At 42.9% G+C, this 57,671-nt stretch carries 36 protein-coding genes (2 of these 36 running past the window's edge); 22 read left to right on the plus strand and 14 right to left on the minus strand.

The annotated features are described in order from the left end of the window. The 4 genes from KTR06_RS01605 to KTR06_RS01620 all read right to left on the minus strand — a co-directional run. Positions 1-89: the 5' portion of a DUF6850 family outer membrane beta-barrel protein gene (locus KTR06_RS01605; protein WP_118407378.1), read on the minus strand. The gene continues 1,423 nt to the left of window position 1, outside the view; only the first 89 of its 1,512 coding nucleotides appear in the window; its start codon is at positions 87-89; its stop codon lies beyond the left edge, outside the window. Continuing rightward, positions 82-1,314 (minus strand): DUF4876 domain-containing protein, encoded by a 1,233-nt coding sequence (locus KTR06_RS01610; RefSeq protein ID WP_118407423.1) that lies wholly within the window; start codon positions 1,312-1,314, stop codon positions 82-84. Before KTR06_RS01610 ends, KTR06_RS01605 begins: the two co-directional genes overlap by 8 nt. Positions 1,315-1,318: 4 nt before the next feature. Beyond that, positions 1,319-4,156, minus strand: a complete 2,838-nt coding sequence (locus KTR06_RS01615; protein ID WP_151923102.1) for a TonB-dependent receptor — start codon at positions 4,154-4,156, stop codon at positions 1,319-1,321. A gap of 241 nt (positions 4,157-4,397) precedes the next feature. After that, the gene (locus KTR06_RS01620; protein ID WP_004299708.1) at positions 4,398-5,405 is read right to left on the minus strand and encodes an aspartate-semialdehyde dehydrogenase; all 1,008 of its coding nucleotides are present in this window, start codon (positions 5,403-5,405) and stop codon (positions 4,398-4,400) included. 513 nt (positions 5,406-5,918) lie between these two features. Between KTR06_RS01620 and KTR06_RS01625 the strand changes: the two genes are divergently transcribed. Genes KTR06_RS01625 through KTR06_RS01635 form a run of 3 tightly spaced genes read left to right on the plus strand, consistent with a single transcriptional unit; the run spans position 5,919 to position 9,435 of the window. Then, complete coding sequence (locus KTR06_RS01625; protein ID WP_004314883.1) at positions 5,919-8,054, plus strand: cation:proton antiporter; 2,136 nt, start codon at positions 5,919-5,921, stop codon at positions 8,052-8,054. Beyond that, positions 8,036-8,770: a ThiF family adenylyltransferase gene (locus KTR06_RS01630; RefSeq protein ID WP_120067102.1), complete on the plus strand. Its 735-nt coding sequence runs from the start codon at positions 8,036-8,038 to the stop codon at positions 8,768-8,770. The genes KTR06_RS01625 and KTR06_RS01630 overlap by 19 nt, the downstream gene beginning before the upstream one ends. An 8-nt stretch (positions 8,771-8,778) precedes the next feature. Continuing rightward, entirely contained in the window at positions 8,779-9,435 is a 657-nt protein-coding gene (locus KTR06_RS01635; RefSeq protein ID WP_128859175.1) for an ABC transporter ATP-binding protein, read from the plus strand. A 178-nt stretch (positions 9,436-9,613) separates the two neighbouring features. On the opposite strand, the gene KTR06_RS01640 is transcribed toward KTR06_RS01635, so the two are convergent. Together KTR06_RS01640 and KTR06_RS01645 are read right to left on the minus strand one after the other, a co-directional pair. Further along, positions 9,614-10,534 carry a helix-hairpin-helix domain-containing protein gene (locus tag KTR06_RS01640; RefSeq protein WP_217289897.1) on the minus strand — a complete coding sequence of 307 codons (921 nt, stop codon included), beginning with the start codon at positions 10,532-10,534 and terminating at the stop codon, positions 9,614-9,616. Then, positions 10,534-11,904: a sodium-dependent transporter gene (locus KTR06_RS01645; protein ID WP_118218317.1), complete on the minus strand. Its 1,371-nt coding sequence runs from the start codon at positions 11,902-11,904 to the stop codon at positions 10,534-10,536. Before KTR06_RS01645 ends, KTR06_RS01640 begins: the two co-directional genes overlap by 1 nt. A 103-nt stretch (positions 11,905-12,007) precedes the next feature. Here KTR06_RS01645 and KTR06_RS01650 point away from each other — a divergent pair, with 103 nt between their 5' ends. Next, positions 12,008-12,400: a VanZ family protein gene (locus KTR06_RS01650; RefSeq protein WP_195564273.1), complete on the plus strand. Its 393-nt coding sequence runs from the start codon at positions 12,008-12,010 to the stop codon at positions 12,398-12,400. Between the two features lie 132 nt (positions 12,401-12,532). Here the strand turns inward: KTR06_RS01650 and murF are convergent, their stop codons facing one another. Next, complete coding sequence (gene murF, locus KTR06_RS01655; RefSeq protein WP_195564272.1) at positions 12,533-13,828, minus strand: UDP-N-acetylmuramoyl-tripeptide--D-alanyl-D-alanine ligase; 1,296 nt, start codon at positions 13,826-13,828, stop codon at positions 12,533-12,535. A 77-nt stretch (positions 13,829-13,905) separates the two neighbouring features. Next, on the minus strand, positions 13,906-15,921 hold the full coding sequence (locus KTR06_RS01660) for a HAMP domain-containing sensor histidine kinase (protein WP_217289898.1): 2,016 nt from the start codon (positions 15,919-15,921) through the stop codon (positions 13,906-13,908). 117 nt (positions 15,922-16,038) lie between these two features. On the opposite strand from KTR06_RS01660, the gene folP reads away from it, so the two are divergent. From folP to KTR06_RS01700, 8 genes are all read left to right on the plus strand, one after another. Continuing rightward, positions 16,039-16,905 (plus strand): dihydropteroate synthase, encoded by an 867-nt coding sequence (gene folP, locus KTR06_RS01665; protein WP_195564270.1) that lies wholly within the window; start codon positions 16,039-16,041, stop codon positions 16,903-16,905. 11 nt (positions 16,906-16,916) lie between these two features. Beyond that, complete coding sequence (gene cdaA / locus KTR06_RS01670; protein WP_004299718.1) at positions 16,917-17,681, plus strand: diadenylate cyclase CdaA; 765 nt, start codon at positions 16,917-16,919, stop codon at positions 17,679-17,681. A 308-nt stretch (positions 17,682-17,989) separates the two neighbouring features. Continuing rightward, a complete protein-coding gene (locus KTR06_RS01675) occupies positions 17,990-20,326 on the plus strand; it encodes a beta-galactosidase (RefSeq protein ID WP_217289899.1) in 2,337 nt (778 codons plus the stop codon). A gap of 23 nt (positions 20,327-20,349) precedes the next feature. Then, positions 20,350-21,327 carry a glycoside hydrolase family 43 protein gene (locus tag KTR06_RS01680; RefSeq protein WP_117683197.1) on the plus strand — a complete coding sequence of 326 codons (978 nt, stop codon included), beginning with the start codon at positions 20,350-20,352 and terminating at the stop codon, positions 21,325-21,327. A 376-nt stretch (positions 21,328-21,703) separates the two neighbouring features. Further along, positions 21,704-24,163: an alpha-L-arabinofuranosidase C-terminal domain-containing protein gene (locus tag KTR06_RS01685; RefSeq protein ID WP_217289900.1), complete on the plus strand. Its 2,460-nt coding sequence runs from the start codon at positions 21,704-21,706 to the stop codon at positions 24,161-24,163. Between the two features lie 43 nt (positions 24,164-24,206). After that, a complete protein-coding gene (locus KTR06_RS01690) occupies positions 24,207-26,153 on the plus strand; it encodes a glycoside hydrolase family 97 protein (protein ID WP_121960115.1) in 1,947 nt (648 codons plus the stop codon). Positions 26,154-27,222: 1,069 nt separating this feature from the next. Continuing rightward, positions 27,223-28,263: a glycoside hydrolase family 43 protein gene (locus tag KTR06_RS01695; RefSeq protein ID WP_022276528.1), complete on the plus strand. Its 1,041-nt coding sequence runs from the start codon at positions 27,223-27,225 to the stop codon at positions 28,261-28,263. A 14-nt stretch (positions 28,264-28,277) separates the two neighbouring features. Continuing rightward, entirely contained in the window at positions 28,278-29,573 is a 1,296-nt protein-coding gene (locus tag KTR06_RS01700; RefSeq protein ID WP_117683199.1) for a BNR repeat-containing protein, read from the plus strand. 63 nt (positions 29,574-29,636) lie between these two features. Here KTR06_RS01700 and KTR06_RS01705 read toward each other — a convergent pair whose 3' ends face one another. From KTR06_RS01705 to KTR06_RS01720, 4 genes are read right to left on the minus strand one after another with little or no spacing between them, the layout of a single operon-like run. Next, positions 29,637-30,653, minus strand: a complete 1,017-nt coding sequence (locus KTR06_RS01705; RefSeq protein WP_117683200.1) for a GNAT family N-acetyltransferase — start codon at positions 30,651-30,653, stop codon at positions 29,637-29,639. 13 nt (positions 30,654-30,666) lie between these two features. After that, the gene (locus KTR06_RS01710) at positions 30,667-31,584 is read right to left on the minus strand and encodes a DUF2156 domain-containing protein (RefSeq protein ID WP_004305058.1); all 918 of its coding nucleotides are present in this window, start codon (positions 31,582-31,584) and stop codon (positions 30,667-30,669) included. A gap of 56 nt (positions 31,585-31,640) precedes the next feature. After that, positions 31,641-32,336, minus strand: a complete 696-nt coding sequence (locus tag KTR06_RS01715; RefSeq protein ID WP_117683201.1) for an LrgB family protein — start codon at positions 32,334-32,336, stop codon at positions 31,641-31,643. Beyond that, positions 32,333-32,776 (minus strand): CidA/LrgA family protein, encoded by a 444-nt coding sequence (locus KTR06_RS01720; RefSeq protein ID WP_008024417.1) that lies wholly within the window; start codon positions 32,774-32,776, stop codon positions 32,333-32,335. Before KTR06_RS01720 ends, KTR06_RS01715 begins: the two co-directional genes overlap by 4 nt. Positions 32,777-32,973: 197 nt before the next feature. Here KTR06_RS01720 and pta point away from each other — a divergent pair, with 197 nt between their 5' ends. The 3 genes from pta (at position 32,974) to KTR06_RS01735 (ending at position 36,324) form a co-directional block, all read left to right on the plus strand. Continuing rightward, positions 32,974-33,993, plus strand: coding sequence for a phosphate acetyltransferase (gene pta, locus KTR06_RS01725; protein ID WP_008024419.1), 1,020 nt, complete (start codon positions 32,974-32,976; stop codon positions 33,991-33,993). A 40-nt stretch (positions 33,994-34,033) separates the two neighbouring features. Beyond that, on the plus strand, positions 34,034-35,233 hold the full coding sequence (locus tag KTR06_RS01730) for an acetate kinase (RefSeq protein ID WP_087317015.1): 1,200 nt from the start codon (positions 34,034-34,036) through the stop codon (positions 35,231-35,233). Between the two features lie 101 nt (positions 35,234-35,334). Next, positions 35,335-36,324, plus strand: coding sequence for a glycosyltransferase family 2 protein (locus tag KTR06_RS01735; RefSeq protein WP_087317012.1), 990 nt, complete (start codon positions 35,335-35,337; stop codon positions 36,322-36,324). 123 nt (positions 36,325-36,447) lie between these two features. On the opposite strand, the gene KTR06_RS01740 is transcribed toward KTR06_RS01735, so the two are convergent. Beyond that, positions 36,448-38,463: a family 20 glycosylhydrolase gene (locus KTR06_RS01740; RefSeq protein WP_120067095.1), complete on the minus strand. Its 2,016-nt coding sequence runs from the start codon at positions 38,461-38,463 to the stop codon at positions 36,448-36,450. Positions 38,464-38,607: 144 nt separating this feature from the next. Here KTR06_RS01740 and radC point away from each other — a divergent pair, with 144 nt between their 5' ends. Then, a complete protein-coding gene (radC, locus tag KTR06_RS01745) occupies positions 38,608-39,303 on the plus strand; it encodes a DNA repair protein RadC (protein ID WP_004299741.1) in 696 nt (231 codons plus the stop codon). A 33-nt stretch (positions 39,304-39,336) separates the two neighbouring features. Here radC and KTR06_RS01750 read toward each other — a convergent pair whose 3' ends face one another. Then, the gene (locus KTR06_RS01750) at positions 39,337-43,272 is read right to left on the minus strand and encodes a response regulator (protein ID WP_083444151.1); all 3,936 of its coding nucleotides are present in this window, start codon (positions 43,270-43,272) and stop codon (positions 39,337-39,339) included. 257 nt (positions 43,273-43,529) lie between these two features. Here KTR06_RS01750 and KTR06_RS01755 point away from each other — a divergent pair, with 257 nt between their 5' ends. The 6 genes from KTR06_RS01755 to KTR06_RS01780 all read left to right on the plus strand — a co-directional run. Continuing rightward, entirely contained in the window at positions 43,530-46,856 is a 3,327-nt protein-coding gene (locus KTR06_RS01755; RefSeq protein ID WP_215710341.1) for a TonB-dependent receptor, read from the plus strand. Positions 46,857-46,866: 10 nt separating this feature from the next. Beyond that, a complete protein-coding gene (locus KTR06_RS01760) occupies positions 46,867-48,654 on the plus strand; it encodes a RagB/SusD family nutrient uptake outer membrane protein (protein WP_004299745.1) in 1,788 nt (595 codons plus the stop codon). Between the two features lie 29 nt (positions 48,655-48,683). Next, positions 48,684-50,636, plus strand: a complete 1,953-nt coding sequence (locus KTR06_RS01765) for a DUF5006 domain-containing protein (protein ID WP_004299746.1) — start codon at positions 48,684-48,686, stop codon at positions 50,634-50,636. Between the two features lie 47 nt (positions 50,637-50,683). Then, positions 50,684-52,879, plus strand: a complete 2,196-nt coding sequence (locus KTR06_RS01770) for a peptidase M26 (protein ID WP_243636438.1) — start codon at positions 50,684-50,686, stop codon at positions 52,877-52,879. Between the two features lie 27 nt (positions 52,880-52,906). Beyond that, entirely contained in the window at positions 52,907-54,946 is a 2,040-nt protein-coding gene (locus tag KTR06_RS01775) for a GLUG motif-containing protein (RefSeq protein WP_087321600.1), read from the plus strand. 165 nt (positions 54,947-55,111) lie between these two features. Continuing rightward, positions 55,112-57,671 carry the 5' portion of a glycoside hydrolase family 2 protein gene (locus tag KTR06_RS01780; RefSeq protein WP_117683202.1) on the plus strand. 80 nt of this gene lie beyond the right edge of the window, so the window shows 2,560 of its 2,640 coding nt (coding positions 1-2,560); the start codon lies at positions 55,112-55,114; the stop codon falls past the right edge of the window.

Here is a 57,671-nt window from a genome sequence, read left to right on the forward strand (position 1 = left end):
TCTATAATGTCGTAAGTCTGTGCCGAAACACCGTACACTATACATAGTAACCAAAGACCTGTTATATATATTTTTTTCATCTCACTCATGCAAAGATTGTTTTTCTCTTTCATAAAAATCGGTAGAAGAGTTGTTGGTGTCCATCAATACTTCATAACCTGCTTCCTGCGTAGCTTCTTCGTCCACATGGCGATATAAGCTGCGTCCGTTGTATGTCGCACTTTGAGTGACATATCCTGCGTCGATGGAAGGAGATATACGTTTCTTGTTGTTGGAGGAACCACCATAGTACACTTCCGCTCCATCAATCACCCAGTCGAGCGGAACTGCTATCACCCGGTCGGTGGTACTTCCCGGTTTTTGTATCACACTTCCCTCTTTTAGAACAAAGTCCTGTATCGTGGTATCCTTAGCTTTAAAGATAACCGTAGCAGGAGAAAAAATAGAGAACGAGTAAGCATTCGCCTGTCCGGTTTTCAATACCACGTTCAGATAATGATCCGGTGTGATCTGATCGCCCGGAGCCGGATGGTACTGCGTATTCGGGAAATAAACGTTATTGTAGCAGACAAAATATCCCGGTTTGTTCAGATTGACAGATTGCGGGTATTGCGCTGCATGGTCAACTGCTCCATTGATGGCAATCACTGCATCTTCTCCCGGTTGAAGCGGGAAAGTCTTGCCGGTACCGCCAAACTGCCAGATGCACTGAACGATGGGAGCAAAATCCCGGAAGATGGTTGCTCCGGTTATTTCATCCTGCGTTACCCATACATTGGTAGCTTGTGAGTTGTAAGGATCGAGTGCTCCGAAACATAAACTATCGAGATATTGCACTTCCGAATCGTTATTATGCAGGATTATATATTTGTCGGACTGGTAGTTTCCCTCCAGCGGCAACTTTGTACATCCTCCGCAATAAATCTCCTTAATAATAATAGCCCCGGCTCTGGAATGGATGAGCGGGAGGTTGAACGCCATGTTTCCGCTGGTCAGTTTCACATTATCGGCCAGTCCGTTGAAAATATCCTGTCCGTCCTTGTCGCTGACCTGCACGCGATATATACCTTTAGTCAGAGAGAATTGCGCCACTCCGTTCTTGTCGGTTTTAGCCTTGTAAGAATTTCCACGGTCGACGTCTTCAATCTTTACGGTCACTCCTTCCCGGAGATATTCCGAGTATCCATCCGGGTATACGGCAGTCACTTGCAGGCTGTGCAACTGATCGTCGTACGGATTCTCTTTATCAAGATCCGTGCATCCTGCAAGGAGGCCGGTCACTGTTAGTAATAATATGTAGATAGACTGCTTCATATCTTTAAAATTTAATACGGCAAGTAAGTCCATAATAGAAATCCGGGGTAAAGAGCACGCTCACACCGGTTGCATGAGATTTTACATACGGCCGTGAATTGGTGAAATTGATAGCGTTGAGAGAAAGAGACACATGGTCGCCAATCTCTTTGGTTATGTTGATATTGGCGGAGAAATAAGGATCATATCCATCCGCTGCAAATGTGTAGGCATTGCCCGATTTGCGTATCAGATAAGAGAATTCCGGATTCTCGGCTTCGGCTGACGTGAAAGGATGCATCTCATTGTTCAGGTCGAGATATGCCACCGGCCAGATAGCCGTATAAGAGTCACCGTTATAAATGCTTCCACCCGTTTGGGCATTGCTGCTTTCACTTACGTTGAACGCGTATTCTTTTCCCTTATATTCGGAGATATTCTGCGAACGCTTCACAAGCGAAGCCTCCAGTCTGCATGAAATAATCAGCCTGGCTTTCGGAATACGGGTGATGGCTGTGATATTGGCATCCAATGAGTGGGTACGTTTACCGTTGGCAGTCGTCGATAAGTTGTCGCCATTGGCATAGATACCTACATATTGGTAGGAGCGGTTGGCAAGACTGGTGTGCGACCATCCGTTCTGATAATAATAAGACAAAGAATTGTCGATATATTTAGTATAAGCATAGGAGGCATCTAACCGGAATTGCGTACGGATAGGAGTTATTTCCGGAAAATCAACAATCATTTCCGCTCCGCGGCGAATGACGTCCATTCCATTATCGGGAGAGGTTGACTTGACAAAAGTCTGGTCGGTCACCTTTACGTCCATAGGAGTCCAGTAGCTCGATGCATTGTCACGTATGTACACCATTCCCGTCTGATTATCCACATTGATTTGCGGATTGGCCGGCATAGTGAATCCCTCCGGCAATTGGAGAACATCGTAAGAGAACGGGTTATAGGAACTCGTGTATTTATACGGTAACTTGGTGCGGTTGAAATAACCGACTAGCGAAATCCTGGTCCGGGCTATATGGACGTCAATGCCCAATTCCGAATTCTGATTCCGTTGCCAGCGTAGATTCTCATTGTGCAGTAATGTGTAGGGCTGGCTGTAATAGATATAAGATGATTCATTGTTATTATAGGAAAAACCGAATGTCTGTATGTCCCGGTATTCCTGTTTGGGGTACAAGGTATAGAAAGAGGGAAGCTTTTCAGTGATTCCCCAACCGCCACGGATAGCGATATGTTCGTTCAACTGCCATCTGGCATTGAAACGTGGTGAAAGAGTATTCAGGTTTTTATAGTTCGTTCCCTTGATAAACAAATGTTCCCAACGCACTCCCGCCATCAGTCTAAGCATCGTGTTTCCCACTGGTAACGACAGACTTTCTTCTGCATAAAGCGAAACGTTATGCATATATGGATAAGCGGTGTAAGGGCGGGGGCGATAACCGTTCGGAGCCAGTGAAGGGTCTTTGTAATATTCTCCTTCACCCACATTCCCTGTTGCTTTCCACTGAACACCCGCTTTCAGGTTGCTGTTTACAGTCTTGAACCGTCTGTTCCATTCATATTTTAACGATGCGGCATAATCCAGTTCTTTGGAGTCGATGATCTGATCTGCGAAGTAGGTATATGGCAGTTTGTTTGCCATAAAATATCCTTCTTGCGTGGCATGAACAGCCGGCTGTTCCGATGCATACGAATAGAAAGTATGTGCATGGGAGTTATTGTCATTGTAATATACCGATGCGTCGAACTTGAGGTTGGTGATCCACGATTTATTGAGCAGCCAGGCCAGTGAAGTGTTTGCCCGGAATACGTTATCCCTCACTTTGTTGTATTCTCCCGAATAGGCATCCGGGTCATCTTTGGTATTCATTCCTCCGATATTACCTGTCACACCGATATCGAATCTGAACACTTTGCTGAAAGTGTTGCTATATCCGGCAGAGAATCCCCTTCTCGTATAAGACGAATAGGGAGATACCAACTTTTGGGTAGCCTTTGTCCATTCTCCGTTTATATTGATAACGCCTTTGTCGTTTCCTAAATCCAATCCTTTGGAGAAGGAAACCTGTTCGGTGCGGGGATTGATGGACAATAATATGTTCCAGGGTGTTTTCCCTTTCCGGGTGTGAATCTTGACCATTCCGCTATTCAAGTCTCCATATTCAGCCGAAGGTACTCCGGTGATGACTTCAACCGATTCAATATCCGCCACGGTGATATTACGGGTATCTGCTCCGTTCATATTTCCAAATGAGCCATTATTGCCGATACGTACCCCATCCACTTCAACGGCTGTCCCAAAGGCTGCATTACCGGCTGTCGACCCTCCGTCGCGCAATGAGAAGATATTATTAGTGGTAAGATCTGGCACTTTTGTTTTTCCTCCCGGAAGAAGAGCGGAGATATCGCTCACGTTGGATACCTGCAAATGTTCCAGCGCATTATTACCGATAGTGAGCGTAGTGTTTAACTCATTCTTGGGTGCTTGTGCAGTAACGACTACATCATCCAGTGCAAGCGTGTTTTCTTTGAGTTCTATATGTAGGTTTTTGATATTACTGTGCACATTTACCGGAATTGTTGCCGGTACATAACCCAGAAAAGAAACTTCCAGATTATATTTTCCCTCCTGTACTCCTTGTATCGTGAATTCGCCTTTCTGATTGGATACAGCCCATAAATAGGTGCCTTTAATGAGAATGGAAGCACCGGGCAAGGGGGAATTCGTTTTGGGCTCGGTCACATGTCCCGAGATTGTATAGATGTTTGAATTAGCTGCGGCCTCAAATAAATTGAAAAATAGCAGCCCCCAGAATGCTATGTTAAAAAGACAATATTTCATAGATAAGTTTTGTGCAAAATTCGATAAAAACCAAGTTTATATCAATCACTATAAATAGTTATTTTCACAAATCTTAATACCTGCAACTGGGGATATTTTACCTAATAATAGGTACCTTTTCTTTAATAGGTAATTTAGAAAATAAAAAACCGCCTTGCAATGTGATAGTGATCGCATTGCAAGCCGGTTGATTTATTTGGCTTATCTGTCATTGACCGGATATTATATCCAGTCTATTGTATTAGATATTTTTTACTTTAATCAGATATTCGGCAATCTGAACAGCATTCAAGGCAGCGCCTTTCTTGATCTGGTCACCTACAATCCAGAAAGTCAATCCGTTTTCGTTTGTCAGGTCTTTGCGGATACGACCTACGTATACCGGATCTTTACCTGCCAGGAACAGCGGCATCGGGTATTCTTTTTCTGCCGGATTGTCCTGAAGAACCAGCCCTTCACCGTTAGCAAATGCTTCACGAGCTTCTTCTACGGAAATCGGACGTTCTGTTTCTACCCAGATACTTTCAGAGTGAGCGCGTAATGCAGGAACACGTACACAAGTTGCACTAACCTTTACGTCAGAATGCATGATCTTACGTGTTTCATTGTACATTTTCATTTCCTCTTTCGTATAACCGTTTTCTGTAAATACGTCAATCTGCGGAATCAGGTTGAAAGCCAACTGATAGGCAAACTTCTCTACAGTCACAGGCTCGTTTGCCAATACTTGACGATATTGTTCGTACAATTCGTCCATAGCGGCGGCACCTGCACCGCTTGCTGCCTGATAGGTAGACACGTGCACGGTTTTTATATGAGAAAGCTTTTCGATGGCTTTCAGTGCAACTACCATCTGGATAGTCGTACAATTCGGGTTGGCAATAACGCCACGCGGACGTTCCAATGCATCTTCGGCATTTACTTCAGGCACAACCAAAGGTACATCGGCATCCATACGGAATGCGCTGGAGTTGTCGATCATCACAGCACCATACTTGGTGATTGTTTTTTCGAACTCCTTAGATGTTCCTGCACCGGCAGAAGTGAAAGCAATGTCTACCCCTTTAAAGTCATCGTTGTGTTGTAAGAGTTTCACCTCGATCTGTTTACCGCGGAAAGTATAAGTTGTTCCGGCACTACGTTTAGAACCGAACAAAACTAACTCGTCCATCGGGAAGTTTCTCTCATCGAGCACGCGCAGGAATTCTTGTCCTACGGCTCCGCTTACGCCAACAATAGCTACTTTCATCTTTTTCTTTTGTTAAATTGTGAATATTGAATTTCTCTCCTTATCCTGTCGAATAGAAAAGATTTGGCTGCAAAATTATAACAATTTAGCATATAAACATCGCTTTTGAGAGAAATATTTCAGTCTTTCGGTGGATTTCTTTAACCTTACGTATAATCAAGTGTAGTTGTTGGACGGGATAAATGCACCAAAAGGAATGCGTTCTCCGTCGCGATGCGAATCGGATTGGTTTCGTAGCCTGATAAGATTATCTTTATTGCCTAATATTACTTCGTTCCACTATAGTGTAACGCAAAGATAACTATAGTCTCCCTTGCGTTCCACTATAGTTATCCGCAAGAGACACTATAGTGGAACGAAATAAAAGTGCCTAATGAAATAGATCTTGATAGGTAAGCGGGGGAAAAGAAGTAGTAAGGTGAGTAATTGACTACTGAATAATACGTCTGGACATTCATTGTGATTCTGCAAACTTTTTTGTTCCTTTGCATTGAATTCCTAAAGCCACAGCCTATGAACCTGTTTGATTTTAATTTAACCTTACCGATTACCGACCCGACTTGGGTATTCTTTTTGGTACTAATTATCATTCTCTTTGCTCCGATGATCCTCGGACGTCTTCATATACCTCATATTATAGGCATGATTCTGGCGGGTGTATTGATTGGCGAACACGGTTTTCATGTGCTCGACCGTGACAGCAGTTTCGAACTCTTCGGCAAAGTGGGATTATATTATATCATGTTCCTTGCCGGGCTCGAAATGGATATGGAGGACTTTAAGAAAAACCGGACGAAAAGTGTTGTGTTCGGCTGGCTCACCTTTCTGATTCCGATGGCGTTGGGAATATGGAGTAGTATGAGTATGCTGGGTTATGGCTTTCTCACGGCGGTGTTATTGGCAAGTATGTACGCTTCTCATACTTTAATAGCCTATCCTATTATTAGCCGTTATGGATTGTCGCGTTTGCGCAGCGTCAATATAACCATTGGGGGAACGGCTGTCACCGTCACCCTTGCTTTGATTATTCTTGCCGTCATAGGTGGTATGTTTAAAGGCACTGTTGATGGTTGGTTCTGGGTATTTCTTGTGGCAAAAGTGGCTTTTCTCGGATTCCTGATTGTTTTCTTCTTTCCCCGTATCGGGCGTTGGTTCTTCCGGAAGTATGATGACAGCGTGATGCAGTTTGTGTTTGTACTGGCAATGGTTTTCCTTGGAGGAGGGTTGATGGAATTCGTGGGAATGGAAGGAATTTTAGGCGCTTTCCTGGCAGGCTTGGTGTTGAATCGTTTGATTCCTCATGTATCTCCTTTGATGAACCGCCTGGAGTTTGTGGGAAATGCCTTGTTTATTCCTTATTTCCTGATTGGCGTCGGGATGATTATTGATGTAAGGAGCCTGTTTACCGGAGGTGAAGCATTGAAGGTGGCTATTGTAATGACAGTAGTGGCGACTTTTAGTAAATGGTTGGCTGCCTGGATCACGCAGAAGATATACCGGATGCAGTCGAATGAGCGGAGCATGATATTTGGCTTGAGTAATGCGCAGGCTGCGGCTACACTGGCAGCAGTACTGATCGGCCACGAAATTATTATGGAGAATGGAGAACGCTTGTTGAATGATGATGTATTGAACGGTACGGTAGTGATGATACTTTTCACTTGCGTCATCAGTTCTTTGGTGACCGAACGTTCGGCCCGCCGTTTCGCTCTGGATGAAAATGTGCAAGCGGAAGAAGAAGCTAAACAGATAAATAAGGAGCAGATCCTGATTCCGGTCGCTAATCCGGAGACGATTGAAGATTTGGTTAATCTGGCTTTGGTGATAAAGGATGCCAAGCAGAAGAATGCATTGGTTGCATTGAATGTGATTAATGATAATAACAGTTCGGAGAAGAAAGAGCAGCAGGGTAAACGGAATTTGGAGAAGGCTGCCATGATTGCTGCTGCCGCCGATGTGCCTGTCACGATGGTGAGCCGTTATGATTTGAATATTGCTTCGGGGATTATCCATACGATTAAAGAATATGAAGCTACGGATATTGTGATCGGTCTGCACCGGAAGGCCAATATTGTCGACTCTTTCTTCGGACATCTGGCTGAAAGCCTATTGAAAGGTACGCATCGTGAAGTGATGATTGCCAAATTCTTGATGCCGGTTAACACCCTGCGCCGAATTAATATTGCCGTTCCGCCAAAGGCTGAATATGAATCGGGTTTCTCAAAATGGGTGGAACATTTCTGCCGTATGGGAAGCATCCTCGGCTGTCGGGTGCATTTCTTTGCCAATGAACGTACATTGATGCGCCTTCAGCAACTGGTGAAGAAAAGACATGCAGGTACCCCGACAGAATTTTCCATCCTGGAAGAGTGGGAAGATCTCCTGTTATTGACAGGACAGGTGAATTATGACCACTTGCTGGTGGTTGTTTCTGCCCGTCGCGGGTCTATCTCTTACGATACCTCTTTTGAACGTCTGCCGGCGCAACTGGGAAAATATTTCTCTAATAATAGTTTGATTATCATCTATCCCGATCAGTTTGGAGAACCGCAGGAAATTGTGTCATTCTCTGACCCGCGTGGACATAATGAGTCTCAACATTATGAGAAAGTGGGTAAATGGTTCTATAAATGGTTAAAGAAAAACTGATGGAAAGATACGACTGGCAACAGAGAACAGCACTCCTGTTAGGAGAGGAAAAGATGGAACGCATCCGGAACGCGCACGTATTGGTCGTGGGATTGGGTGGAGTGGGAGCTTACGCCGCCGAGATGATCTGCCGCGCAGGAGTCGGACGGATGACGATTGTGGATGCCGATACAGTGCAGCCTACCAATATGAATCGTCAGTTGCCGGCCATGCATTCCACACTGGGAATGTCGAAAGCGGAAGTATTGGCTGCCCGTTATAAAGATATAAATCCGGATATCGAATTGACCGTTCTGCCCGTCTACCTGAAAGATGAGAATATACCGGAACTGCTGGATGCCAATCAATATGATTTTATAGTAGATGCTATTGATACAATCAGTCCGAAATGCTTTCTGATTTATGAGGCGATGAAACGTCGTATAAAGATTGTTTCCAGTATGGGGGCAGGAGCGAAGAGTGACATCACCCAAGTTCGTTTTGCCGATCTTTGGGACACGTATCATTGCGGTTTGAGCAAGGCGGTACGGAAACGCTTGCAGAAGATGGGAATGAAACGGAAACTTCCGGTAGTGTTCAGTACGGAACAAGCCGACCCGAAAGCCGTGTTGCTGACGGATGATGAACAGAATAAGAAATCGACGTGTGGAACAGTCAGTTATATGCCGGCCGTGTTTGGGTGCTATCTGGCTGAATATGTCATTAAACGATTATAAAGGCTATTATGATAAAACTAGAAGGTATAACGAAGAGTTTCGGCTCATTACAAGTGTTGAAAGGCATTGATCTGGAAATCAATAAAGGAGAAATTGTCAGTATCGTAGGTCCGAGCGGTGCCGGTAAAACGACTTTGTTGCAAATCATGGGCACTCTCGATGAACCGGACGCGGGTACGGTGCAGATTGACGGAACAGTAGTAAGCCGGATGAAAGAGAAAGAACTATCTGCATTCCGTAATAAGAATATCGGTTTTGTTTTCCAGTTTCATCAACTGTTGCCGGAGTTTACGGCATTGGAAAATGTGATGATTCCCGCTCTCATTGCAGGCGTTTCTTCCAAAGAGGCAAATGACCGTGCCATGAAGATTCTGGATTTCATGGGGCTGGTTGACCGGGCTTCTCATAAACCGAATGAACTGTCGGGAGGTGAGAAACAACGGGTAGCGGTAGCGCGGGCTTTGATTAACGACCCGGCAGTTATTCTGGCAGACGAACCATCCGGTAGTCTGGATACACATAGTAAAGAAGATTTACATCAACTGTTCTTCGATTTGAGGGACCGTCTGGGGCAGACTTTTGTCATTGTGACGCATGACGAGGGACTTGCCAAAATCACGGACCGGACAGTCCATATGGTGGATGGTATGATTAAAAAATATTAATTAGAGAACCTAACTTCTAAAAATGTATACCAAAAAGGTAGAGCCTTGCAAGTGTTCTATCTTTTAGCTATATATTTATAGTCGCTTCTCTACGGAAGTCTGTGAAGATGATAGTAGAGTGTTTGTTTTGTTTGTGTGTGATGCATTCTTGTCTGGTGTGATAGGAATGCATCTTTTTTTATTTATTATAACAAATGTAGGGCTCGATCCGTTCAAGATCAATAGGAGTGAACTCCTCATAAAGGGATAATTGCTTTAGACTTTTTAAGATTCCTTTCTTTTTCCGATATTCTATGATGACCTTCGCTTGATAGTAGTTTATATATGGATGACGCATCATTCGTTCCATACCGGCTTTGTTTAAATTGATACGGTGTATCTGATGGGTGTCAATAGAAAACCACGGGCGGAGCCTTTCTGCTTTTAGATGAATCTCCTGTAACTGCTCTATCCGGCAAAAGCCCCCCAGCCGTTCGCGGTAATTTACGATCATCCGGGCAATAGTGCTTCCGACTCCCGGAATCTTTTTAAGTTCGGTGGTATCAGCAGAGTTGAGGCGGACGACAGTTCCCGGTTGGTATTTCACAAGTGTGTCCCGTTGTATGCTTTGTACGGTTAATAACCGTATTGTATCTTTATCTTTCGAACTGAAATCTTCTGTAATTTGGATATAAGGATGAAGAATCTGGTATTGTTCTTCTGTGAGTCCGTATATCTTCTGAAAATCCTCCGGATGGCGGAATTTGCCTTGTTTATGGCGATAGTGCAGGATATTCTTTATCATCCAGGATGGTAATCCGAGTGAAAGGAAAGTAGTAGAGTCCGCGGTGTTCGGATCGAACATCGTAAGCTTGATTTCCCTTTGAGGGGTTGATGGAAAAGAATGACCGAACCTGTTGTGAGGTTTTGTTTCCCGGAGAGAGGCAATAAAGTCATTATATTCTTGATCGGATTTCTCATTCTTTGTGCAGCCGGTATCTTCGGTACGAGTGAAAAAGGCAAAGAGTTCAGGAGCTGCATATACTCCTAAAATAAGAACGACAAGGACGATAATGCCTTGTCGTTCGGTTTTAGTATAATAAAGGAAGTCTTTCCACATTATAGCTTGATTAGCCCAAGTTCATTGATAAATATCAGTGAGATGGCGATTGGTGCGATATATTTTAATATAAAGATGATAAGCTTGTATACCGGTATCTTTAACGAGCCGTCATTGGTAATCTCTGACCATACAATCTTTTTATCCAGATACCATCCGGTAAAGAGGGAGATACACAGTCCGCCAAGTGGTAACATGATTTTAGCTGTTACAAAGTCGAAGAGATCGAACATCCCCAGTCCGAAAACGGTGAATCCTTTCATGACTCCCAATGATAATGAACAGAATATTCCGAGAAAGACACAACCGCCGGTGACTAACCTTGCTGCTTTTCCACGGGAAAGATTAAACTCCTCGTGAAGATAAGCGGTTACTACTTCGTGCAAAGAGATGGTAGAAGTTAAAGCAGCCATCGCCAACAATGCGTAGAACATTACAGAGAATATGTATGCTAGTACGGGAACTCCGCCAAATGCCTGTTGGAATACATTAGGCAGCGTGATAAAGATCAGACTGGGACCTGAATCCGGTTGTATGCCAACCGAAAAGGCTGCCGGGAAGATGATAAATCCGGCTAGTATTGCCACAAAAGTATCAATGATTCCTACACTGAAAGCTGTTTTAGTCAGGTTGGTTTCTTTACTGAAATAAGAGGCGTAGGTGCAAAGGCATCCCATACCCAGACTCAAAGAGAAGAAAGCCTGTCCCATAGCACTTAAAAACACATTTCCGTCCACTTTGCTAAAATCGGGTTTGAGCAGGAATTCAATACCCGCACCAGCTCCCGGCAGAGTGACCGAACAAACTACCAGTATAAGGATAATGATAAACAAGGTAGGCATCATAATCTTCGAAGACTTTTCAATCCCCTTTTCTACTCCTTTCACGATGATGAAATGAGTAATCAATAAAAATGCTACCAGCCATACGACCGGTCGCCACGGGCTACTGGAAAATTGTTGGAAAGAAGAGATAAACTCTCCGGAGTTTTTTCCGGCAAAGCCATTGGTGGCAGCCTCAAAAATATATTCAAGTGTCCATCCTGCTACTACTGCATAATAACTAAGTATCAGGAATCCTGCTAATACTCCCATGCGTCCTACCCAACGCCAATGCGTTCCCGGAGCTAATGTTTGATACGCTCTTGCAGTGTTGGCTCTTGATCGGCGCCCTATCAGGAACTCGGCAATCATAATAGGCAGTCCCAAGAGAAAGATACAACCTAAATAGATCAGTATAAAAGCGGCACCTCCATGATTTCCTGTTTCGTATGGAAACCTCCATATATTACCCAACCCAACTGCAGAGCCGGCAGAAGCGAGTATGACCCCTAATTTGCTGCCGAAGTTCGCTCTATCAATTTTTGCCATAAATCTTGTTTTATCTTACAAATCGTTATAAAATATGCGAGTTAAAGTGCAAATATAGAAAATGATACTTATATTTGCACGAAAATTGTAATATTATTTAGATATGCTATCTTATATTAAGAAATATCCTATCTCGCTTTTTATCATTTTGACAGTGATTTATCTGTCGTTCTTTAAACCGCCTAAGACGGATTTGAATGAAATTCCCAATTTAGATAAACTGGTTCATGTTTGTATGTATTTCGGTATGTCGGGAATGTTGTGGCTGGAGTTTTTGCGTGCACATCGCAGGGATCGTGCTCCGATGTGGCATGCGTGGGTAGGTGCGTTCCTTTGTCCGGTGCTTTTCAGCGGTTGTGTAGAGTTGCTGCAGGAATACTGTACTACTTACCGGGGTGGTGACTGGTTGGATTTTGCGGCCAATACAACAGGGGCGATTCTGGCTAGTTTAGTGGCCTATTATGTCGTACGGCCGAGGATGAAAATAAATAAATAGTAAAAGGCAACCTATGAACAACAAAGGTGAACGATAAGCCGTGAACGATAGCAAATAATAAACGGTGAATAATGGATATGATATAGTCAACCATTATTCACCGTTTATCATTTGAAGTTTACCATTCCGGCTTTATAGAAATTCTACCGTTGAACTAAGCTTGATTCCATTGGAACCTTTAATAAGAATGGTATATCCTTTGGGTTTATCTTCTTGCAAATCCTTTATAACTTCCTGCACATTTGCATAAGTTTTAAAAGAATGTTCACTTGTGGCAAACTGTTCTCCCACGAGCCATACTTTCTCAAAATCACTTTCTTTGATGTAGTCAACGATTTTCTGATGCTCGGCCGGGCTATCAGCACCTAGTTCGCGCATATCTCCTAATATGAGCATCTTGTGAGGGACTGTCATGTTCCGGAAGTTTTGCAAGGCAGCCATCATGCTGGTTGGGTTTGCGTTGTATGCGTCAATGATAAGCGTGTTATCTTCCGTCTTTTTAAGTTGGGAACGGTTGTTCTGTGGCGTATACTCTGCCAGAGCTTCATCGATCTTCTTTGCTTCCACTCCGAAGAAACGTCCGATAGTGATTGCAGCCAGGGCATTCGGGAAATTATATTCTCCGATCAACTGTGTACAGACTTGATGGAGTTCACCGTCTTTACCGGCTTTCCATTCGAAAGCAAGATAAGGCGAATTGCCGGTAATCCGGCCATTGACATAGAGATCATCTTCTGTTCCATAAGAAATCAGGTTCAATCCCTGTGAGATATTCATCAAATAGGGGTTATCGTGATGGATAAAGGTGATGGCATCTTTCTTGCGGAGGAAATCATAAAGCTCTCCTTTGGTTTTGATAACTCCTTCGAAAGAACCGAATCCCTCCAGATGAGCTTTGCCTACGTTAGTGATAATCCCATAATCCGGTTCGGCTATTCCGCAAAGAAACTTGATTTCCCCCGGATGGTTGGCGCCCATCTCAATGACGGCAAGGTCATGTTCCGGTTTTAACCGTAGCAGGGTAGTCGGTACGCCGATGTGGTTGTTGAGATTACCTAAAGTATAAAGTACATTGTGGGCTTGGCAGAGAACGCTGGAAATTAACTCTTTGGTGGTTGTCTTTCCATTAGTGCCCGTAATGCCGATCACTCGCGTTCCGAGTTGGCGGCGATGATAGTTGGCAAGCTGCTGCATGGTTTGCAGGCAGTCGTCTACAAGTATATATCGTTGATCGCCTTCTACGGCATACTGTATTTCATCGATAATGGCAAACGCGCATCCGGAGTCCAGCGCTAATTTGGCAAATGCATTACCGTTGAACGACTCACCTTTCAAGGCGATAAACAAAGAACCGTCCGGGCAGTTCCGGCTATCAGTAGTTACTGATTGGCAATCCAGAAAAATCTGGTAAAGAGCAGAAAGTTTCATAACCTGATCTTTTATTTAAAACGTTGCAAAGATAGGCTATTCTTTCGGATTTAATGGGAGTTCGGACAGTTTTTTGCTTAGGCATATATCAAAGGAAGAGTCAGGATCATCCGGCATCCTTCTGTGTAAGAAGTGTCGATCCGGAGGCTGCCTCCTAACTTTTCGGCAATACTCCGGCATATCGGAAGTCCGAGCCCGGTGCCCTGCGTGAAAGAGTTCATTTTGTAGAAACGTTCAAATACTGCTTCCTGTTGGTCTTTCGGGATGCCTGTTCCTGTATCGGTGACGCTGATTTCAATTTTCTTTTCTGCTTCCAATACGGAATAAGCGATGCGAATACTGCCACGAGTCGTAAATTTAGCGGCATTATGTGCCAGGTTGTTCAATACTTGTGATATACGTTCCGAATTACTGCGTATGAGCAGGCTTTCTCTTTCAGGTTCGAATAAAACCTCCACATCTTTCTGCGTGTTATCTTTGGCAACTTCAGATGCAAGTTGACAGATTGCATGAAGGTCTGTTTCGGCGTCAGTGGGCAGTTGTTCATATTGATCCAGTTCGGACAGCGTGAGCACATCAGTCACCAGTCGAAGCAAGTCGTTGCTGTTGCTTTTGATGATATTGACATACTCCTGTGTTTCCGGACTATTGTTGTAATGGTCGCTTAATACTTGCGAGAAGCCTACGATAGAGTTGAGCGGTGTGCGGATTTCGTGCGTCATGCTTTGGATAAACGTTGTTTTCATCCGGCTGCTTGCCTCCGCTATATCTTTGGCTTTACGCAATTCTTCCCTCGATACCATAAGTTCTTCATTCCTTATTTTAAGTTCGGCTTCCGAAACTTTCAGTTTGCGTTTCAGGAAGTTTTCTCTATAAAGGAATATGAATAAGATACCTAATAAAATAATCAATGAAATAATCAAGGTTGTTTTATTATGCAACTCCTTCTCTTGTGCCTGAAGCATGAGTTCTTTCTTTTCGGCATTGAGTTTTTCTACATTTAATAAGGTGGCGAATTCGCTGCTGGCCACTTGCTCATTGGCTATTTTCAAAGAGTCATCCGTGTTGATGTACATTTGCAGATATTTGACCACCAGGTTCATATTTCCCATCTTTTGGTAGATTTCTCCCTGTGTGCGATAATGGCTGCTGCTAAGTATGCTTTCGCTTAAACGGCGTTCTTCTTTTTCCTGCATTTTTGCGGCTTCCAGCGCTTTCGGATATTGTTTGGTCTGCTGGTAGTATAGACATTCTATATTATACAGTCTCTTTTTGATAGACTCCAGTCTTTTGTCCTGTTCAAATGCTGCCTGACACTCCTTCAGTAATTTTTCGGCAGCTTGAAAGTCGCCGAACTTGCTGTAGTAGTTTACGAATTCCAACTTGGCAGATATTTGTTGCGTAGAGGAATTGGCGGTCGCAATGGCTTTTTCCACAGCAGCTAATGCTTCTTTTTGCTTTTTCTGGTTGATGTAATAGTTGGCTATCTGGGCATAAGTCTGGGAGATGTTGTAGTTTTCGATCTTGTATTTTTCAGTCAGCTCGATTTCTTTCAATCGCCACTCGAACGCCATCGAATCGAATCTTTTGATGGTGTAGATTTGCGACATGATGTTATAGCAACGGGAGAGGCCGGTCTTATCATCCTCTTCTTGAGCTTCTTTTAACATGTTTTGCACTTCATAAAGTGCTATGTTTGTTCTGCTTGTTTTTAGGTAATAGGTAATTAATCTATTAGCCCATGCGAAGTAATAGTATTTAGGCTGATGAGTGGCCTTGGCGAATTCTTTTACTTTGTTGGTATAGTGGATTACGCTGTCTTCATTGGTTCCCTGGAAATAATAATAATCCAGTTGAGTAGCTATGGCTACTGCCTGCATTCGTTCGTCCTGCCGTTCGCCGGCCATTCGGAATAAAGTGTCGGACATATTAAGTACAACAGGCTCTAACAAGTATTCTTGACAACGTTGATAATATTCATAGAGAGTAGAGTCAACATTGAAAGTTTCAGCCTCTTTTTGAGCTTTAGCAGTAGTGGTAAAGAACAAAATGAGGAAAAGAAATCCTACGCGAAATAGGGTTAATCGGCTCATGGTATGAATTTTTCGGGTTCTTCTATAGTTTGCAAATATACGTTTATTTCTTCTTTTTAGTACGAATACTTGCTTTTTTTATCTACATTTGTAGGCGATCTAAAAGGAATGTTGTCAATGATGAAACCTATATCTCCTATTTATATAAATGTAAAAGGGCGGTTGCTCGATCTTGCTACTCCGCAGGTGATGGGAATTTTAAATGTTACTCCCGATTCTTTTTATTCCGGCAGCCGGATGCAGACTGAAGAAGACATTGCTGCCCGGGCCCGGCAGATACTTGATGAAGGTGCTTCAATAATTGATATAGGAGCCTATTCTTCACGGCCGAATGCCGAACATATTTCTGCTGAAGAAGAGATGAGAAGACTGCGTACCGGTTTGGAAATTATGAATCGTAATCATCCCGAAGCCATTATTTCCGTTGATACTTTCCGGGCTGATGTGGCGGAAGAATGTGTGAAAGAATATGGAGTGGCTATTATTAATGACATAGCTGCCGGTGAAATGGATCACCGGATGTTTCAGACAGTAGCCGACTTGGGAGTACCTTATATAATGATGCACATGCAGGGAACTCCCCAAAATATGCAGAAAGAACCGTCTTATGATAATCTGATAAAAGATGTTTTCCTGTATTTCGCCCGTAAAGTGCAGCAACTTCGCGACTTGGGAGTGAAAGATATCATTCTCGATCCGGGATTCGGATTCGGAAAGACACTGGAACATAATTATGAACTATTGGCACATCTGGAAGAGTTTCATATCTTCGAACTTCCTGTTTTAGTGGGAGTTTCACGAAAATCAATGATTTATAAATTGTTGGGAGGAACCCCGCAAGATTCATTGAACGGGACAACCGTATTGGACACTGTTGCGTTAATGAAAGGAGCGCATATCCTGCGGGTGCATGATGTGCGTGAAGCGGTGGAAGCTGTCCGGATCACAGAGAAATTAAAAATAGAGAGTGGATATGACAAATAAGAGGAGGGGGCATGTTTTTTGAGTTTGGCATAAAAGATTTTATTGATATTCTGCTGGTAGCTTTTGTTTTGTACTATACCTACAAATTGATGAAAGCTTCCGGTTCTATCAAGGTGTTCACCGGAATTCTGGTTTTTATCCTGATCTGGCTGGTGGTGACGCAAGTGCTGGAAATGAAATTGTTGGGCTCTATTTTCGACACATTGATGAATGTGGGTGTGATCGCGTTGATTGTTCTTTTTCAGGATGAGATACGCCGTTTCCTCTTGACTTTGGGATCTCACCGACATGTCAGCGCACTGGCCCGTCTCTTTAACGGTTCGAAAAAAGAGTCGTTGAAGCATGACGATATCATGCCGGTGGTAATGGCTTGTTTGAATATGGGGAAGCAAAAAGTCGGCGCATTGATTGTCATAGAGCATAACGTTCCTTTAGACGAAGTCGTCCGTACGGGCGAGCTGATTGATGCGGCGATCAACCAACGTTTAATCGAAAATATATTCTTCAAGAATAGTCCGTTGCACGATGGCGCAATGGTAATCAGTAAAAAACGTATCAAGGCGGCAGGATGTATTCTTCCTGTATCTCATGATTTGAATATACCGAAAGAACTTGGCTTGCGACATCGCGCAGCAATGGGAATCTCTCAACAGTCGGATGCTCATGCTATTATTGTTTCGGAAGAAACAGGCGGTATCTCCGTAGCCTATCGCGGGCAATTCTACCTTCGTTTGAACGCGGAAGAATTGGAAAGTCTGCTGACAAAAGAAAACTGATTTTATAGTGATAGGCCAATGGTCAAATAATGATGGTCGTTTTATAACTATCATTATTTGACCATTGGTGTTTTATTTATTATCTTTAGGGCAATAACAATAGATATGAATAATCCTTTTGTGACTTAATGGTTATGTTTCTGCCAGGTATTTCTGCGATCGGGAATAAATGAAATAAAGCAAAATAGCGCCAATTGGCGCTATTTTGCTTTATTTCTAACCCTTTTTGAATGATAATTATGCCCTCCTTTTTAGGTGAATCGCCTACCTTTGCCGTATACTATTAAAATTCTATTTTTGAATAAACCATGAAAAACAAAATTATTGCTTTACTGGTACTTTTTACAGTTATTCTCTTTAGTAGTGCACAGGCGCAAACCACTGCCCACAAATTTGAGGCGGGCAAGAACACATTCCTGCTTGATGGAAAACCATTTGTAGTGAAGGCGGCTGAATTGCATTACACCCGTATCCCACAGGCTTACTGGAGTCATCGCATAGAGATGTGCAAAGCATTGGGAATGAATACGATTTGCATTTATATTTTCTGGAATATCCACGAACAGGAAGAAGGAAAGTTCGACTTCTCCGGGCAGAATGATATTGCCGCTTTCTGTAAACTTGCGCAGCAACATGGAATGTACGTCATTGTCCGTCCCGGTCCGTATGTGTGTGCGGAATGGGAGATGGGAGGACTTCCCTGGTGGCTGTTAAAGAAAAAAGACGTAGCTTTGCGCACGCTTGATCCTTATTACATGGAACGGGTAGGCATTTTTATGAAAGAAGTCGGTAAGCAATTGGCTCCGTTGCAAGTGAATAAAGGAGGAAATATTATCATGGTTCAGGTGGAGAACGAGTATGGCTCTTACGGAACCGATAAACCATACGTTTCTGCCGTGCGTGATTTGGTACGTGAATCCGGTTTTACCGATGTGCCTCTGTTTCAATGTGACTGGAGCAGTAACTTTACCAATAATGCACTCGACGATTTGATTTGGACTGTGAATTTCGGAACTGGAGCTAATATCGACCAGCAGTTTAAGAAACTGAAAGAACTTCGTCCCGAAACTCCATTGATGTGTAGTGAGTTCTGGAGCGGATGGTTCGACCATTGGGGACGGAAACACGAAACACGTCCTGCAAAAGATATGGTACAGGGCATCAAGGATATGCTCGACCGGAATATTTCTTTCAGTCTCTATATGACTCACGGAGGAACGACTTTCGGTCATTGGGGAGGTGCAAACAACCCTGCTTATTCCGCTATGTGCAGTTCGTATGATTATGACGCTCCGATCAGTGAAGCCGGATGGACGACCGAAAAGTTTTTCTTGCTTCGCAATTTATTGAAAAACTATCTTCCGGCCAGTGAATCATTGCCTGAAATCCCCGCCGCTTTGCCTGTTCTTGAGATTCCCGAAATTCATTTTAATAAAGTGGCTCCGCTATTCTCGAATTTGCCGGAAGCCAAACAAACAGTGGATATTCAACCGATGGAACAATTCAATCAGGGATGGGGAACTATTCTGTATCGGACCACATTGCCTGAAGCAACCCCCGCAGGAACCGTTTTGAAGATTACGGAAGTGCACGACTGGGCGCAAATCTATGCCGACGGCAAACTTCTGGCGCGTTTGGACCGTCGTAAAGGAGAATTTACTACGACTTTGCCTGCTTTGAAGAAAGGTACGCAACTGGATATTCTGGTGGAAGCAATGGGACGTGTCAACTTTGACAAATCCATTCACGACCGCAAAGGTATTACAGAAAAGGTGGAACTAGTTTCGGGTAATCAGGTTAAGGAATTGAAAAACTGGACTGTGTACAACTTTCCAGTAGATTATTCTTTTATTAAAGACAAGAAATATAACGATACAAAAATACTACCGGCTATGCCTGCTTACTACAAGAGCACTTTTAAACTGGATAAAGTAGGAGATACATTTCTGGATATGAGCACATGGGGTAAAGGTATGGTTTGGGTGAACGGTCATGCAATGGGACGTTTTTGGGAAATCGGTCCACAACAGACCCTCTTTATGCCGGGTTGCTGGCTGAAAGAAGGAGAGAATGAAATTCTTGTGTTGGATCTGAAAGGTCCTGCCAAAGCCTCTATCAAAGGCTTGAAGAAACCTATTCTTGATATGCTTCGTGAAAAAGCTCCCGAAACACACCGCAAGGATGGAGAAAAACTGAAACTGGCAGGTGAGAAAGTAACACACGAAGGTGCTTTCACTCCGGGCAACGGCTGGCAGGAAGTACGATTTGCTGCTCCGGCGAAAGGACGTTATTTCTGTTTGGAAGCGCTTTCTCCGCAAGCAAATGATAACATCGCAGCAGTGGCAGAGTTCGATGTCCTGGGAGCTGATGGCAAACCGGTATCTCGTGAGCATTGGAAGATTCGTTATGCCGATAGTGAAGAAACACGCAGCGGCAACCGTACAGCCGATAAAATATTCGATTTGCAGGAATCTACTTTCTGGATGACTGTGGATAATGTCCCTTATCCTCATCAATTGGTGATTGACTTGAGTAAAGTGGAAACAGTGACTGGCTTCCGCTATCTGCCCCGTGCCGAGAAAGAATATCCGGGCATGATTAAAGAATATCGGGTGTATGTGAAATCTGCCGACTTTAATTACTAAACTATTGATGTACAAGTATTGAAATGATAATAGATATAAAGAAAAATATAATCCTTTTCGCACTCCTCTTCGTAGGAGTGTTGACTGGATATTGCCAACAATCTGCCTACCTGTTTGTTTATTTCACCGGCAATCGCATGAGTGAAGAAGCCGTCAGGATGGCTGTTAGTCTCGATGGATATAATTATAAAGCCTTGAATGGAAATCAACCGGTACTTGATTCCCGTGTGATTAGTTCAACAGGCGGAGTGCGCGATCCTCATATTTTACGTTGTGAAGACGGGAAGACGTTTTATATGGTAGTTACAGATATGGTATCTGCTAATGGATGGAGTTCTAATCGCGCCATGGTATTGCTGAAATCGAAAGACCTTGTACACTGGACTTCCAATATCGTGAATATCCAGAAGAAATATCCCGATCAGGAAAACCTGAAACGTGTGTGGGCGCCACAAACGATTTATGACAAGGAAGCCGGAAAATACATGATCTATTGGTCCATGCAACATGGCAATGGTCCGGACATCATTTATTATGCTTATGCTAACAAGGATTTCACCGATATAGAAGGAGAACCGAAACCGCTGTTTCTTCCGAAAAACGAAAAGTCATGTATTGACGGAGACATCATTTATAAAGACGGGCTTTATCACCTATTCTATAAAACGGAAGGGAATGGAAATGGCATTAAGAAGGCTACTACTTCCTCTCTGACCTCCGGGCAGTGGACGGAATCAGATGACTATAAGCAGCAGACGAAGGATGCAGTAGAGGGTGCGGGCATCTTTCCATTGATTGGCTCGGATAAGTATATCTTGATGTATGATGTGTATATGAAAGGCAAATACCAGTTTACGGAAAGTGCTGATCTGGAACACTTCAAAGTGATTGACCATGCTATCAGTATGGATTTCCATCCACGCCACGGCACTGTTATTCCGATTACTCAAAAAGAATTGCAACGCCTTTTCAAGGCGTATGGTAAACCGGAAGGTTTCTGATCTAAAGGAGGAAGATCAAAACCCATCTAAATTAGAAATCATCCTCGCCACAGCTTCTTGTCGCGAAGATGATTTCGTTGAAAGGAAATTTGGGCACCTCTCATCTACAAATTCAATGAATTTTAAGCGGGTAGTCTTTATTTCCAGATAAATACATTCATCCTTTCGTCTTTTTTGAGTTATTAAGATAAGGTGGATTCACTAGTGTAATCCAGGAAAATAGTATACGATATTGGAAAAAGTGTATATTTTACCCTTGTTTACTTGTTTCTTATATATTTTTAAGTGTAAAACAACCAATTATAGCTTGAAATATATCAGTTAGAATAATGAAAATCTTAACTTTGCGATTGATAATCTTAATGCAATAGATACCATGAGAAAATTATTCCTGTTTTTAGTTGTCTTGTTTTTGTCGTTTCAGCAAGTCACTTTAGCTGCAATCAAAGAAATGACGAGTACCCCCGATTCGGTTTATCTCTTTTCCTTCGCTACTTCCGGAGACGACGGACGTAGCGGGCTTCGTTTTGCCTGGAGCATGGATAAGGAAAACTGGTTTGAAGTCGGCCGGAACTACGGATATCTCCGGTGTGATTACAGCCGTTGGGGATCACAGAAGAAAATGCTCGACCCTTATTTGAAACAGTCGCCCGCTGGCGAATGGATATGTACCTGGAAATTGAATGATCGTGATGGATACGGTCAGGCCACTTCTAAAGACTTGATAAACTGGACCAGCCAGAAATATCCCCGTACTACTTCCGATTTTAACGGAACAAGAGTGAAAGCCGTAGTTGCCGGAGAGGAGCAGAAAGGAACTATCAACCGGGTAGCGTGGACTTTGGTAGATGGATTAAATAAGAATTATGGCTGGAATCAATATCGGAACTCATTGCATGGAGAACGTCCGGTACAGGATGGAGAACGTTTTGCCGGTTTGAAGCCTGTAAAAGCAACGGTCACCGTACAACCCGAACGTGCCAAGACCATCAGCGATGTCTTGTTGGGTGCTTTCTTTGAAGATATTAATTATTCGGCAGACGGAGGACTCTATGCAGAACTTATCCAAAACCGCGACTTCGAGTATGACCCTTCGGACAGGGAAGGAGATAAGAACTGGAATAGTACTCATTCGTGGACATTGAAAGGAGATAAAACCACTTTCACTATTGCTACTACCGATCCTATTCATGCCAATAATCCGCACTATGCCGTATTGAATGTAGAACGACCGGGAGCCGCGTTAGAAAATACGGGCTTTGATGGTATCGCGCTGAATGTCGGAGAGAAATATGACTTTTCCATATTCGCGAGAGTTCCGCAGGGGCAATCAAATAAATTACAGGTTCGTTTGGTAGATGGAGAAGGAAATATATGTGGAGAGACTTCTCTGACTGTATCTTCCCGCCAATGGAAAACGTATAAAACAGTGATTACTGCCAAAGCAACCGCAGATACTCGCCTCGAAATCATTCCCCAATCTGCTGGAGAATTGAATCTGGATATGATTTCCCTGTTTCCGCAGCATACATTTAAAGGACGCAAGAACGGACTCCGCAAGGATCTGGCTCAAGTGTTAGCTGACATTCATCCCCGTTTCATCCGTTTTCCCGGTGGCTGTGTGGCTCATGGTGATGGTCTGAAGAATATCTATCAATGGAAAAACACAGTCGGTCCGTTAGAAGCAAGAAAGGCGCAACGTAACCTTTGGGGATATCATCAAAGCATGGGACTGGGATATTTTGAATATTTCCAATTCTGCGAAGATATTGGCGCAGAACCGCTTCCGGTATTGGCTGCTGGTGTTCCTTGCCAGAACTCTGCCTGTCACGGTGACTTGAGAGGCGGACAGCAAGGCGGTATCCCAATGAGCGAAATGGGGGCTTATATTCAGGATATTCTTGATTTGATAGAATGGGCAAACGGCGACGCTAAGAAGACAAAGTGGGGAAAGGTACGTGCCGAAGCAGGCCATCCGAAACCTTTCAACCTGAAATACATTGGCATCGGAAATGAAGATCTCATCACCGATATCTTCGAAGAACGTTTTACAATGATATTTAATGCCATCAAAGAAAAATATCCTGAAATGGTCGTTGTAGGTACGGTAGGACCGTTCAATGAAGGTACAGACTACGTAGAAGGATGGAAACTGGCCGACAAACTGGGTGTGCCGATGGTGGACGAACATTATTATCAGACTCCGGGATGGTTCCTGAACAATCAGGATTTCTACGATAAATACGACCGTTCGAAAAAGACAAAAGTATACCTGGGCGAATATGCGACTCATATCCCGGGACGAAAAGCGAATATCGAAACTGCACTGACGGAAGCTCTTTATCTTGCTGCCTTGGAACGTAATGGAGACGTTGTACACATGACTTCCTATGTTCCTCTTCTCGCCAAAGAAGGACATACCCAATGGAATCCGGATTTGATTTACTTCAATAACCGGGAAGTGAAACCGACCACCGGATATTATGTGCAGAAACTCTACGGACAGAATGCCGGAAACGAATATCTGCCGGCGAAGATCACTTTGGATAATAAAGACGATAAAGTGCAGAAACGTTTTGCTTCTTCCATTGTCCGTGATTCGGCAAGTGGAGATGTAATAGTGAAGTTGGTCAACTTACTTCCTGTAGAGGTGAATACTCATGTCGACCTTTCCGGAATCGGTGTGATACAGCCTTCTGCAAAGAGAACCGTACTGACCGGTAAACCGGCAGATACTCCGCTACCTGTTGAAGATACGGTGGAAGTGGCAGAAAAGTTTGATTGCCAATTGTCTGCCTACTCTTTTACGGTGATCCGGATAAAAAAAGGCAAATGAGAAATAACAGGAAATAAATGAAGAACATAATAACATGAATAATATGAAGAAGATAATAAGCGCTCTGCTGGCTGGTTGCTGTCTGACTTCGCTGATGGCACAAGACGTGGTCGTGAAAGGACCGGATGAAAAACTGCAATTGGTTGTCTTTACTTCCCCTGCCGAAAAGCCAAGTTATTCCATTACCTATAATGGGAAAACCATGCTGGAGAAATCACCTTTAGGTATGAACACGAATATCGGTGACTTTGCTAAAGGAATGAAACTGACAGGGCATACGGTCACCCCGATTGATACTGTCTACCATCAGGATCGTATTAAAACCTCACAAGTGCATTATCAGGCAAACGAGCTGAACTGTCATTTTGAGAATCCGAAAGGACAGAAAATAGATGTTGTCTTTCGTGTCAGCAACAATGATGTAGCTTTCCGTTATACCCTGCCGCGTCAGGATGGAAAAGGAAGTGTAACGGTGACTGCCGAAGAAACCGGTTTCCGTTTTCCGCAACAGACTACTACTTTCTTGTGTCCGCAAAGCGATGCCATGATAGGATGGAAACGCACAAAACCCAGTTATGAGGAAGAATACAAGGCAGATGCTCCGATGAGTGACCGTTCCCAGTACGGGCATGGTTACACATTCCCTTGCCTGTTCCGTATCGGTGACGATGGTTGGGTGCTGGTCAGCGAGACAGGAGTGGACAGTCGATATTGCGGCTCACGTTTAAGCGATGTGAGCGAAGGTAATCTGTATACGGTTGCTTTCCCGATGGCAGAAGAAAATAACGGCAACGGAACGGTTGCTCCGGCATTTGCCTTGCCGGGAGCTACTCCCTGGCGTACCATAACTGTTGGCGAAACTTTGAAACCGATTGTGGAAACAACTGTTGCGTGGGATGTCGTGCGTCCTCTTTATGAAACAAAATATGACTACCGTTTCGGACGCGGCACATGGAGCTGGATTCTTTGGCAGGATGGTAGTATCAACTATGACGATCAGGTGCGATATATTGATTTTGCTGCGGCAATGGGATATGAGTATGCGTTGATTGATAACTGGTGGGATACGAACATCGGTCGCGACCGCATGAAGTCTTTGGTAGAATACGCACGTAGTAAAGGCGTGGAACTCTTCTTATGGTATAGCTCTTCCGGGTATTGGAATGATATTGAGCAAGGACCGGTTAATCACATGGACAACGCCATTATTCGCAAACGGGAGATGAAATGGTTACAGAGTCTTGGAGTAAAAGGCATTAAAGTCGATTTCTTTGGTGGCGACAAGCAAGAAACGATGCGCCTATATGAAGATATCTTGAGTGATGCCGACGATCACGGCCTGATGGTGATCTTCCACGGTTGTACAATCCCTCGCGGATGGGAACGTATGTATCCGAATTATGTAGGTAGTGAAGCCGTACTGGCATCCGAGAATATGGTATTCAACCAGCACTTCTGCGATAAAGAGGCTTTTAATGCTTGTCTGCATCCGTTTATCCGCAATGCAGTGGGCAGCATGGAATTCGGCGGCTGTTTCCTGAACAAACGACTGAACCGCAACAATGACGGAGGAACTACCCGCCGCACTACTGATATATTCCAACTGGCCACTACCGTATTATTCCAGAATCCGGTACAAAACTTTGCGCTTGCTCCCAACAACCTGGAAGATGTTTCTCCTGTTTGTATGGACTATATGAAAGCGGTTCCTACCACTTGGGACGAGACACGCTTCATTGATGGATATCCTGGAAAATATGTCGTGTTGGCACGTCGTCACAATGATACTTGGTATCTGGCTGCTGTGAATGCAGGAAAAGAAACGTTGAAGTTGAAACTGGATTTAGAGATGTTTGCCGGAAAAACAGTTTCTTTGTATAAGGATGATAAAAAAGGAGCACCACAGCTAGTGCCGTTGAAAGTGAAAGAGAACGGTAAAGTGCAGCTGGAGATTCTTCCACAGGGAGGTGCTGTATTGGTAAACAAATAGATGATATCTCTATCGTTTGTTGTGGGATCATGTGGCAATGATTGTTCGGTAAAAGTTTGATAGAATCAATATTTATAGCATAATTTATGTAGCACTTTTTATGCTACACAAATTGTGCTATGAATAATTGTTTGAATATAAACAATATAGACTGCTTTCTTTATTCTTTGAATGAAACCATATTTGAGAAATGTTTCGTGGATATAATTCATTCAGTTGTGGTTGCAGACATTGCCTTACGCTGGTATACTAAAATAATCATATTCAAGAAAACACCCTTCACCTTTCACAATGCCCTGTTCATCGGCATTAGCGGGTGAAGGGCTGGCTTTCACCTTCCTTTCACCTTTCTATTCTGGCTTTCACAGCTTGTCCAGTCTTCTGCTAACTCTTTCATCTATAGTTGGCAGAAGAAGTGTTAATAGATAGCTTCCAAACTATTATAGGAAAACTTCTTTTCTATAAGGGATAAACTTCCTTTGTATAGGACCCAAACTTTCTTTGCATTATAAGAAAACTATAAATGCAAGCTTTGATTATATAAATGAAACTTCCATTTATATAATTGCAAGTTTTGTTTTTATAAACGCAACTTTCATTTATAGATTGCATTTATTGAAAAGTAAGTTTACATACTGGTAATAGGAAGTTTACCTATAATCAAAAGAAAGTTTGTTATTAATGAAAGAGAGGGTAGTTAGTAATGGATAAGGAAGCAGGTAAGGTATGTTTTCAGAAGCATAGATAGAGAAGTGCCATATAGGATTAGGAAACCGGATTATCAGAAAAGCATTTTATGTGTATATATAAATGACCTGCTCGACCAGAAAATCACTTTGTGTTGAAATCGGGTAGGTTCTTTTTATTGAGTGAACTGATAGGTGAAATCCCTATCCCTATCGTATTATATGGTAAACGCAGGCTAAAATCGAAGTGCAAATGCTCTGTAATATCGTGCATTTAGCGGAGAATGATTGTTTTTTAGTCCTTTTTTGACACATAAGTGTACCTTTATATTTAATGTATCATCTATCTTTGTAAACAAGAAATCTTATTTAATATCATGAATATGAATAGACATTGCAGAATAATCAAGTGTATATTATCAGGAGTCGTTTGTGCGTTGTTACTACCTGTATCAATGCAGGCACAAAAGAACACAGCATTTATCCCCGGACAAGTGTGGAATGATACGGATGGAAATCCGATCAATGCCCATGGTGGCGGACTTCTTTATCACAATGGTACTTACTATTGGTATGGTGAATACAAGAAAGGAAAAACGATTTTGCCGGACTGGGCTACGTGGGAGTGTTATCGTACAGACGTGACCGGAGTCGGTTGTTACTCTTCTAAAGACTTGCTGAATTGGAAATTTGAAGGAATTGTGCTTCCGGCAGTCAAAGACGATCCGAATCATGACCTGCATCCGTCCAAAGTGTTGGAACGTCCGAAAGTCATCTTTAATAAGAAGACCGGTAAGTTTGTAATGTGGGCACATGTGGAAAGTGCCGATTACAGTAAGGCTTGTGCCGGCGTGGCGGTTGCCGATTCTCCTGTCGGACCGTTCGTCTATCAGGGAAGTTTCCGTCCGAACAATGCGATGAGCCGTGATCAGACAGTTTTTGTGGATGATGACGGACGTGCTTATCAGTTCTATTCTTCGGAAAATAATGAAACCATGTATATTAGTCTTTTGACTGATGATTATCTGAAACCCAGCGGACGGTTTACTCGTAATTTCGTCAAAGAGTCTCGTGAAGCTCCGGCTGTGTTTAAATATAATGGTAAATACTATATGTTAAGCTCCGGTTGCACAGGCTGGGATCCGAATGTGGCCGAAATAGCAGTGGCCGATTCTATTATGGGAACGTGGAAAACGATCGGTAATCCTTGTACGGGACCGGATGCGGATAAAACGTTTTACGCGCAGAGTACTTACGTTCAGCCTGTTATCGGAAAGAAGGACGCATACATCGCTATGTTCGACCGCTGGAAAAAGAAAGACTTGGAAGACTCCCGCTATGTATGGCTGCCTGTACTTGTAAAAGACGGAAAGATAACAATTCCCTGGCATGAAAAATGGACTCTTTCCATCTTTGACAAATAAAAAAGAAGATAAGCATGAAACGGATATTACTACTACTTTGCGGAATAATACTTGTTCCTACTCTTGTCTGTTCCCAGCGTTTGGTGGAAGTAGGAAAGGGATATAGCTGTACTTCGGTCAATACGACGGTCTTTCGGAATAACTCGCTGGTGACGCACGGTGAGGAACAATATATCAGTTATTACGATAACGACGGCTATCTGATACTTGGAAAACGGAAACTGGATTCGAAACAATGGACTTTACACCGCACCCAATATCAGGGAAATGTAAAGGATGCTCATAATGTAATCAGTATGATGGTGGATGGAGAAGGTTACATACACGTGTCTTTCGATCATCATGGACATAAACTGAATTATTGCCGGAGCATTGCTCCTGGTTCTCTGGAACTGGGAGATAAAATACCGATGACCGGAATTGATGAAGGAAATGTAACCTATCCGGAGTTTTATTCTTTATCCGGAGGAGATTTACTGTTTGTTTATCGTTCCGGTTCTTCCGGTCGTGGTAACTTGGTGATGAACCGTTATTCGCTGAAAGAACATAAATGGACTCGTATTCAGGATATACTGATTGACGGAGAAAATAAACGGAATGCTTATTGGCAAATGTATGTCGATGAGAAAGGAACCATCCATCTTTCGTGGGTGTGGCGCGAAAGCTGGCATGTGGAAACAAACCATGATATATGTTATGCCCGTTCGTTTGATAATGGAGTGACTTGGTATAAATCAAGTGGAGAGCAATATGAACTTCCTATCAAATTGTCTAATGCAGAGTATGCCTGTCGTTTGCCTCAAAACTGTGAGTTGATTAATCAAACAAGTATGAGTGCCGATGCAGAAGGAAATCCGTATATAGCCACTTATTGGCGGGATCCCGACAGTAACGTGCCCCAATATCGTATCGTCTGGAACGATGGGAAAGTATGGTATCAACGGCAGATCACAGATCGCAAAACACCTTTTACCTTGAAGGGTGGCGGTACGAAAATGATACCTATTGCCCGTCCGCGTATTGTGGTAGAGGGTGGGGAAGTCTTTTATATTTTCCGCGACGAAGAACGGGGAAGCCGTGTATCGATGGCACATGCGTCCGACGTCGGCATTAGTAAATGGACGATAACGGATTTGACCGACTTTTCCGTGGATGCCTGGGAACCGTCCCATGATACGGAGCTCTGGAAGGAACAGCGGAAACTTCACCTCTTTGTGCAACACACCCGTCAGGGAGATGGTGAACGTACAGCGGAAATTGACCCTCAAATGGTATATGTATTAGAAACAGATATGAATATAAATAAGTAAAGATATGAAGGAATTATCTGCAACTCTTTTTTCGTACTCTTCCTAGGTGGTGTAATTCGTGTCTTAATTCATCATCAAGCTCATATATGGCTTTAACGGCTGGAGTATTTTATCTGTTAGTTCGCTAATATTCATCTGTATATGTGTACCGGGCAGTCGCTCGGTACTATACATGCACTTCCCTTTACACAGATAATAATAACCGTTATTTACCGACAGTTGTTTATCCGATAATTCCAACTGCATTTCATCTTCGGGGAAAGCCGCGGCATAGATTTGCAGCACTTCTTTGGCATTGATGATACGTGCCATGCCCAACGGATGTTGAGGCTGTTGATCTTCGGGAGGTAAGAGTTGAACCATGCACTTATATCCGGTGTGTTGCCTGATAGCATACAATAGGCTATATTCCACATCTTTATCTTCAGCGCAAAGCTCATTGATAATGATATGTTTGTCTCCTTTATATATAATAGTCATCCCCTTGATATCGTTTTCTTGTCTGGCTACAAATAAGTATCCTCCGCTGATGGCAAGATCAGTCATAATAACCTGAAAGTCTTCCAGCGTGTGCTGAATACAGCAAGCCCGTTCGGAAAGCTTCTTATTCAAATAAGAATAAATCTCTTCCTGAAATTCCGGAACCACACTGACCGCTATCTCTTTAGCAGGAATAAACTCCGGCAAAACGATCTCTTTAGTTGAATACTTGAATACGGAAGCATATCCCATGCGGGCATAATAGTCGAACAACCAGGGCTCTGCCGGTATCAATGTACTGAAATGTACTCCATTCCGCAGCATCCGGGCGAAAGACTGTGATAAAAGCTCTCGCATGACCCCTTTGCTTCGGAAATCGGGATGCGTGCAGGCTCCTGAAATATAGGAAGTCTGCACTGTTTCTCCGCCGAAAGTCATCGGATAAGGAAGCATCTGAAGCGCAGAGATTACCTCATCGCCACTTTGGATGGCGACATTCACCTCTGTTTTATAGCGCAGTCTGAAGTACATTTCAACGAATTCTTCACTATCGTCAAAACAGATTTTCCACAATGCTTTTACTTGCTCCTTTATCATCATATTTATAATGGATTTACCATTTTACCATATTCATGGGATGCTCTTTGAGGCAAGCCATATATTTTTCCAGAATCGTTGCCGGCTGGTAAGACAGTTTGGCTTTGCGTAAGCCCTCAATACCTAAATCCTCTTCCCGGTTGATATAGATATATTGTTCGGGAATCCGGTTGGCAAATTCATAATTAATCATGGCATACGCACCTTCAATACTGGTATCCGCTTTTTCTACATGTACGCCGAATGTTTCATGATTGATAGGCATACCGAATGTGAATGCGACAATTTTACCGTTCACATGCAAGATACCTCCCGTCAGTCCGAGTGCCTCGAAGTTGTGGAGAGCATAAATCAGGGCGCGACGTTCGTTGCCTGTCCCCTCCTGTTGGTCACAGTTATTCACTTTACACCACTCTGCTTCCAGATCCAGACATTCCTGAATACGGTCCGGGGTAATCGGTGTGTATTCGTAATCCGGATAAGTGTTGCGGAACCGGTTGATATGATTTCTTTTCGCCTGGAATTTCTTCCCTTTCAGCGTAGATAGATCACTTCTCAAATAAATATAATCCGCATAGTCGCGGTCTTCTGTGAAAGTGAACTGTTCCGGAAGGATAGCTTCGAGATCAGCGCGCATATTGCTGCACACTCCCAGCATACAGAAATGCTGGTTCTCTTTGCGGGCATCTTCTATCAGTTCCCACAATACTGCTTTCAAATCTCCTGTGCCTACGGGCATCATATAAGCAAGTTGTTCTCCCGCCCAGAACTTGAATACCAGAAAGTTGTCGACCACTGCGAATTGAGTGTCATATAAGAACCTCCAGCTGCAAAGATTGGAGAATGAAAGATCGCAATTGCGGCGATCACTTTTCATCGTGAATGAGGTGATTGTGTCTTTGTCTGCTAATGTGATATCTTTAAATGGAATCATAAAATTGCTTTTTGCGTTTAACTCTTTATATAACGGAAAATCAAGAGATTTTGTTTTTACAAGACACCTAATAATCGAAGGAGCGTAGGTGTGAGTAGTGCAGTGAAGATTCCATTCAGTGTCAGTCCCAGACTGGCGTATGCTCCATATTTACTGCTGATATCCATTGCGGTGGAAGTTCCGACAGCATGAGCGGCTGTCCCCATCGAAAGCCCTTGGGCGATCGGACTGCCTACACGCATGATTTTCATGGTCTTAAAACCACAGATTGCTCCTAATAAACCTACTGCCACAACAACTGCCGCCGTCAGTGACGGAATACCGCCAATGGCTTTGGTTACTTCCATCGCAATCGGAGTCGTAACCGATTTGGGAGCCAGAGACAGGATTACTTCTTGGGAAGCTCCCATAAACTTCGCAATCAGCACTACTGAAATAACTCCGACAATGCAGCCTGCCAGTTGAGACAGAAGGATTGGCAATAACTGCTTTTTTATCATCTCCAATTGAAGATATAAAGGTACGCCTAAAGCAACAACAGCCGGGCGGAGCCAGAACTCGATCAGATGTCCTCCTTTATTATAGGTCTCGTATGAGATATTTGTCATTTTAAGGAAGATGATTAATAGGGCGATGGTCAGCAATATAGGATTTAATAATACCAGTCCTGTTTTCTTCTGAAGCAATTTGGCAAAGAAGAAAATCCCGAAGGTGATAGCCAGCAGGAAGAAATTATTCTCTAAGAAACTCATTTGTCTTTATTCGTTAAGTTGATTTTATCTTTAAGGTGCAGTTTCTCCGACAGATGGAAATCCGTCAGATGAAGTTTGCGCGCCAGCTTAATCTGACGTGCCAGCCTGAACTTGCGGACGATTTGATGTACCCATCCCGTAACGACAAGTACAAGCGCGGTGCTGACAATGGTCGCTGTTACTATCGGCCAGAACTCTGCCGCAATAACATCAAAGTATAGCATAAGAGCCACACCGGGCGGAACGAAAAAGAATCCTAAGTTGGCAACCAGAAAGTCGGACAATCCCTGTACCCAGTGTAGTTTAATCCAACCTAATTTTAAAAAGAGGGTGAGCAGCAGCATACCGATGATGCTGGAGGGGAGCTTGATACCCGTAAGATAAACTATTAATTCACCCAAAGCCAAACAGCCAAATAAAATGGCGCACTGACGTATCATATACTAATAACCTATTGATTTTGTTTGAAAACACTGCAAAGGTATGAAAAATAGGAGTACAGTGTTAAATATTATAATATTTTAGACTTGGGAGAGAAAAATAGCCGAAATTGTAATGTGGATATTGCAAAATTGAGTACTTTTGCACCGCAAATTACAAATTGTAAGGACGTTTTATAATAATATTCAATATATCTATGCTCAATTTAATCAACCAAATCGTGGCGCGTGCGAAAGCAAATCGCCAACGTATTGTTCTTCCGGAAGGAACTGAAGAACGCACATTGAAAGCTGCCAATATGATTTTGACAGACGAAGTAGCCGATCTAATTTTACTGGGTAAACCGGCAGAAATTAATGAACTTGCTACAAAATGGGGATTGGGAAACATCGGTAAAGCTACTATCATTGATCCTGAAACTTCTCCGAAACACGAAGAATATGCGCAGTTGTTGTGTGAACTTCGTAAAAAGAAGGGGATGACTATCGAAGAAGCCCGCAAATTGACGAGCGATCCTTTGTTCTATGGTTGTTTAATGATTAAGAGCGGTGATGCTGACGGTCAGTTGGCTGGTGCCCGCAACACTACTGGTAATGTATTGCGTCCTGCTTTGCAGATTATCAAGACTGCTCCGGGAATCACTTGCGTATCCGGTGCTATGTTGCTTCTGACTCATGCTCCTGAATACGGAAAGAATGGCATTTTGGTCATGGGTGACGTTGCCGTAACTCCGGTTCCGGACGCTAATCAGCTGGCACAGATTGCTATTTGTACTGCTCAAACTGCGAAAGCCGTTGCCGGTATTGAAAATCCGAAAGTGGCTCTGTTGAGCTTCTCTACCAAGGGTTCTGCAAAACACGAAGTAGTTGATAAAGTGGTAGAAGCTACTAAGATTGCAAAGGAGATGGCTCCTACGCTTGATCTGGATGGTGAAATGCAGGCTGATGCTGCTCTTGTTCCGGAAGTCGGTGCAAGCAAGGCTCCGGGTTCTCCTGTGGCTGGCGAAGCAAACGTATTGATTGTTCCGAGTCTGGAAGTTGGTAATATCTCTTATAAGTTAGTTCAACGTCTGGGACATGCTGACGCTGTCGGCCCGATCCTTCAGGGTATCGCTTGTCCGGTAAACGACTTGTCTCGTGGTTGTTCTATCGAAGATGTATATCGCATGATTGCTATCACGGCTAACCAGGCTATTGCTGCAAAGGCAAATAAATAAGTATTAGATATAAGGTAGTAAGTATTAAATTGACAACGACATGAAAATTCTGGTATTGAACTGCGGAAGTTCATCTATTAAATATAAATTGTTCGATATGACCAGCAAAGAAGTGATTGCGCAAGGTGGTATCGAAAAAATCGGTCTGAAAGGATCTTTCTTGAAACTGACTTTGCCGAATGGTGAAAAGAAAATTCTGGAAAAAGATATTCCTGAACATACAGTAGGAGTTGAGTTTATCCTGAATACGTTGATTCACCCCGAATATGGCGCTATCAAATCTTTGGATGAAATCAATGCCGTAGGTCACCGTATGGTACACGGAGGCGAGCGTTTCAGCGAATCTGTATTGCTGAACAAGGAGGTATTGGAAGCCTTTACAGCTTGCAATGATCTGGCTCCGTTGCACAATCCGGCTAACTTGAAAGGGGTAAATGCAGTTTCTGCTATTCTTCCTAACATTCCGCAGGTAGGTGTATTCGATACGGCTTTCCATCAGACAATGCCGGATTATGCTTACATGTATGCTATTCCTCACGAACTGTATGAAAAGTATGGTGTACGTCGTTATGGCTTCCACGGAACTTCTCATCGTTATGTGTCAAAACGTGTATGTGAATTCTTGGGTGTAAATCCGGTAGGACAGAAAATTATCACTTGCCACATTGGTAACGGTGGTTCTATCGCTGCTATCAAAGATGGTAAATGTATGGATACTACTATGGGCTTGACTCCATTGGAAGGCTTGATGATGGGTACTCGTAGCGGTGATATTGATGCCGGTGCAGTAACATTTATCATGGAAAAAGAAGGCTTGAACACAACCGGTGTTTCCAATCTGTTGAACAAGAAGAGCGGTGTACTGGGCATTTCGGGTGTATCAAGCGATATGCGTGAACTCTTGGCTGCTTGTGCGGCTGGCAATGAGAAAGCTATCCTTGCAGAGAAGATGTACTATTACCGTATTAAGAAATATATCGGTGCTTATGCTGCTGCATTGGGCGGTGTGGATATTATCCTGTTTACTGGTGGTGTAGGTGAGAACCAGATGGAATGTCGTCGTGAAGTTTGTAAGGATATGGAATTCATGGGTATCGAACTTGATAACGAAGTAAATGCTAAGGTTCGCGGTGAAGAAGCAATCATTTCTACTCCTGCTTCTAAAGTGAAAGTAGTAGTGATCCCAACAGATGAAGAACTGTTGATCGCATCGGATACAATGGATATCCTGAATAAGTAATAATTTTATTGCTGATATACAAAAAAAAGATGGACTCGATTTCGAGTCCATCTTTTTTTTGTCTTACTTTGCATATCAAATAGTTATATCCCGTTTTTGATATGCGTTACTCCGTCATAATTCCCGTTTATAATCGTCCCGATGAAGTGGATGAATTATTGCAAAGTCTTACTGTACAACACTTTAAGGGTTTTGAGGTTGTTGTTGTTGAAGATGGTTCTTCCATTCCCTGTAAAGGAGTAGTAGACCGGTATGCAGATCGGTTGAATATAAAATATTTCTCTAAACCCAATTCCGGTCCGGGACAAACCCGTAATTACGGAGCAGAACGTAGCGAAGGCGAATACCTTATTATATTGGATTCTGATGTCATCCTTCCCGAAGGCTACTTCGATGCGGTAGAGAAGGAGCTCACCACTTCTCCTGCCGATGCTTTTGGTGGCCCCGACCGTGCACACGATTCTTTCACTGATATTCAGAAGGCAATTAACTATTCCATGACCTCTTTCTTCACGACCGGAGGTATCCGTGGCGGAAAAAAGAAGATGGACAAATTCTATCCCCGTAGTTTTAATATGGGAGTTCGCCGGGCAGTGTACGAGGCTTTGGGAGGTTTTTCAAAGATGCGTTTTGGGGAGGATATTGATTTCAGTATCCGTATCTTTAAGAATGGGTACACTTGTCGTCTTTTTCCTGATGCCTGGGTATATCATAAACGTCGGACTGACTTGAAAAAATTCTTCAAGCAGGTGCATAACTCCGGCATTGCCCGTATTAATCTTTATAAGAAATATCCGGATTCTCTGAAACTGGTGCATTTGCTTCCAGCCGTATTTACATTGGGAGTGGCGCTTCTATTATTAGGAAGCCTCTTCTGCCTCTTCAGTTTCACGCCTATCATTCTCTATGCATTACTCGTATGCATTGATTCTACTATTCAGAATAAAAGTCTGTCTATTGGCGTTTATTCCATTGCCGCCGCATTTATACAGCTTATCGGCTATGGTACAGGCTTTTGGCGCGCATGGTGGCAGCGTTGTATCAGAGGGAAGGATGAGTTTGAGGCTTTCCAAAAGAATTTTTATAAGTAATCCATTTTTTATTTGCCTATTACCATTCCTATTTTTGTTTAAAAGGAATGTTGTCTGACACCCGGGTGTCAGACAAGTTATACTTTCATGGAAAAAAAGTAATGGATGCAATCGAAGAAATTTTTATAGGCTATATCTTTTTTCATTTAGTGGAGTGCAAATCACATTTCTTATTCTTCCCTTAAACCCCAGCAATTTGTCGCCTATCTGTTTCAATGGGAAGATAAGTGTTTCCTGATACCAAATGCTGTCTTTACGCAGGCTTTTCTGATTGTAAACTACACCGATTCGTCCTTCCAAACGTTCTTGTAGCTCTCCGTTTATGTAAAGTGAGGTCCCTTTGGCATCTCCCTCTACACGAACCTTTGTCCATTTTTCCACAGGCAAACGATAGGAATGGAAGATGAATTCATAGCCGTCGCGCGAGAATGCGAATTTACCCGTATTTTGCCAGTTCGCGGTGAAAACAGAATGGGGACCTTTGAATAAGACCGCATTGATATTGGGCTTTGGATCTGCGTAGATTTCAAATTCCACACTATATGGATAACCGATTTCGGGTATAGAGGTAAGAACCGAGTCGTTACCTTGCAGGATAATTTCCTGGCCGGAAAGCGTTAGGTCTTTTCTGTCATCTATGCTGGCCTGTAGATTTACGCCCGGTGCTTCCGGTGTTGTCCTGCACCACGTTTCGAAGGTTTCAAACGGTATGTTTCTTGTGTTTTCTCCTTTCCAAAGTTTCTCGCTCATAACCTGCATGGCAGGAAAGGTGCGTATATGTACATCCTGTTGGCTGATTCCATTTCCGACACGGTCGTTCCATACAGCAAACATGGCTCCTAATAAATTAGTAGACTGCTCTATCATTTCTCCCTCTTGCATCATTCGTGGTGACCAACTCTCATATATCCATTGATGATCCAGAAAGTTATGGTAGTAATTCACGGCTGGTACGATATATAGAAATGCATCGCATGTATTAATCGCTTTGGCTCCTTCCTGCAGTGCGGTTTCTAAGTCTAGCCAGCTATAATTCCATGCATTGACCGTTTTTCCTTTCAGATTTACGGGGGTATTTCCTTTCATGTGTTTCAGACTTCCCCATAATCGCGGATTTTTTCCATATTTGGTGATATACTTCAGATAGTATTCAGTGAAATAGCGGAATTGTTCCGCTTCTTTGAGGTTGTACTCATCAGTGCCGATATGTACGTCCGGTCCGACAAATACCGGGTGATCTCCCGAGAGATATTCGTCAAACAAAGTATCAAGGAAATCATATACCTCTTTTTTATAGAGGTCGAGATGATCCATACCATATTCTTTTTTGTCGGCTGCCAGTATCGGATTGTAATGAGTGAAAGCGAGTGAGTGTGCCGGAACATCAATTTCTGGGATGATATTGATTCCATATCGTGCGGCCATTTGCTGGAAGTTGCGGAATTCTTCTTTGGTGTAGGAACCATCTTTGGATGTGAGTCCCGGAAAACGGTCGCTTTCCAATCTGAAGGCGGCGTATGTTTTGTTCCAGTCATTATCGAAAAACTCAACGAAACCATTATCATTCAGATGTATTTGCAGTTCATTCATTTTATAGAACGAGAGAATTTTTACGTAATCCTGCAAATAGTCCATTGTGAAAAATTTCCTGGCTACGTCAATCATCAGTCCGCGGTGAGCATACTGCGGATAATCCAATGCTTTTCCTTTCATGAGTCCAAAAGGCTGGTTATGGATCATTTGCAACAGTGTGCGAGTTCCCCAGAATACTCCTTTTACGGTGGAGGCTTCGATGGTTACATGGTTGCGTATATCCAGTTCATAGCTTTCTTCTCCCAATGATGAAGGCGTTTTTTTCACTGACAGATAGATAGAATGATTTTTCGGTTTTCCGGAGGTTACCTGATAATTCCAGCCGAACATATCTTTTAAGTCTTTTGCCATTATTTCCGCAGTTTCTTTCAACAGGCTTTCTGCTTCCGGAGCGATTATAATCTTTCCTGTTTCCGGTAGTGTCAGTTTGCCTTTTGCCCCATTCCAATGTTGTAAGGAGGGAATCACCTGCGGGATATCCGTTTGAGCGTATACTGTCATTCCTAATAGTAGTAAGATGGATAAGATGCTTATTCTCTTTTTCATATTTATTAGATGTTTATATATTAATCTTGATAGCGCAAAACTACGATATTTGGAAGTAAAGGGATTCTAAAAATAGACTTATAGCTTCCAAAATTCATTTTTTCAGTTATATAGGAGTATCTTTGTGACTTAATTTGATTAATAATGGAAAGTAAACACAAACTATCCATCAACCAGTGGGCACTGGAAGACCGCCCACGGGAAAAAATGATGGAGAAGGGAGCAGCCGCATTGAGTGATGCCGAACTACTCGCTATATTGATTGGCTCCGGAAATACGGAAGAAAGTGCTGTCGAATTGATGAGACGCCTGCTCCTGTCTTGTGATAACAATCTGAATTCATTGGCAAAATGGGAAGTGTGTGACTATTCCTCTTTCAAAGGTATGGGCCCCGCAAAGAGCATTACAGTGATGGCAGCCTTGGAATTAGGCAAACGAAGAAAGCTGCAAGAAACCAAAGAGAGACTTCGAATCACTTGCTCAAAAGATATCTATGATATTTTCCAACCGATCATGTGTGACTTGGAACAGGAAGAATTCTGGGTGCTCCTATTGAACCAGGCAACCAAACTAATTGATAAGGTACGTATAAGTACTGGTGGCATAGACGGAACTTATACCGATGTGCGCACCATTCTCCGGGAAGCATTGCTGCAAAGAGCTACACAAATCGCGGTGGTGCATAACCATCCTTCGGGAAATATTCATCCCAGCCAACCGGACAGGAGTTTGACAGAGCATATCCATAAAGCGGCGGAAACGATGAATATCCGTCTGATAGATCACGTCATCGTTTGTGAAGACGGATTTTTCAGCTTTGCAGATGAGGGCCTACTCTAATTAGTAATACTACCTTATTTAAGTGAGAATATCTTATTTATTCTCACTCCTGCATTCATTTTTATACTGCGTGGGCGTCAAGCCTGTGTACTGTTTGAATGCAGTACTGAAATAACGTAAAGTAGTGAAACCTATCTGATCTGATATTTCAGTAAATGTCAGATCGGTGGTTTTTATCAGAGTAATGGCTTGCTCCAACCTGAATTTGTTGATATAGTCATTTGCCCCCATATCGGTGATAGCCTTCAACTTGTTGTAAAGAGATGTTTTACTCATTCCGATCTCTCTGCAGATAAAAGGAATATCTAAAGACGGATTGCTGATATTCTCGGAAATGAGCTTGTTAAACTTTAACAAGAACGTTTCATCCGCCTGGCTGAAAGTACTCTCCAGCGGTTGAGGGAAGTTGCCTATATGTTGATAGTGCTCTTTCGTTTGCTCCCGGTTGTATAGCCGGTTCTGTATAATCTTAACAAGAGTGTCTATCTCAAAAGGTTTTCCCAGATAAGCGTCCGCCCCGATTTTATACCCATACAGTCGGCTCTGTTCATCATTGCGTGCCGTGAGCAGAATCACAGGAATATGACTGATGCCGATATTCTCTTTTACCGCTTTGCACAGTTCGTATCCATTCATAACCGGCATCATCACATCGCTCACTATAATATCCGGAACTTGCTTTTGCGCTATTTCGAAAGCTTCCCGGCCATCATGTGCTATATAAATTGCTTTGAATAAGGATTTCAATTCTTTGGAGAGGAAATCTGTCAGGTTATGATTGTCGTCTACCAATAGCACTGTGTAATTCTGCGTAGAGAAGTCGAGTGTCTCGGGAGCGTTGATCTCATGATCTACGTCCGGTGTAATCAATTCATTGATGTAAGGTTTCGGCTGGCAGATGACTTCGCCTGACTCCAATCCCAAAGGCAAGTCGAAGAAGAAAGTGGCTCCTCCCGCTTCGTTGTTCATGGCTCCGATTTTACCTTTATGCAATTCTACCAGCATCTTGGCGTATGAAAGTCCGACTCCGCTACCGCCAATTTCCTGCTTGCCTTGATAGAAACGGATGAATACTTTCTCCATGTCTTCCTCTTGCATACCTTCTCCCTGATCCAAAACGGAAACACGGACGTATGAGTCATTTTTGCTGGTACGGATAGTGACGGTTGTGTTTTTAGGACTGTGTTTCAGTGCGTTCGTCAATAAGTTTGTGACTACGATTGTACACATACCCTTGTCAAATACCACCTCTTTTATGCTGTCGTCGAGCTGATAATCTATTTGCACTTCCTGGGCAGCTCCCTCGTCCGTAAAATCGGCACCAATCTCCTTTATCCATGAGTTAAATGGATAGGCTTGGAGTTTCAACTTGGTTTCTCCTACTTCCATCTTACGTACGTCCAGCACCATGTTGATAAGATCTTTCATCCGTTGAGCCTGTTTATGTATATTCTTCAACGGTGGATAAATGGCATCTGTAGAAGGAAGTGTCTTTAATATGCGGCTTAGCGGGGCATATATGAGTGTGAGCGGAGTTCGCAGTTCATGGCTGATATTAATCAGAAAACGAACTTTTTCTTCATACACATTCTGCTCGTGTTCTTTCATCATCCATTTCATCTTGTTTTCTTTGCGTCGAAGCAGAACGAAAACAATTTGTACCACAATGCCTATGCAAGCAATGATGCAGAGAGAAACGAACCACCAGCTTCTGTACCAGGGTGGCAGTACGTTTAATGTGAAAAGAAACTGGGGAGTTGTTTCATTTCCTTCCTGTGTGTTACAGCTCACCATGATGGGATAACTTCCCGGAGCAAGAGATGGGATCATCAATTCTGGGTTGTAGCCTTCGGTTTTAAGGTCTCCCATTTGGAAATGATAGACTTTGAGCCGGAGAATGTCCGCACCATAAGTCATGACACGGATCTTAATGTTTTTACTGTTCCAGGGGATGGATATCTTGTCTTGATTGAGCTGATACATCCTGTTCTCTCCGTTTATGGTCAGTTCGGCAAGGCGTATTTCCGGAGAGTCACTACTCTTTTCTATTTGAGTGTCTGCATTGATACATAGTAAGCCTTTTACACCTCCCATATAGATGTTGCCTTTGGGGGAAATGAGACGGGGCTCGGCCAAGTATTCATTGGGGGAAATTCCATCCGCTTCTCCGAACCATACAAAACGTTTGGTATCGGTGAGCCATATAAAGAGTTTCTGTTCAGCTCCTATCCACACTTTTCCTTTATTGTCGCATAACACGGTATTTACTTCATTAAATAAGGTGGTAGGAATTCTTTCGAATTTGCGGGTATCAGGGTGATAGGTGTACAGGCCACGGGTGCCTGCAATCCAGAATACGCCCTTGTCATCCCTGGATACAGCATTGAAGAATCCCTGTGGAGCACTTGCAAATATCTCCACTGTGTCTTTTTTACGATCCAGTCTATATATATTATAAGGATCGTTCAGGTAAATGGCAGTGGAATCATATCCAATGGAACTCAACAAGCCTTTTATTTTCACTTCTTTGGCACAAGGGACAGGAGTGAGTTGCCGGGTGGAAGTATGGTAGCGGTAAGGAGGCGAACTTAATATTAAGATCGAATTGGGAGTATCCCGGTATAAGTTGATTGGCTGTCCGCTATAGCGGATGTGATGCTCTAATGAAGGGCTCATAATAGCGAAAGGACGCTTCTTTCCTGTCTTTTTATCGAATATGAAGATACCTTTGGAAAAGGCAGATACTAACAATTCGTTGGGTGTGAAGCCGGTGATGGAGACCATCTTGTCTCCCCAAGTGTCGGGATAGTGCACAAATGTTTCTGTAGAAGGAATGAATTTATTGATACCTCCTCCGTCCATAGCGATCCAGAGTTCTTCGGAAGCCGGTTCCTGATATAGTTGTAATACCGTACTTTGACTTAATCCTTTGTTGTGCCCTAACACAACATTAGTGTAAGTTCTCATGGATACTTCACGAATGTTGATAACCCCTTCACGTTTACTTCCCGCCCATATATTTCCGGCAGAGTCGCTATGCAGGCAGAGTATTGTATTTGTGGGAAGGGAATGATTATCTCCGGAGATATGTTCGAGTACGGTAATATTGCCGGTTGTGGGATCGAGGATATTGATACCTCCCCCGTCTGTTCCCATCCATATTTTTTGTTTGAATTCGGTCATGCACAATACGATGTCACTGCTCAAACGGGAGTTTTGAGTGGTATAGCTGGCTATCAATTTTCCCTGGGCGGAGAAACACTTGACGCCATTGTTGTAGGTTGACAGCCATATTCTTTGTTGGGAGTCTATGATGATTCCTACGTTGTCGTTCCCGTATTGGAAAGGAAATGGGGTTATCTCGAAATTCTTGAGGTTCATTTGCAGTATTCCCTGTTGCCAGCTTAGACACAATATGGTATCGGGTTTCCACATTTGTATGGATCGTATAATGAACGGCTCGTCGGTCTTGAATTCCCGTATGAGAGAAATCGTGTTGGTGGCATAAGAATATTTATATATCTTGTTGATCCCTCCGAACAGAAGCCCGTCTGCTATTTTGCAGATCGATTTGGCAATGATGGGCTGATTATTTAGTTTGGGGATAAAGAAGTTGTCGTGAATAAGAGAATAACGGGCGATTCCTGTGGTGGTCAGTATCCAGGTTGTCTGCTGATTATCTTCAATAATTTGCAGGATACTGTCGTTAGGCAGGGAATTTTCATTATCAGGTTGTGCGGTGTACTTTTTGAGTTCCGTTCCATCAAATCTGATTAGTCCTGTCGGAGTACCGATCCAGATGAATCCCTTTTGTTCGGTATAGATACAGCTGATGATAGACGGCATTCCGTTTTGGGAACCAATCAGTTTAAAGTCGTAATGGTTACCTATACTTATTGCTGGAAATGTGCCTACGATAAGAAAAGCCAGTAAGCAGAAAAAGTGTTTTATCCAAATACTTTTTTTCATCAGTCAAGATTATTAAGGGGAGATTAGTGAAACAAAAGTATGATTAATTCCGCTAAAACAAAAGAAATATTTCCAAAAACCGCCACAAAGACGTTCAAAAACGGAATATGGATGTTTTTGGAAACATTTTGGCGATTTTATGAACTCGCCATTCTGCCAATCAATCTATTTTTGTGGTGTATTTCAATGCCGGATAGTGTGGGCTATTGGCAAATGGAACTCAAAAAAACTTTTAGTATTAACTTTAATATAATGTTATGAAGAAAATGCAGATTAGGATGCAACTGGTGTGTCTCTTTTCAATGCTTTTACTGTTCTTCCCTGTGGAGCTCTTTGCTCAACAGGGCACTATCACTGGTAAGGTGGTAGACGAACGTGGCGAGTCCGTAATCGGAGCAACCGTTATGGTGAAAGGTTCTACTGATGGTACCATTACCGATTTGGATGGAAACTTTAAAATTAACGGTAAAGTAGGTACAACGATAACTGTCAGCTATGTGGGCTATGCTCCTTTGGAAGTGAAAATCACTAAGCTAACAGGAAATCGGTTCGTGATGAAGGAAGACTCCAAAACTTTAGATGAAGTGGTGGTAGTCGGTATGGGAACACAGAAACGTAATACTATTACAGCGGCTGTAGCAACAGTTAATGCGGATGCAATCGCTACCCGTCCTGTGACGGATGTAACCAGCGCCTTACAAGGTAATGTGGCTGGTTTGAACTTTGCTTCGGATGCTTCTGAAAGCGGTACCGGTGGTGAAGTTGGCGGAGAAATCAAATTTAATATTCGCGGTATCGGTTCTATTAATGGTGGAGAGCCTTATGTATTGGTGGATGGTGTGGAACAGAGCTTGCAGAATGTAAATCCTGCCGATATAGAAAGTATCAGTGTATTGAAAGATGCTTCTGCAGCAGCCGTGTATGGTGCTCGTGCTGCGTATGGTGTGGTGTTAGTAACGACCAAGAGCGGTAAACAGGATAAAGCCCGGGTGACTTATCGCGGTTCTGTGGGTATGAGTGCACCTATCAACATGCCCGAGATGATGAACTCTGTAGAGTTTGCCAATTATAAAAATGCGTACCGTTCGGCAATTGGTGAGTCTCCATACTTCTCACAGGAGACTATTGATTTGATGAATCAGTTTTTGCAGAACCCCTATGGTGAAGGTCTGCCCGGTATTACCGCCAATCAGGAGAATACCAGTTGGCGTGGCGGTGAATCGCAGTATGCCAATACCGACTGGTTTGATTATTTCTATAAAAACAAATCTTTGCGTCATTCACACAATCTAAGTATCTCCGGTGGATCGGACAAAGTGACTTATTATGTCGGTCTGGGTTATACTTACCAGGGTGGTTTGCTGGATCGTGTAGAAGACTCTCTGGATAAATACAACGTGAATACCAAATTTCAGATCAAGCCGAATGACTGGTTGAAGTTTAACTTCAATAACAATATCACGTTGAATCTGATTTCCCGCCCGCTCCCCGATATGTCTATTCTTTATCATCAGATAGCTCGTTCGCAGCCTAATATGGTGACTGAAGTTCCTATTTCCGGGCTTTATAATCTTCCTTCATGGAATGAAGCTTTGTATCTGGACAATGTGGGCTATTCGCAGAACCGCATTTCTGATGCCATGACTTTTGCAGCTACTGTTACGCCTCTGAAAGGCTGGGACATTATCGGAGAGATGAAAGTTCGTTTTGATGTGCAGAATGATGAATTCTTGCAGAAGCAGCCCCGTACCACACGGCCCGACGGAACCATAGAGAATGTTACCGCTCCCCGGCAGGGATATTCTTATCCCGGTATCGAATATTCGAATTCTTTGTGGGGATCAATGACTCGTGGAAATCAATTCAACTATTATTTGTCTCCCAGTGTGTCGTCTTCATATACGAATCAATGGGGTGACCATTTCTTTAAGGCAATGGCCGGTTTCCAGATGGAAGTGCAGCAAAACTCAAGCATGTATGCGTATAAAGACGGAGTGATGAGCGATGATACATTCTCTTTTGACAATGCAAACGGAAAAGCCTATAATAGTGAAGCGCGTGACCATTGGGCAACCATGGGATTCTATACCCGTTTGAACTGGAACTACCAGAATGTCTATTTTCTGGAATTTAGCGGACGTTATGATGGTTCGTCACGTTTCGCTTCCGGCAATCGTTGGGGATTTTTCCCTTCTTTCTCTGCCGGTTATGACATTGCCCGTACCGACTACTTCAAGCAATGGAGCTTGCCTGTTTCACAGTTGAAAGTGCGTTTGTCTTACGGACGTTTAGGCAATCAGAATGGAGCCGGACTATATGATTATCTGAACTTCATGACATTGAGACCGGACTATTCAAATGCATGGTTGCTTTCCGGTGTCACTTCGGCTACTCCGGTACGTGGTACAGTCGCTTTAACACCTTCTATGGTAAGCCCGTACATTACATGGGAAAAAGTGGATAATGCCAACTTAGGTTTCGACCTGACTTTGCTTAACAATCGTTTGACGATTACGGCGGATATTTACCAACGTACGACCAAAGACATGATTGGCCCGGCTGAAGCAATTCCTGATATTGGCGGTATTGCTGTTGACCAACGTGCTAAAGTAAATAATGCAACGCTACGTAACCGTGGATGGGAATTGTCGGTTAACTGGTCTGACCAGCTGAAGAATGGTTTCAGTTATGGAATCGGTTTCAATATCTTTGACTACAAAGCAGTGGTAACCAAATACAATAATCCGGAAGGATTGATTTATAACAACCACACCGGTCTGGTTCGTAACAAAGGTTATTACCAGGGAATGGATTTAGGTGAAATCTGGGGATATGAAGCAAATGATCTGTTTCTCACCAACCAGGAAGTGGATGAATATCTGAGAGGAGTAGACATGTCTTTCTTCAAACCGAATAAGGATTGGCAACGTGGTGATTTGAAATATATCGATTCGAACGGTGATGGTAAAATTGATCCGGGTTCGGGTACATTGAAAGATCACGGTGATTTGAAAATTATCGGTAATACGACTCCTCGTTACTCCTTCGGTCTGAACTTACATGCCGGTTATAAAGGTTTTGAAGTTTCCGCATTGTTCCAGGGAGTCATGAAACGTGATTTCCCGATGGCTGCAAGTACTTATCTGTTTAGCGGTGATTCCAACTTCTTTAAAGAACATTTGGATTATTATAATGTGTACAACCCGGGGGCTTACCTGCCGCGTCTGACAAAACCCGACAGTCCTGAATATAATGCGAACGTAGGTTACAACACTTCACGTTATTTATTGAACGCAGCTTATATGCGACTCAAAAACTTGATGATTTCTTATAACTTCCAGCCTAAACTGGTTAAGAAGATGGGATTGGAGAACTTGAAAGTGTATTTCACTTGTGATAATCTCTTCACGATTGACAATTTGCCGGACGTATTCGATCCTGAAACCTTGAATCAGGTAAATACATGGGCTGGGGGTAGTAACGAAACTGCTCCGGGATTGACTTCCCCAATGAAGCAAAATGGTAACGGAAAGGTATATCCGTTGAATAAAAACTACGTATTTGGTATTGAATTTACCTTTTAAACCATAAGATATGAAAAGAATATATATAATGGCTTTTGTAGCCGCTTCAATATTACCATTTTCATCCTGTTCTGATTTTCTGGATAGGGAACCGATAACCAAGCCGGAAGCCGGTAATTTTCTGACAGGTGCCATACAGGTCGAAAACTATATTAACGGACTATATATGACGTTGCCGTCTTTTAGTAAGTTCGGTTTGGGAGTTCGCAGTGAAGAAAAGAATAGTGACAATATTATTGCAGAAAAGTATGATGCCCGTTTGCATGGACAGAATAACCAGTTTAGCGGAGCTTCCGATTGGCAGACTGGTTATCAGAACCTGCGTAAAGTGAACTATTTTTTCCATAATTATAAAGTACCCGAAGCACAGGAAAACGAAGATGTACTGTCGTTGAAAGGGGAGGCTTACTTTTTACGTGCCTATTGGCATTTCGATTTATTGAAGAAATTCGGTTCTATTCCGGTAATGGATGCTTTTTGGGATGAGAATGCGACAATCGCAGGATTACAGATTCCCGCAAAGACACGTAATGAGGTAGCCCGATTTATTTTGAGTGATTTGGTTGAGGCGAAGAATCTGTTGCATTCGCGCGGTAAATATTCCGGAATTCGTATCAATAAAGAAGCTGCCATGGTTTTGGCAATGAATGTGGCGTTGTATGAAGGAACTTGGGAAAAGTATCACAGCAGCGATGATTTTGCATCTTCCACTAACGAATCAAATTATTTCTTGGGTGAAGTTATTAACTGGGGAAATGAACTGTTCGGTTGTGGCATTGATCTGTATAAAACCGGGCAAAATCCGGGAGATGCTTTTGCGGCATTGTTCAATAGCAAAGATTTGTCAGGAATGGGCGAAGTGCTATTGTGGAGGAAATATTCGAGTGATGAAGGAGTCTTTCATGATGTCAACGGTAATCTGAAGGCAGGTGTTGTCGACTCGGAAGGAGCTGCCGGAATTACTCAAAGCCTGGTGGATAATTATCTGAATGCCGATGGAACATTTATTGATCCGACAAATGAGAAATTTAAGGATTTTAAGGAAACATTTGAAGGCCGTGACCCTAGATTGATTCAAACGGTGATGAATGAAGGTGCCAAATTTGCTTCTGCCACTACTGCGACCCCAATGCATCTGGAAGAATATACGGATGAGAAGAAGAATACTATTAGTCCTCCTAAATTGGCAGGAGATGGAAACACACGTTCTTTGACGGGTTATCACATCCGTTTGGGAATAGATACCACCTTTGTAAGTGGTAATGGTGAGACTGCTTTACCTATTATTCGTTATGCCGAAGGTCTTTTGGCTTATGCAGAAGCTGCTGCTGAACTGGAAATGTGGAGCGATGATATAGCGAATAAGACATTGAAAGCGCTTCGTGAACGTGCAGGAGTGAAATATCTGGCACCGGCAAAGGATGCTAATTTCACCGATTTCGGTTATACATTGACTCCTGTTTTACAGGAAATCCGTCGTGAACGCCGTTCTGAACTTGCTTTGCAAGGTTTCCGGCTGGATGATCTCATGCGTTGGAAAGCCGATAAACTGATTGTTGGAAAGCGTGGTAAAGGTGCTTATGTAGGTGATGAATCTATTTTATTCAAATCTTACAGTCCGGATAATCAGAAAAGAATCAGAGAGCGTCTGACCCTTGATGATAACAAATGGGCGGATCCGATGGCCGGGACTCTGCCAAGCGGATATCAATTCCATGCAGATAGGGATTATCTGTTACCGATCCCTCCTTCAGAATTGGAATTGAACAAAAAGTTGAAACAAAACCCGAAATGGTAATCATTAATAATGATATAATAGGATAGATTATGAAGAAATATTTCTATAGATTATTACCAATTTGCCTGTTTATCCTTGTAATGACAGGCTGTAATGACACCGAGACGGTTATCTCTATCGGAGAAGCCCGGAATCTGGTGGCCGAAATCAGTACTCAAAGTGCTGCTATCGGAGATAATGTGACCTTTACTGTGAAGGTAGATCAGCAAGACAATCAGTTGGCACTCGAAGAAGATATAGACGTTGTTCTGACTTTTGCAGGTAAGAATGTAGAAGGAAAGGATGTCCCTGTATCTGATGTCTTTGAAGGCTTTGCCGGTCATCTTTTTATGAAGAAAGGTGAGAAACAGGGATTTACCGAATTTAAGGTAAAGAACGATCTGGCTAAATATCCTATATCGGGTACTATCACCGCTTATGTCAGAGGATACAAGATCAATGCGGCTGAACGTCCGATTGTGGTATCTGATAAACACTACACCATCTTGTCATTGAAGAACAATTCGGACAATACGGTGAAAGAGTATGGCTCATTTATTCTGGTCGCTACGGTAGGAGCGTCAGCTAAGGAAGATGTAGTCGTTCATATTGATGCGGGTGAAGATGCGGATAAATATGAGAATCTGCCGAGCGAATTGGTGGTGAAAGCCGGGTATAAAACAGCTGAATCTGAACTTATATGGGTGAAAGGAGAGAAAGGACCGAATACTTTCACTTCTGTGTCTATGTCTTTTGCTACCGATTCTGAAATTCATCCGGTATATGGGGACGAGTTGGAAATTAAGGTTACTGATACGGATGCAGGTTTGACTCCGGGCACCGAGTTAACCAATGAGCAATGGGTTTATACAGATCCGGATCAGATATTTGTATCAGCCAGCAATAAAAAGGCAGTAGAAAAATGGGATGAGGTCAGAGCTGCGTCAGCACTATTGATAAAGGAGGGTGATCCGCATCCGAATGAAGCGTTAGCTGCTGAAGGATGGACATTCCTGAATTCTTATGAGTTCCATCCGATTGATGCTTTAACAGAAGGTACCGGACTCCCCAATCAGTATGGTAATCGTCCTCCACGTTTTATGGCGGCACAGAATGTGGCTAACACACAGAAAGTACAAGCGGTTGTAAATGAGAAATATGCAACGATGACTCAAGATGGATATTTGAAAATGTGGTGTGCGTATGATCCGGGAATCAGTGTGACAGGGGAAATTACGGGAACAAGAGATTTTGGAGTTTCCTCCCTCTATGCAAGTAAGTTTGATGGTGTGCCTACGGGTGCTGATTCTTGGGAATCCAGCAATGTACGCATTTTGCCGGGCACTCGTGTGGAAGTTAGAATCCGTGTGCGTGGAAAGAAACACTCTTTCAACTCGGCAGTCTGGTTCCAAGGAAATATCAGAGGTGTGCAATGGTCTACCTATGGTGAGGTTGATCTTCTGGAAAATCCGGCTACCAATGCGAATCCGAATGGCGCTTGGCAGACTTTCCACTGGAATGATATATCCACTTCATCCGGTGATAAGTATAAACCGTCTTCAGGACAGTTGATAATATCGGATATGGATGAATTCGATATCTATTGGATGGAATGGAGAGATAATAACGAGATTGCTTTAGGTATTAATGGTAAAGAGAATGTACGCATGAGGACTGACGGCAGCTATACCGGAATAGCTAATGGAACGGCTTCATGGAACTCGTCTACACATTGGCCGTTTACGGACAAATACAATACGGAAGGGTTACATTTACTATTGACATTTGCCGGATGTAATGAATGGGCGCTTGGTGACGCTGCGGCAGAACAGGCTGCTAAAGATGGTAGTTGGGCAAACGATTTTAAGCATATTTCTTATCAGGAAAGTAAGTCTAGCAATGATACGCCACGTATGGAAATCGACTGGATACGTTTCTATAAGAAGCCAACCTACGACTATTTTGGAAGTGGTACTCCAACGCGTAACAAACCAATGTATTAATGGTTGTTGAAATAAAGATATTTAATCGAACAAACTTTTATATAGTTATGAAAAAGGTTTATCACTTATTGAGCGTTGCACTGCTGGGCGCAATGGCACTAACCTCTTGCGAAGAGGACAAGATAGTGAATGAAAATAACGGTGAAGGGAACGAAACCGACAAGAATCTGACTGATTATTCATTTATAGCTTCTATTAAACAGTCCGCCCCTTTGGGTCGCAGCAATTTGCAGAATGGAGTGTATACATGGAATAAAGGAGATGCTGTTACATTATGGAATCGCAACTTCGGAGCCGGCTATGATTTCTCTATCACCCCGGGGTATAATGACAACCAACCTGACAAATCTGCTGAATTCACAGGAAAAGCTGCTGTAGAAAATGGCCATAAGCTGATTGCGGTATTTCCACGGAAAGAAGCAAAAACATTTAATGACCTGGCTACCTTTTCTATGCCGGAGACATTTACTCAGACTGGAAAAACAGCAGAACTGGCAGCCACTACCTATATGGTTGCCACCGGGGATGTGACTGATAATAAGATTCCTGCATTAACGTTTTCACCATTGACTGCATTGATACAGTTTGGTTTGAAAAACACGTCGGACCGGGAACTGAAGATTCGCTATATTACGCTGGAGAGTGATGATGATGTATTTCCCGCAGAGTTGAAGATCGACGAAGACGGAGTGGTACAGAGTCTTTCAGGTATGCGTAACAAACTGACACTTGACATGAGTGGACAAGCATTGGCGCAGAATGAAACATTAAACGGGTATTTGAATATATTACCTACAACCTATGGTGATACCCGGTTGATGAAAAGTACGACCGAACTGAATATTACAGTAAGCGTTTTGAATAATGAAGTGGAACAGGATATTATCCTGCTGAAAAAAGTAAAAGTCAAAGATTTGGAGGATAACATCGGACTTGATATGGATGCTACTGCCAATCAGTTTGCAGCCGGCAAGCATTATAAAATGGATTTTGAGGTAGATTATCGTTTCAGAATTCCTGATGAGGGCTATATGATCGATGATGATGGAAATATTCATATCTATAATAAGACTGGATTATTCGGATGGAATAAAATTGCGGATGAATACCGTAAGGCAACTGTTACTTTAGAAAAAGAATATATCGATGAACCGGCAGGGGATGGAATAAAAGTGATTGATATGGGTAATGAACTTTGGGAACCTATTAGTGCGTTTGGAGGTGTATTTGAAGGTAATGGTGTTACCATCCGCAATTTGCAAATAGCTAATAAAGGTTTTATAGCTACCAATACGGGAACTATCCGGAATTTGACTTTGGAAAATGTAAGTTTCTCTGCTGATATCACAGAGGGAGCAGGATCATTGGCTGCCGAAAGTTCAACGAGTGTCATTCAGAATTGTACAGTCAAGGGAGTGACTGCAACCGTTATAAAACCGGTAGTTTTTGGTGGTTTGATCGGTCGAAACTCCGAAGGAAGAATAGAAGGTTGTCAAGTTATCAGTGGAACTATTAACCTTAATTTGAGTGGTGCTGGTAATTCTAATTATGGTGGCTTGGTTGGTGAGCATTTTAATGGAACGGCTCTTATTATAAATTCGTATGTCGGTGCAGATGTAACAATCAAGCATCCTAGTAACTCTAGTGGTGCATCCTGTGTCGGCGGACTTGTTGGCTGGAACAACTCCGGTAAAGTCAAAGGTTGTTACTCATTAGCCAAACTTGAGGTTTCTTGTTCCGGACAAGTAGGAGGACTTATAGGGGCTAATAGTAACGGTACGGTTCTGGCCTGTTATGTAGCCGGTTCAATTAGTGGAACTATCTATAATAATACTGGCGGTTTCATTGCACAGAATACCATTAATAATGCTGATGCTACTGTGACGGCTTGCTACTCGACCACGCAGATAAATGTGACTAATAATGCTGGAAGTAATAAATTGGGAGCTTTCGTCGCTTCGAATTCAACAGGAATCAACCAGTGTTATTTCGTAGGCGAGACGGTGACTAATCCTGTAGGAAGCGGATCTGTAAATGGAATTAGTAAGGTAACAGCTACTCAACTCAAGGATAAGAAACGTCAGATGAATTTGGCAATAGAAGCCAAGGATCCAGAATTTGGTTTTAGCTTTAAAGTGAATGAGGATGCCGGAACTAATATATACTGTCCGTTGATTCTACAGGGGGCTGTGAAAGAACCTGGCTTCGGTGGATCAGATTTTGGAGATGGTGGTGATATTTAAATAACTGATAACAGAAAAAAATAAATCATGAATAAAATCTATTCTTTATTAGGGATCGGGCTGCTAAGTGCAGCCACCCTAAGCTCTTGTAAAGAAGATGTTTTCATTGAAGGTGGGGATGAACTGCAACGGGGAGAATCACAGACTTATGTGGCTGTTGCTTCTATCCGGGGGTATGAAAATACGGACAAAGAATCGTCTACACGTGCCAACGTACAAGATGACGGTAGTTCCTTTATGTGGAATGCCGATGATAAGGTTACACTTTGGAATGGAACAAATGGCTATGATTTCACAACCATAAATTATGATGAGAGTGAACCGTCTGGAAATGTGGAATTTGCAGGGAATGGTAACTTTGAAGAGGGAGCTACTGTTTGGGGAATCTATCCGAAAAAAGATGTTCCGACTTCAGGGAATGTTTTCACTTTTACGTTGGGAGATGCTACGCAAAGTGCCCAAAAAGCAGAGCTGCAGAATACGATGCACATGCTTGCTAAAGGCACGGTGAATGGGACTACCGTCACCAATCTTAAGTTTGAACATTTGACAGCTCTTTATCAGTTTAAATTCACCAATCGAAGACCGGATGCCTATAAAGTGACAAAGGTGGTTGTTTCGGCTGATGCTGCTATTTTCCCAAAAACGTTGACAGTTTCGGGAGAAGAGAAAACGTATGGTGATAAAAGTAATAGTCTGACTTTGTCTATGACAAGTTTGGACATGGCAAAGAATGAAGTTGCATACGGTTATTTGAGTTTCTTCCCGATGGCAGACATGACAAAGGATACAGAATTAACCTTTACTGCTACGATAGAAAAAGTGGGAGATTCTTCCTCTACGGAAACAATAGAGAAAAAAGGAAAGATCAGTGAACTTTATAATGCCGAATCGGTGGTAGCAGGAGATGAATATAAATATGTGGCTGGAAAGCGATATGGTATATCATTTATGCTGGTGGCAGACTTGGGATATGAGGAGACTGAAGCGGGTAAGTATTTAGTCAAGAAAGAAGACGGGTTGATAAATTTGGCAATTGAACCGACTGTTATGACGAATGCTGCTACGGTAATTACATTAGATGCTGATCTTGATATGTCGACTAAAGAGGCATGGGTACCGGTTACGGAGTTTAAAGGTATATTGGACGGCAATGGCAAGACTATTTCCGGTCTTACAATTGAAGCAACAGGAAACGATGCCGGTTTGTTTATAACTAATAATGGTATCATTAAAAATTTAACTCTTAAAGATGTAACAGTGAAACAAGTGTCAGGCGCAGCTGGAGCATTTGCAGCAATAAATACCGGAACGATTCAGAATTGCGTCATTGATGGAGGAGCGTTGACTGTCAATGGAGCAGATGCTAAGTTAGGGGCTATTACCGGACATAATCAGACTGGTGCGTCAATGATAAAGGATTGTAAGGTAAAAGGTAATGTGGTACTGACTGTTGCCGGTGGTAAAGTAAATGCCGGTGGATTGGCAGGTGTGAACGGATGGTGGTCTAAGGCACAAATACAAGGTTCTTCGATTGACAAGGAGGTATCCTTTGTATATAGAGGTAATGGTGAAGGTGCCATCGGAGGACTTGTGGGTTGGAATGTTCAGGGAACCATAACTGGCTGTTATTCTTTGATGACTATTACTGCATTTACAGCTGTGAATGCCGGTGGTCTGGTGGGAGGAAACGAAGGACCTGTAACCGCTTCGTTTGCTGCTGGTGAAATAGTGGCCAAAGCGTCCGGAAATATTGGTGGTTTGGTGAAAAATGGTGGAACTTTGACAGGATGTTATTCAACTTCTGTGCTTTCTGGCACTGCTTCTGTTACCATTTGTGGAATATCAACGGGATCAGTGACAGCAAACGAATGTTATTTTATGTCCGACGGAGTTTCGAATCCGGGTGGAAACTTACCAACTTCAACTAAGGTAAGCGATGCTGCTGCCCTTATTGACAAAATAGCATCCATGAATCAAGCGGTAGCTGGCTCTGGTTACAAGTATGTTGAAAATACAGGAACCGATAGTGCCAGAGTACCTTTACTCATTCAACCGGATGAATAATAACTGACAGGTATTAGTTTGAATCCCCTTATTTATCCTTGTTTTGTATATGAAGAGGACAAATAGGGGGATTCGTATCTGGAATATACTATCTTTGTATGTCGAAGACATCTTTGGGTTGATTGCGACAGACAACATGACATTCATTATAAAATAAAACTTTATATGAGACGAATCTTTGTTAGCTTACTGCTTTTATCTCTGTTTTTTATGGGTTATGCCCATGAGCCGGAATTTTCAACAGCCGGTTTCTTCCGGTTACCGGATACCGGGCGTGATGTGTACTCGATGAATCCTGCCTGGCGCTTTTATAAAGGAAGTGTGGTGGGTGCCGAAGCAAAAGAATTTGACGACAAAACCTGGCAGGTGGTGTCTTTACCTAATGGTATCGAGTATCTTCCTACTGAGGCTAGTGGTTGCATCAATTATCAGGGGGAAGTATGGTATCGTAAACACTTTACTCCATCCGAAGCATTGAAAGGAAAGAAACTGTTTCTGCACTTTGAAGCCATTATGGGTAAAAGTAAGATTTATGTAAACGGTAAATTATTGGCAGAGCACTTTGGAGGCTATCTTCCCGTATCGGTAGATGTGACTGATGCATTAAAGTGGGGAGAGGACAATGTGATTGCGGTGTGGGCTGATAATAGCGACGATCCGACCTATGCGCCTGGAAAACCACAAGATGTGTTAGATTATGCCTATTTGGGAGGCATTTATCGGGATTGCTGGCTGATTGCACATAATTATGTGTTTATCACGGATCCGAATTACGAGAACGAAATAGCAGGAGGCGGACTGTTTATTGCCACAGATCGTGTATCGGAGCAATCGGCAGATATTCTCTTGAAAGCGCATATACGTAATGAAGACAAACAGGGCTTTGCAGGAAAAATTTCCTATTCTTTAGTAGACCGTGAAGGAAAAGAAGTGGCATCGTCAGATGTGAAACTGAATATCCGTAAAGGGACTGCGACAAGTCATAATGGAAAGATGAAAGTAGAGCAGCCGCATTTATGGACTCCTGAATCACCTTATCTGTATAATCTGTGTGTACGTATTTATGATAAGAATGGAAATGTAGTAGACGGTTATCGTCGTCGCGTCGGTATCCGTAGTATCGAATTTAAGGGAAAAGATGGCTTCTGGCTGAATGGAAAACCTTATGGTAAACCTTTGATGGGAGCTAATCGGCATCAGGATTTTGCAGTTGTAGGAAATGCGGTTGCCAATAGTATTCACTGGCGTGATGCCAAGAAACTGAAAGATTTGGGGCTGGAAGTAATCCGTAATGCACATTGTCCGCAAGACCCGGCTTTTATGGATGCCTGTGATGAACTTGGCCTGTTTGTTATCGTGAATACTCCGGGATGGCAATTCTGGAATGACGAACCCATTTTTGCCAAACGGGTTTATAATGATATACGTAATATGGTTCGCCGTGACCGTAACCATCCTTGTGTATGGCTGTGGGAACCAATCTTGAATGAGACATGGTATCCGGAAGATTTTGCCGGGCGTGTGAAAGGGATTGTTGATGAGGAATATCCTTATCCATCCTGCTATTCCGGTTGTGATGTGCAAGCCAAGGGCTCGCAATATTTTCCGGTGCAGTTTACCCATCCGATGGATCTTTCAAAACGTGATCCTAAAATAACTTACTTTACACGCGAGTGGGGAGATAATGTCGATGATTGGAGTTCGCACAATTCTCCAAGTCGCACAGCCCGTAACTGGGGAGAACAGCCCATGCTTATACAGGCTGCTCATTACGCTTCTCCTTATTATAATTACATTTGCTATGATGGTTTGTATAAAGAGTCTCCCTGGCATGTGGGCGGATGCTTGTGGCATTCGTTCGATCATCAGCGGGGATACCACCCGGACCCGTTCTATGGTGGATTGATGGATGTATTCCGTCAGCCTAAGTATTCTTATTATATGTTTAAGGCGCAACGTCCGGCTGTCGTTTCCGAGAGTTTGGCAGAAAGCGGACCGATGGTTTATATCGCTCACGAGATGACACCGTTCTCAAGCAGAGATGTAACGGTGTATTCCAACTGCGATGAAGTTCGTTTGACTGTGAATAAAGATGGGCAAACTTATACCTATAAAAAAGACAAGACACGAAAAGGAATGCCTTCTCCGGTAATAACTTTCCCCGGGATATTTGACTTTATGGTTGATAAGAAGATGACTCGTGAAAAGCATGATGCGGACGTCTATTTCCTGGCAGAAGGACTGATGGATGGCAAGGTGGTGGCTACACATAAAGTAATGCCCGCCCGCCGTGCAGAACAGATTCGTTTGAGAGTAGACAACGAAGGAATCGGACTGCGTGCTGATGGATCTGATTTTGTTACTGTTGTGGCAGAAATCACGGATAAGAATGGAAATGTAAAGCGTTTGAATAATTATTATATCAAGTTCTTTGTAGAAGGAGAGGGACGTATTTTGGGCGGAGCTAATGTCTTGGCAAATCCTGCTCCGGTGAAATGGGGCAGTGCTCCCGTATTGATCCAGTCGACCACGACTCCCGGAAAGATTAAGGTAAGAGCCAGTGTTTTGTTTGAGGGATCACAGATGCCTGTAAGCGGTGAACTGGAACTAACATCTTCCGTTCCAATGTATCCATTGATATTTGATAAGAAAGAAGAAGCGCTGCCTAAGCCATCCGAATCGTTCTCCATGGACAAGAAGAGTGATGCTGAACTGGAGTTGGAAC

Source organism: Bacteroides sp. MSK.20.12, from assembly GCF_019052435.1.
GTDB lineage: Bacteria > Bacteroidota > Bacteroidia > Bacteroidales > Bacteroidaceae > Bacteroides > Bacteroides xylanisolvens.

What these genes read in the sequence shown, in the direction of transcription:
- KTR06_RS01645 (WP_118218317.1), bottom strand. Translation starts at nt 11,904, where the DNA reads ATGGCAAAAATTGATAGAGCGAACTTCGGCAGCAAATTAGGGGTCATA.
- KTR06_RS01615 (WP_151923102.1), bottom strand. Translation starts at nt 4,156, where the DNA reads ATGAAATATTGTCTTTTTAACATAGCATTCTGGGGGCTGCTATTTTTC.
- KTR06_RS01705 (WP_117683200.1), bottom strand. Translation starts at nt 30,653, where the DNA reads ATGATGATAAAGGAGCAAGTAAAAGCATTGTGGAAAATCTGTTTTGAC.
- KTR06_RS01765 (WP_004299746.1), top strand. Translation starts at nt 48,684, where the DNA reads ATGAAGAAATATTTCTATAGATTATTACCAATTTGCCTGTTTATCCTT.
- KTR06_RS01610 (WP_118407423.1), bottom strand. Translation starts at nt 1,314, where the DNA reads ATGAAGCAGTCTATCTACATATTATTACTAACAGTGACCGGCCTCCTT.
- KTR06_RS01710 (WP_004305058.1), bottom strand. Translation starts at nt 31,584, where the DNA reads ATGATTCCATTTAAAGATATCACATTAGCAGACAAAGACACAATCACC.
- KTR06_RS01730 (WP_087317015.1), top strand. Translation starts at nt 34,034, where the DNA reads ATGAAAATTCTGGTATTGAACTGCGGAAGTTCATCTATTAAATATAAA.
- KTR06_RS01740 (WP_120067095.1), bottom strand. Translation starts at nt 38,463, where the DNA reads ATGAAAAAGAGAATAAGCATCTTATCCATCTTACTACTATTAGGAATG.
- KTR06_RS01635 (WP_128859175.1), top strand. Translation starts at nt 8,779, where the DNA reads ATGATAAAACTAGAAGGTATAACGAAGAGTTTCGGCTCATTACAAGTG.
- cdaA (WP_004299718.1), top strand. Translation starts at nt 16,917, where the DNA reads ATGTTTTTTGAGTTTGGCATAAAAGATTTTATTGATATTCTGCTGGTA.
- KTR06_RS01735 (WP_087317012.1), top strand. Translation starts at nt 35,335, where the DNA reads ATGCGTTACTCCGTCATAATTCCCGTTTATAATCGTCCCGATGAAGTG.
- KTR06_RS01630 (WP_120067102.1), top strand. Translation starts at nt 8,036, where the DNA reads ATGGTTAAAGAAAAACTGATGGAAAGATACGACTGGCAACAGAGAACA.
- KTR06_RS01625 (WP_004314883.1), top strand. Translation starts at nt 5,919, where the DNA reads ATGAACCTGTTTGATTTTAATTTAACCTTACCGATTACCGACCCGACT.
- KTR06_RS01775 (WP_087321600.1), top strand. Translation starts at nt 52,907, where the DNA reads ATGAATAAAATCTATTCTTTATTAGGGATCGGGCTGCTAAGTGCAGCC.
- KTR06_RS01700 (WP_117683199.1), top strand. Translation starts at nt 28,278, where the DNA reads ATGAAACGGATATTACTACTACTTTGCGGAATAATACTTGTTCCTACT.
- KTR06_RS01750 (WP_083444151.1), bottom strand. Translation starts at nt 43,272, where the DNA reads ATGAAAAAAAGTATTTGGATAAAACACTTTTTCTGCTTACTGGCTTTT.
- KTR06_RS01690 (WP_121960115.1), top strand. Translation starts at nt 24,207, where the DNA reads ATGAAGAAGATAATAAGCGCTCTGCTGGCTGGTTGCTGTCTGACTTCG.
- KTR06_RS01640 (WP_217289897.1), bottom strand. Translation starts at nt 10,534, where the DNA reads ATGTGGAAAGACTTCCTTTATTATACTAAAACCGAACGACAAGGCATT.
- KTR06_RS01760 (WP_004299745.1), top strand. Translation starts at nt 46,867, where the DNA reads ATGAAAAGAATATATATAATGGCTTTTGTAGCCGCTTCAATATTACCA.
- pta (WP_008024419.1), top strand. Translation starts at nt 32,974, where the DNA reads ATGCTCAATTTAATCAACCAAATCGTGGCGCGTGCGAAAGCAAATCGC.
- KTR06_RS01695 (WP_022276528.1), top strand. Translation starts at nt 27,223, where the DNA reads ATGAATAGACATTGCAGAATAATCAAGTGTATATTATCAGGAGTCGTT.
- KTR06_RS01720 (WP_008024417.1), bottom strand. Translation starts at nt 32,776, where the DNA reads ATGATACGTCAGTGCGCCATTTTATTTGGCTGTTTGGCTTTGGGTGAA.
- KTR06_RS01650 (WP_195564273.1), top strand. Translation starts at nt 12,008, where the DNA reads ATGCTATCTTATATTAAGAAATATCCTATCTCGCTTTTTATCATTTTG.
- KTR06_RS01755 (WP_215710341.1), top strand. Translation starts at nt 43,530, where the DNA reads ATGAAGAAAATGCAGATTAGGATGCAACTGGTGTGTCTCTTTTCAATG.
- KTR06_RS01685 (WP_217289900.1), top strand. Translation starts at nt 21,704, where the DNA reads ATGAGAAAATTATTCCTGTTTTTAGTTGTCTTGTTTTTGTCGTTTCAG.
- KTR06_RS01660 (WP_217289898.1), bottom strand. Translation starts at nt 15,921, where the DNA reads ATGAGCCGATTAACCCTATTTCGCGTAGGATTTCTTTTCCTCATTTTG.
- KTR06_RS01675 (WP_217289899.1), top strand. Translation starts at nt 17,990, where the DNA reads ATGAAAAACAAAATTATTGCTTTACTGGTACTTTTTACAGTTATTCTC.
- murF (WP_195564272.1), bottom strand. Translation starts at nt 13,828, where the DNA reads ATGAAACTTTCTGCTCTTTACCAGATTTTTCTGGATTGCCAATCAGTA.
- KTR06_RS01715 (WP_117683201.1), bottom strand. Translation starts at nt 32,336, where the DNA reads ATGAGTTTCTTAGAGAATAATTTCTTCCTGCTGGCTATCACCTTCGGG.
- radC (WP_004299741.1), top strand. Translation starts at nt 38,608, where the DNA reads ATGGAAAGTAAACACAAACTATCCATCAACCAGTGGGCACTGGAAGAC.
- KTR06_RS01620 (WP_004299708.1), bottom strand. Translation starts at nt 5,405, where the DNA reads ATGAAAGTAGCTATTGTTGGCGTAAGCGGAGCCGTAGGACAAGAATTC.
- KTR06_RS01680 (WP_117683197.1), top strand. Translation starts at nt 20,350, where the DNA reads ATGATAATAGATATAAAGAAAAATATAATCCTTTTCGCACTCCTCTTC.
- folP (WP_195564270.1), top strand. Translation starts at nt 16,039, where the DNA reads ATGATGAAACCTATATCTCCTATTTATATAAATGTAAAAGGGCGGTTG.
- KTR06_RS01770 (WP_243636438.1), top strand. Translation starts at nt 50,684, where the DNA reads ATGAAAAAGGTTTATCACTTATTGAGCGTTGCACTGCTGGGCGCAATG.